Raw genomic sequence first — 52,533 nt, 5'->3', positions numbered from 1 at the left:
CGTGAGCAGGCCCGCCCGCAGGGGCTGGACCGGGCGCGCCAGCACGGCCGCCGGGATCCCGACCAGGGCGGCGGCCGCCACCGATGCGAGGGCGAGGGCGGCGTGGGTCCGCAGCTCCCGGCCGAACGTGTCGGAGCGGCCGGCATATTCCCGCAGGACCGAGAGGTTGTCCCAGAAGCCGGTGCGCAGGGCGAGCCCCGTCGCGGCGACCAGCAGGGCGAGCGCGGCGATCCGCAGGACCGGCCCCGGCCGCAGCCGCGCCAGCCCGTCGCCGGCCGCGAGGGCCGCCGTCCCGGAGGCGAGCCACCAGCCCGCGTCCGGCGAGACCCGGCCGTACCGGTCGCCCGGCGCGGTCAGGTGATCGGCCGCCCAGCCGGCCGCGAGGCCGAGCAGCAGCAGGACCGCGGCGGCGGCAGCCAGCCGCAGGATCGGCGCCGACCGCAGGACCAGCGGCGGCAGCGCGAGGGCGACGACGCCCCCGAGGAGGAGCGCCGCGCCGGGAGGGAGCGCCGACCACGCCGTCAGCGCGGTGCCGGCCGCGATCCGGTTCGGCCGGGTCGTCATCAGCGGCAGGGCGAGCAGGCTCAGTGCCAGGACGGCCGCGAAGGCCGCGCCCAGCGGATCGACGCCCGGGCGAAACCGCCCGGTCGCGAGGGATTCCCCCATCCTCACGCTGCGGCGGCGCCCGGGGGCGCGACGATGGACGGAAATGCGGCGGGTCTCATGAGGCGGGTCACCGGCGTCGCGACGCTCTCGGGCGCCCCGCCGCGCATCCTTGCCGGCGGAGCCCCGGCTTGTCGACGCGGGATCCCGCGGGCCGCGGACGGCTCCGCCGGTGAGGGCGCGTCGCGCCGCGCTGTCCGCGCGGCCGGCTCACCGCACGAACCCGTTTTGCCGGAGGAAGTCCGCCGCGACCGCAGAGGCCGGCTCGCCGCCGATCTGGACCCGGCCGTTGAGATCCCGGAGCGTGGCCAGATCGAGCTTGCGGAAGATCGGGTCCAGCACCGCGGCGATCTCCGGATGGGCCTTGAGGACCGCGCCGCGGACCACCGGCGCCGGCTGGTAGACTGGCTGGACGCCCTTGTCGTCGTCCAGCATGACGAGGCGCGCGACCGCCATGCTGCCGTCGGTGCCGAACACCATGGCGGCGTTCGTGCCGGAGGTGCCCCGCGCCGCCGCCGCGATCGTCGCGGCCGTGTCGCCGCCGGCCAGGATGACGAGCTGGTCCGGCCGGAGGGTGAAGCCGTAGGCCCGGCCGAAGGCCGGCAGCGCCCCCGGGCTGGTCACGAATTCCGACGAGGCGGCGAGCTTGATCGCGCCGCCGCCCGCCACGTAGCGGCCGAAGTCGCTCATGGTCCTCAGGCCCGCGGCCCGCGCGACCTCCTCGCGCACCGCGATCGCCCAGGTGTTGTTGGCCGAGGCGGGCGTCAGCCAGACGAGGTCGTTGGCCGCGCGATCCAGGTCCCGGGCCGTGCGGTAGGCCGCCTCCGGGTCCTTCCAGACCGGGAGATCGGCCTTCCCGAAGAAGAACGCCGCGTTGCCGGTGTATTCGGGATAGATGTCGATCTGCCCCTCGATCAGGGCCTGGCGGACGATCGCGGTGGCGCCGAGCTGGATCTTGTCGACGGTCGGCAGGCCTCGGGCCTGGAGCGCCTGCAGGATGATGTTCCCGAGCACCCCGCCCTCCGTGTCGAGCTTGGAGGCGACGACGATCCCGGCCGCCGGCGCGCCGGGCGTGGGCGCGCACTGGGCTGTCAGCAGCGCGAGCCCTGCCGCGACGAGCCCCGCCCGGATCCGCTTCACCATGGCCTCCGGCTCTGCCCTGCGCCCCGTCGGTCCGGTCGGGCGCCCGCTTTCCGACATCTAGGGCCGGTCCCGGTCAAGTTGAGGCGGAGGCGCACCGAGCCTGTGCCGCACGGGAGAGGGGAATGGCGCGACTGACTCCGCCCGAATCGTCGTCCGTCGAGACCGCTGCGACACGATTGGGCACGGCTCTCGGGCCGGCGCCGCGGCGTGATTCGGTGCCCGAACCCGGTCGACAGCCGCGTCTCCCGCACCGGACCGATCCGGCGTCGCGGGCCGCGCGACCCCCGCGAAGACCTGCGCGCCCGGCGAGTCCAACCGGGGCCGTATCAAATCAACACATTCCCGTTAACGTTGTTTAACCTTTACACGATCCTTCCGCGAACGATCCTGGCTTTGACGATATAATCTTGAGTACATGCTTTGTGTCGAAAGGAGGGGGGATATGTCGTATTCGATTCTGGTTCGCGATCTCACCCGCGAGACCGACGGTACTCCCAAACTTCTGGCCTACGACATTCGCGACCGCTCGGCGGCCGAGACTCTCGTGTCGGTGATCGCCACTTCGTACCAGGATCACGGTTTCAATCCAGCGACCCGCGTCCACTGGTTTCGCCACGCGGGCGGGCTGCGCGAGATCTTCACGTGGCCGCGGTCCTGACCGGCGGCGCGCGGGCTCAGGTGCCGCAGAAGGTCCGGTAGCCGACGCCGCCGCCCGCGGGCGCCTCCGCGAAGGCGGCGTGGTCCGGCTGGTCGTCGTAGGGGCGGGCCAGGACGGCGAGGAGCGTCGCGAACGGCGCGAAGTCGTCCCGCTCCACGGCGGCCTCGATCATCGCCTCGACCCGGTGGTTGCGCGGGATGAAGGCCGGGTTCTCCCGGCGCATCGCGGCGGCGGTCTCGACCGGGTCGCGTGCCTCCTGCGCCAGCCGCGCGCGCCACGCGGCCGCCCAGGCATCGTAGCGCGTCGGGTCGACGAACAGGTCGCGCACGGCGGCGTCGGCCTCAGGCCGCGCCGCCGCGTCGCAGAGCCGGCGGAACGTCAGGGTGAAGTCGGCCTGGTTCTCGGCCATGCCCTTGAGGAGGTCGCCCGCCAGCTCGGCGTCGCCGTCGCGGGTCTCGGCGAGGCCGAGCTTGCGGGCGAGGCCGCCGTGATAGGCCGCCTCGAAGCGCGGCGCGAAGGTGGCCAGCGCCGCTTCGGCCTCGGCGACGGCGGCGTCCTCGCCCTCGGCGAGGAGCGGCAGCAGGGTCTCGGCGAGGCGGGTCAGGTTCCAAAGCGCGATCCGCGGCTGCTGGCCGTAGGCGTAGCGGCCGTTGCGGTCGATGGAGCTGTAGACCGTCCGGGGATCGTAGGCGTCGAGGAACGCGCAGGGCCCGTAATCGATCGTCTCGCCCGCGACCGACATGTTGTCGGTGTTCATCACCCCGTGGACGAAGCCGACGTGCAACCAGCGGGCGACGAGGGCCGCCTGGGCCGCGACGACGCCCTCCAGCAGCGCCCGGTAGGGATTGCCGGCCCCGGCCGCGTCCGGATGGTGCCGGGCGACGACGTGGTCGGAGAGCGCCCGCAGGCCCTCGACGTCGCCCCGCGCCGCGAAGAACTGGAAGGTGCCGACCCGGATGTGGCTCGCCGCCACGCGCGTGAGGACCGCGCCCGGCAGGAGCGTCTCGCGCACCACCGGCTCGCCGGTCGTCACGGCGGCGAGGGCCCGGGTGGTCGGGATGCCGAGCGCCGCCATGGCCTCGCTGACGAGGTACTCGCGCAGGACCGGGCCGAGCGCTGCCCGCCCGTCGCCCCGCCGGGAGAACGGCGTCGGGCCCGCGCCCTTCAGCTGGATGTCGCGGCGGCGCCCGTTCCGGTCGACGACCTCGCCGAGCAGGACCGCGCGGCCGTCGCCGAGCTGGGGCACGAACTGGCCGAACTGGTGCCCGGCATAGGCCGCGGCGATCGGGTCAGCGCCGTCCGGGACCGCGTTCCCCGCGAGCGCCGCGACGCCGTCCGGGCCGGCGAGCCAGTCCGGATCGAGACCGAGCTCCTCGGCGAGCGCACGGTTCAGCCGGACGAGGCGCGGCGCCGCCACGGGCGTCGGCGGCCGGCGGGCGTAGAAGCGCTCCGGCAGGCGGGCGTAGCTGTTGTCGAAGGGGAGTGCCGTCATCGTCGGGATCTATGGAGCGCGGGGTCGGGGGGCAAGCGGGGCCGTCGGGGCCGCGGGATCCGGGCGGTGCCGTCGGCGCCCGTGGGCCTCTCGGACATCGACCGGAGCCGCGCGGCGGCGACGGAACCGCGGATCGTCCACCGGGTCCGGGTCATCGTCGCGCCTTCCCCGCCCCCTGGCCCATCCGCCGGGCGCGGGGATGTTCGCGGCCCGACCCGTTCTCAGGCGTCGGCGGGCCGGATCGCTTCGAGCGCCTCGATCCTCCGGGTGGTGGGATCGCGCGCGGCGGGATCGGCCGTCGACCCGCGCCGCCGGGCGCGGCAGGCCAGGGCCGCGAGGGCCAGGAGACCGCCCGCCAGCACGTCCGGCAGGTAATGACCGCCCGACCCGACGGTCGCGACGATCACGGCGGCGTTCAGCAGGACGGCCAGGGGGCCAAGGAGCGGCATCGGCGCCAGCGCCCAGGCCGTGAGGATCGCGAGGCACACGTGGAAGGACGGGAAGGTCGCGAGGCCGCGCAGGTCGCCGAGCGCCAGCGTGTGCAGGGTGCCGGCCCGCAGCCGCGCCACCGGCTCAAGGTGCCAGAGCGCGCCGACCGTCTCCAGGGGCTCGGACGGGACGACCCGCGGGGCGTAGTGGGCGTAGGGGCCGAGGGCCGGCAGCAGGGCGGCGAGGACGATCACGCACAGCAGCGTCGCGGAAAACAGCCGGATGTAGGTCCAGAGCCGGCCGAGGCGGCGGGTCGCGCTCAGCGCGATCACCACGAGCCCGACCTGCGGGCCGCTGGAATGGTAGGCGAGCGCCAGCCACCACGACAGCGTCGGGTGCCGCGCCAGGAACGCCACGTGACCGGTCCAGTCGAAGCCGAGGGCGGCCTCGATGCGGGCCAGCGCGGGATCGACGAAGGGCAGCCCGATCCCGGCGGCGAGGAAGTGCAGGACCGCCACCGGCACCGTGAAGGCGATGAGGAACGCGCTCGCCAGGGCCATGCCGCGCAGGGGCGGGTCGGACTTCACCGTGCTCAGGCAGGAGGCGGCGCTCAGCAGGACGAGGACGGCGAGGCCCGCGAGCGCGAAGCCCAGGGGCGCGGCGGCGATGCCGGACGCGGCCATCCAGACGGCGTCGACCGCGACGATCGCCAGGGTCAGGGCCCAGAGACGCGGGTCCGGCGCGGCGATGCCGGTGCTGTGCCGGCGCAGCAGGCGCCACCAGGGACGTGCCGGGTTTCGAGCGCGGACGATGGGCGCGCGGCCGGCGTGAACGGCCCGGTCTGGACGCATGATCCGGCTCACCTCGCCCGACAGGGCCGATGCGCGGCCGGGACGAGGCTCGGCCGCGACGGGGATGTGGCCGCCGGCCGGGGGTGGCGGCGGGCGGACAGGGTTGGGGGTGAGGGGGGCGGACTCTACCGGCCGGTCGTCGGGGCGTCGCCCGTGGCCGGTGGCTTGCCGGTACCGACCGCGCCCTCGGTCGGCGGCACGGCGGAGGGATGCGTGACGGCCTCCGTCGCGGTCTTGCCCGGGTCCTTCGTGTCGGCCGCCGGCTTCGGCGCGGTCTCGGCCGGTGGCGCCGCCCCGGGGCCGGGCCGATCCTGCGCCCGGGCCGCGGCCGGAAGGGCGGCCAGCGTGGCGGCGGCGAGGACGAGGGCGGGGATCGATCGGGTCAAGCGTGGCTCCGTCGCGCGGTCGGGCGTTCAACCGGCCCAACGGCTGGCCGCAGGGGTCGTTCCGACGCGCGCCGGTCCGGGACCGGCCGGGAGGTGACGGGTGGGTCCGGCGAGGCCGTACCCGGTCCCGTCATCTCAGGTCCTGGCGCGCGGGGCGCCGGCAGTGCGCGCCGGTGCACGCGGCCGGGGGCCTCACGCCTCCGCGGCGGCCTTCCGGGTCTTGCGGCCCTTGGGAGCCTTCGTGCCGGCGCCGGCCTCCGCCGCGACGGTCTCCGCGGGCTCGCTCCGCTTGGCGGCCGGGCCGCGGCGCTTGTGGCCGAGGCCGGCGTTGCGGGCGAACTCGGCGCGCATCGCCGAGTAGTTGGACGCGGTCGTCGGGTAGTCCGGCGGCAGCCCGTAGCGCTGCCGGTACTGCTCGATCGTCATGCCGTTGCCGGTGAGATGCCGCTTGAGCGTCTTGTACGGCTTGCCGTCGATGAAGCTGATCAGGGCGTCGGGCGTGATCGACTTCTTGATCTGCGCGGGCGTCGCCTTCTTGAATTCGGGCTCCGACGTGACCGTCGCGTGCCCGAGACCGGCCAGCGCGGCGTGGACGCCGGACAGCAGCGACGGGAGGTCGGGAACCGGAACGGAGTTGTTGGCGACATAAGCCGAAACAATGTCGGCGGTCAGCTCGACGAAATCGATCGGGTCCTGATGCGGTGCAGGATTGCTATCTTCCATGGGCGCCTCTCACGTGTGAGTGATCCATGAACGTGCATTCGCTTCTCGGCAGTCAAGTCCTTATCTGCACGAAGATAACCCATTATGCCTGTTATCTACCGAATGGAGTGGCGAATACCAACATAGATCAGTGGCGCATTTCGCGCCGGATCTTTCGCCCGCCGGCACCCCGACTGCCGGATCCTCGGGCGCCTTCGGCCGCAGCCGACCAGCCGGACCGGGCGGGGCTCTTCACAAAGCGTTAACCCTGACCGTGGTCACTGACAGGGTCGCTCCGGCTTTGGGGGTAAGAAGCCGAACGACAGGCGGGCCGAGCCCTGCCCCTCCATGCTCGGCCCGCGCCCTCGCGCCGCGGCGACGCTCAGGCGTTGGCCGCGGTCCCGATCGGCGTGGCGATCGCGCCCCGCGTCCCGGGCGGGATGACGGCCTGCAGGACCCGCGCGGGCCCGGCCGCGTAGTCGGCGCGGTAGCTGCGCTCGAGGGTCATCAGGGTGCGCATCGGCGCCTCGGCCAAGTCGAGCAGGCGGGCGTCGCGCCAGCGGAGCTTGGTGAGGCCGGTGCGGCTGAACCACCGCGGCCTCTCTTCCTCGACGAGCAGGACCAGCTTGCCCGTCCACGTCTTGCGGAACCAGAACCGTCCCGTGAGCTTGGCCGCGCCGAACATGCAGCACCTCGCGTGAGAGCCCCTTCAAAGCAACGCGGGTCAAGCTCGGCGGTTTCCGCGCGCGGCCCGTCGTCCGGCACCGGACCGGCGCCGCGGCCATGCGCCGGCGGCATGGGCGCGACGGCGGACACGGCTCAGCCGCAGGTGCGGTCGCCCAGATCGCGGTCGCCCAGATCGCGGCCGGCCAGGGTGGTGCCGGCCGCGGTGCCGCCGGCGAGGGCGCGGTCGGCCAGGATCGCGAGCGGGCGGCCCGCCAGGGCGCCGACGAGCCCGGCGGCGGCCTTGATCAGGAAGTCGTCGAACCGGCCGTGGCGGGTCCCGGTGAGGGTCTGGCCGGCTTCCAGGCCGCCGGCCAGGACGACGCTGCCCGCCAGGATCCAGAGCCAGTGCCGCGGGTAGGCCACCGTCATGAGCAGCCCGGCCAGAGCGTAGGCCGCGACGCGCTCGTAGCTGGGATTGGCCGTGACCACCGGGCGGAGGCCGATCGGCACCAGCGTGATCGCGGCGATCAGCACCACCAGGATCCAGGCCGCGACCCGTATCAGGCCGTGCCACTGCGCGTTCGATCTCAGCATCGCGGAAACGTAACCTCGCGGCGACGGCGGCCGCGTACAACGATGGCGCGCCGCCCGACGTATCATAACGTCGGGCGGGGACCGGAACATCTGATCATGCGTGGTACTCTGGTCGTCGCGACCCTTCTCGCCTTCTCGGTGATGCCGGCCGCCATCGCGGCCAATCCGGTGCGGGACGTGCTCTGGGTGGCGCTGCAGGGCTGCGTGCTCGCCAAGAAGGCCGCGGGCCGGAGCTTTCCCTGCCTCGCGGTCGATCTCGGCGACGCGGCGCGCCCGGGAACGGCGGTGCTGCGGGCGCCGGGCCAGCCCACCCACACGGTGGTGATGCCCACCGACAGCGTCTCGGGCATCGAGGCGCCCGTGCTCCAGGGACCGCTGGGAGCGGCCTACTGGCGGGCGGCGCTCGCGGCCCGGCACTACGTGTCGGACGCGCTGCAGGGCCGCCTGCCGCCCTCCGCGGTAGGCCTGGAGGTGAATTCCGTGGGCGGCCGCAGCCAGGATCAGCTGCACATCCACCTCGACTGTATGCGCCGGAGCGTCACGGCGGCCCTGAAGGCCCACGGCGACGCCGTCGGCGACAGCTGGGCCCCGTTCCCGGTGCCGCTGGCGGAGGTGTCCTACCTCGCCATGCGGGTCCCGGCGGACGCGGTCGCGGCGTTCAACCCGTTCGCCGCTCTGGCCCGCGTGCCGGGCTGGCAGGGCCACCTGCACGACGCGAGCTTCGCGGCGGTGGAGGCCGATCCCGGGGATCCGCGGGGCGGGATGATCCTGCTCGCCTATCGGGAGCCTGAGGCCAGTGCCGAATACCTGATGGATCACGGCTGCCGGGTGGCCAGGCACGGCCGGGCCGGCTGACCGGCGGCCGAGCCCAGCCGTGCCGAGCCGTGGCCACTGTTGCTGCTACGTTCTATCTCTCGGGGGCACGAATCGGGCATAGAGCGAGCATGCGCATGCCGGTGCTCAGCTTGTCCGCGATGCTCCTCCTGACCACCGGACCTGCGGTTGCGGGGCCGGCCGCCGGAGCCACCGATCCGGCCGAGCTGGAGCGCGCGTGGCACCGCTGCCTGCGGGACGCCACGGGGCATCAGCCGACGGGGCAGAGCCGCGCCGGCGACGAGCGCAACGCCCTCGACGAGTGCAAGGCCCGCGAGGATGCCCTGGTGGCGGCCCTGATGTCCGGCGCGCGCCCGGCGGACGCCCGCACCGGCACGGTGTGGTCACGGACCTGGGCGGCGTTCGTGGAGCCGCTCACCGCGTGGCTCGGCGCGCTGCGGCGCTGAGCGCGTCGCGGTCTCCGCGCCGATCGTGCCGGGTAATACGGCGTCAGGCGCCGCCGATGCCGGTCGTCACCGTGCCGCTGCCCCGGCAATCGGAGCGCTGCGCGTCGGCGACCTTGCCGGTGCCGCCACAGGTCCGGCACAGGTTCTCGCCGGTGCCCGGCGTGCCGGGCGGGGCCTCGTCCCCGGGTTTGCGCGGATCCGCCTCGGCCATCGTCAGCCCTCTCCGGACGCTCGTTCCTGACCGGCAAACCGTGTCGGTCCGGCGCTGTTCCCGGTCGCGTGCGTCGTCGAGGCTCGGTGCCGTCCGCGGCGTCGCACCGCGCACGGCCCGGCGAACCGCGGCCCGCGCGGACCGTTGGCCGGCCATGAGCGATCAGACATCCAAGCCGCACCCGGATCTCGTCACCGAGGCGCGCCGGCGCGAGATGGCGACCGAGCACCTTCTGTTCGGGACGATGCGGTTCCTGGCGCGGCAGAACCCGGAGCTGCTGGACGAACTCGAGGGCAGTCTCGTCCACCTGTGGGATACGGTCGAGGGCGAGGCGCGGGACGATGAGGCCGTGCGGACCATCGCCCGGCGCATGCTCAAGGGGCTGCGGGCCGAGCGATGATCGGCCCGGCCCGGCTCACCGCTGGGCGGCGTCGGTCACCTTGATGGTCGGGATCATCGCCACGGCCTGCGCGGTCACGCGGTCGAACGTCTCCCCGGTCAGGCCCCGCTCCGTCGCGAGCTTCCGGATCCGGTCCGCGTGCTGCGAGAGGGTCAGGCCGAAATAGGTCTTCTCTGCCGCCTGTTCGACAGACTCGTTTGCCACGTGTTCACTCCTGTTCATGGTCGGTGAGGCGCGCTGATTTGGGCCAGGGCGGCCGGGGCTTCAACCCCCGGCCGCGGCCACCGCACCCCGGCCATGAATCGCGGTCATGGCCGGGACGCCGTAGGCGCGCGGTGTTGCCGACGCCCTGCAGCCGCCGGCCCGCCGCTATCAGCGGTTGCAGCCGATGCAGATGCCGCGGGTGATCGCGTCGTTGCGCTCCTCGACGGCGTCGCGGCGCTCGATGCTGCCGGTCTCGTTCGGGCCGAGGGCGCCGGGATTGGGCACCGTCTGGCCGGTCGCGGCGGTATGGGGCGCCTTGGCGGTGGTGGCGGGCCCGCCGCCGGTGCCCGTCTGGCTCACCGGGTCAGCCCAGGCGGTGACGGAGGCCAGGGTCAGGGCGGCGGCCATGGCGAGAGTCGCGGATCTGCGCATGTGAAGCTCCCAGCACTGCGTGCGTCGGTCTGTGCGAAACTGACGCACGCGCGCGCGAGAAGTTCCCGCCTTCGCGCGCGATCGGCACCCCGGCGCGAGTCGTTCGGCGGCTGAATGCGGCCGTTCACCTTCGGGCGTAACGGCTAAGCCATTTTGAGAACTGTCTTCGCTTCCGAATTGGGGAATCGTGGTGCTGTAACATTCGGAGGCGTACGTCATGAACCCGACCGTCAAGGCCGTGCTGCTGAACGAGCGGGCCTCTGTGCTCTCGGCGATCGCGGCGCGTCAGGGCACCGTCTCCGACCTCCTCGTGCAGATCAACGGCGTCGAGAACGATATCTGGCGGCTGCGCCACCGCCTCATCGATATCGAGGCGTACCTGGTCGGGCATCGCGTCGAGCTGCCGGATCTCGGCGAAGGGCAGACGGAGAGTGCGGACGGGACGGAGGTTCTCGTTCCGCGCCATGCGGCGCCGCAGGCCGCGACCCGGTCGGTCGAGGTGATCGGCCTGCCGACCTGCAAGCCCCTCGGCGATTTCGTCCGCCCGAAGACGTCCGCGCGGAAGGCCCAGGCGGCCGCCGGGCCCCGCCAGGTCGAGACCGCCTGAGGTCGTCCGGGGATCACGCCCATGCACCGCATCCGCCTGGCCCTTCGGCGGAGGGCCCCCGTGCCGCCGGCGCCGGCGCTGCCCGAGAGCCTGACCCGCTACGTGTCGCCGCCGGCTCCCGAGGCCGGCTTGATCACCGCGCCGCTCCGGGACATCGGCATGGCGCTGCTCGTCGGTGTCGTCGTCGCGCTCGTCGGCGGCCGGATTCTCGAAGCCTGGTAGCCGGTCCTGACTGTGTCCCGGCCATGGCCTATGAGGATCGGTGAGGATCCCGAGGGGGTGGACGGATGGGCAACGGCGACGGCAGCGGCGCGCCGAGCGCGAAGATCGCGGAGGTTCAGCGCCTGGCCACGGCGCTCGCGGCGCGCGTGCGCTACGCGCAGCTGGTAGGCCGGCCGGTCTACGAGCCGCAGATCTCCGCGCTGGTCGGCGCGGCCCGCCTGATGGATGAGGAGAGGGCCCCCTGGCCGCCGATGGTGGAGGAGGTGCTGACCGAGCTCGCCCGCGCGATCGAGGGGACCGAACCCGCCGCGGAAGGCGAGGCGGACGATTCTGGGGGAGACCCGGCGAAGGACGCGCCCGGACAGCCCTGAGCGCACCGCTCCCGTCGCCACACCCCCGTCGCCACCCCCGTCGCCACCCTTGTAACGGTCATCGCGCGATCGCGCCGGACCTCCGGCCGGGATCGCCCGGAGATGGGCCGCGCCTGTCGCGCGCTCTCAGCCAGATGGCGGCATCCAGCATGACGACGGGCGCCACCGCCAGGGCCGCGGCCAGGGTGCGGTTGCGCCGCGGGTTCGAGGGCGTGGCGCGGGCCGCCAGCAGGCCGGCATCGAGGAGATCCCCGCCCACCCGCAGGCCGAGATGCCGCTCCGGCTCGGCGGCAGCCAGGATCGCCGCGCCCGAGGCGATCTCGCGCAGGCCGTAGAGCTGGATCAGGCCCTCGTGGCCGTCGAGGCCAGTCGCGGCGGCGACGCGCCGGGGCGCGAAGGTCTCGGCGAGGCCGAGCCCGATCCCGAACCAAGCCAGCCCGCGGGCCATCTGCCTGTCATCCATCTGCGATCCTGCTCCGCGCGGCCACCGGTCCATGGTTGGCCAACCGGGCGGTTCCGGCCGTGTTCCGGACCGCCGCGAGGCCGGAACTTCGGGGCGAAGGGCTGATTGATCAGTGTGCCGGCACGGAGATCCGCGCCGTCGCCGCAGTGCGACGATCGCCTCCGGTCGCACGCCCTCAACCCGCTCGCGTCGTGAAGGCGATGGCCGCATGATCCTGAGCCTGCAGGCCGTGCAGGTCGCGACCGGCAGCGACGATGCCGAGAGTCAGCTCGTCTTCGCCGACGGGTTCCTGGTCGCGGTCCTGGTCCGTCTCTCGGCGCAGCACGGGGCCGATGCCGGGAAGTGGTTCCTCGAAGCCGGGTTCGGCCCGATCGATCCCCTCGCGCCGCCGCTGTTCGCGGACCTTCCGGCGGCCCGGGCCTGGATCATGCGGCAGCTGATCGCCGCGGCCTGACGGCGGCGACGGCGAAACTCGGGGCGATCCTCGGGGCGATCCTCAGGATGGCGTCCCGAGCCAGCGGAGCGAGCGTCTCAGCCGGGCCGCACCGTCCGCGGCGAACCAGAGTCCGTGCGCGAACACGACCCGTTCCGGCGCCAAGCCGACGAGATCCGCGGCCGCCCGCGCGGCGTCGCGCCGCCGGAGCCTGATCACGAGGCGCAGGTAGGGCGGCGGCTCGCCGTGCGGCGGCGTCATGCGGGCGAGGCGCAGGAGCGGACGCAGCAGCGCCGGCATCTTCGCGGGCTCCAGGTTGAGGACGAGGTCGGTCAGGATCAGCGTGCGGCTCGCGCCGTGGAAGAACGCGACTTCCCGGAAGCCGAACCCGCCCGGCACGACGACCTGGCGCAGGTCCGCCGCCCAGTCGGGCGGCGGCGCATCCTCCAGAACCCGGTCGACGCGCAGGCCGGCGCGGCGGACCTGGCGACGCTCGCGGAGGTTGGGGGCTGCCCAGGTCAGGGCCTCCGGACACTGCGCCTGCCAGTCCTTCAGGAAGGTCCAGTGGGCGATGTTGGGCGCGACCAGGTGGCGGATCGGTCCGAGCGCGGCGATCGCGCGGTGCAGGCCCGCGTCGTAGCGCGTGGGGGAGTGCAGCCAGACCGATCCGTCCCCGAGACGGACGACGGTCATCCGGACGGGCAGGGGGATGCCGAGGGCGCGGAGCGGCCCGCTGTCGACGATCCAGACGCCCTCGGCCACCGGCTTGAGCACGTCGAGGGGTGGATAGGTCGCGTCCGGCAAATCCCGCTCTCTTCCTCGGCCGCGGGACGTCACGCGCCCGCTCCCGTGCAACGGCGGGGCCGCGGCGGGTTTCCCGGATCCATCGCCGCAGGCCCGGGGCGTCTCACGCCCGCGCGCAGTCGGGCGCGACCGGCTCCATCGGCGGAACCGGGGCGGCGCGCAGCAGCGCGATCGCGAGACCGAGGATCGTCAGCACGTCGCAGGTCAGTCCGAAGACCGAGCCGACCAGGAGATTGTGCCCGGCCCAGCACAGGGAGGCGCCGAGGAAGAGCTGGCGCATCGCCTGCGGCGCCGCCTGGAGCCGCGCGCCGGTGGCGAGCAGCGAGCCCGCGGCCGCGCAGGCCGACGGCCAGCCGTTCCACGTGGCCGCCGTCAGGCACGCCGCCGCGAGGGTGCTCGCGGCGAAGACCGGCGGCACCCAGCCGCCCCGGCCGGGCGCGCCGACGCAGCGGAGGGAGACGAGGCTCTGCAGCACCGAGATGGCGCACATCGCCGTCCCGGTGAGCGCCCCGAGCGTCAGGTAATGCGCGCCGAAGCAGGCGGCACAGGCCGCCGAGGCCGCGAGGATCCAGGCGCGCCGCGGCATCACCCCCGCAGTAAAGCCCAGGATCAGGCCCAGCGACCCGAACAGATCGAGGTGCGTCGCGGCGGCGGCGGACCAGGAATACAGGAATGATGCGGCGTTCATCGTGCGCGACCGGCCGGCGCGGGGGCGCCGTTTCAGTCGATCGCGCTAGGATCGCCCGGTAATCGGATGGTTAACGCCGCCTCCGGCGACGATCGCGACCCGGCGAGCGTGTCCGCGCCGCCGCACCGCGGTCCCGCGCGGCGACCAGCCGTGCCCACATGTCGGTGGGCCCGATCATCGGTCATTCCGTGTGTCGATCTACATCATGTGAGTATTAAACCAAAACAAGATGTTTGAAATCCGGGATTAACATAGATCAGGGGCCGATCTGCGCGTATTGCGCAGGGAACAACGCCTGCGGCTTCCGGTTCTCCGGGCATTCGAGTCGGGACGACACCGCGGCCGGTCGGGCGGGGGTGCGCGCGCCGGCTACCGGTGGTGTGAACCGACGCTCCGATGCAGCTTCCCACGTATGACGATCACCATCCCGTCGCCGCGCGGTTCCGGGACTTCATCGGGCCTGGACGACGCCCGCATCTACCTGGCCCTGCTCGCCTTCCTCTGTCGGTACCGCGCGGTACCGCGCGCAGCCGGGCCTGTTCCGGAGCTTCGCGGTGCTGTTCGACCGGGGACGTCCGCCAGGTCGCCGCCGGTCGCGCGTCGTGCGCCTTCGTGATGCACCGGATGGACAGCTGAGGGCCGACCGATGACGCGTTCCGTTTCGACTGCCGCTCCGTTTCCCGCGGACGAGGAGGCGGTGCTGGCGCTGGCGCGCGCCCTGCGCGAGACCGGCTACACCTTCACCACCGTGACTCCGGCCACCCACGCCCACGTCAACGCCCGGCCGCGGCACGCCGAGGCGCGCAGCCTGCGCGACGTGTTCGGTTGGAGCCGGCCGTTCCGCGCCGACCTGGTCCCGGAGCCGATCCTGCGCCTGATGCGGGCGGCCGGCGCCGTGATCGAGGACGGCCCGCTGCTGCGGCCGACGCTGCGCGTCTCCAGCCTCGACGGCGAGCTGTTCGCCCATTCCGCGTATCCCCCGAGCGCGGCCGACGCGGTGTTCTTCGGTCCCGACACGATGCGCTTCGCCGCGGGGGTGATCGCGCATCTCGAGGCGCGGTCGCGGCCGGTGCGGCGCGCGGTCGATATCGGCTGCGGCTCGGGTGCGGCCGGGATCTGCGTCGCCAAGCGGGCACCGGGCGCCGAGGTGGTGCTCGTGGACATCAACCCGGCGGCCATGCGGGCGGCGCGCGTCAACGCCCGGCTCGCCGGGACCGACGGGGTCGATGTCCGCCGCAGCGACCTGCTGCGCGACGTCGAGGGCCCGTTCGACCTCATCGTGTCCAACCCGCCCTTCATGATCGACACGGCGGAACGGGCCTACCGGCACGGCGGCGGCCCCCTCGGGGCCGGGCTTCCGCTCGCGGTGGCCGAGCAGGCGGCCGGGCGGCTCGCGCCCGGCGGCAGCCTCGTCCTGTTCACCGGCGCGGCCATCGTCGACGGGGCGGACCCGTTCCGCGACGCCGTGGCCGACCTCTGCGGCTGGGCCGGGCTGGACTGGACCTACCGCGAGTTCGATCCGGACGCGTACGGCGAGGAACTCGCGACGCCCGCCTACGACGCGGTCGAGCGGCTCGCCCTCGTCGTCCTGACCGCCACGCGCCCGGTGACCCGGCCATGACCGACAGCATGACCGACAGCTCGACCGACAGCTCGACCGACACCTTCCTCCGGGACGCCCTCGCGGGCCTCTCCGCCGAGCCGAAGACGCTGCCGGGAAAGTATCTCTGGGACGAGACCGGCTCGGACCTGTTCGACAGGATCTGCCACAGCGCCGACTACTACCCGACCGCGCAGGAGATGACCGTCCTGCCGCAGGTCGCCGCAGACGTGGCGCGCCGGGTGACGCCGGGGGTGACCGTCGTCGAGTTCGGCAGCGGCGCGAGCCGCAAGATCCGCACGCTCCTCGACGCGCTGCCCGAACCGGCGGCCTACGTGGCGATCGACATCTCCGGGGCGTACCTGGAGGCCGCGATCCGGCGGCTCGCCGCCGATTACCCCGGCATCCCGATGATCCCGGTCTGCGCCGACTACTCGCAGCCGGTCCAGCTGCCGCGAGGTGCCGGGCCGGGGGGCATCCTGGGCTTCTATCCGGGAACGAGCATCGGCAACTTCGACCCGCGCGGGGCCCGGCAGTTCCTCGAGCGCGCGCGCGCCACGCTCGGGCCGAGCCTCTTCCTCGTCGGCGCGGACGGCACCGCCGACCCGGATCGCCTGCAGCGCGCCTACGGGCGCGCCGACGGCCTCATGGCCGCGTTCCACCGCAACATCCTGATGCGGCTGAACCGGGAACTCGGCGCCGATTTCGACAGCGACAATTTTCGGCACGCCGTGCGGATCTGCCCGGACCCGCTGCGGGTCGAGGCCCACCTCGTCGCGACCCGGCCGGCGAGCTACCGGCTGGGCGACCGGACCATCGCGTTCGCGGCGGGGGAGAGCGTCCGGACCGACACGTCGCACAAGTACCCGGCGGACGCCTTCCGGGCGCTCGCGGCCGAGAGCGGCTGGCAGCCCCGCGCCCTGTGGACGGGGGACGGCGGAGATTTCAACCTCCACCTGCTGCAGGCGGAGGCCTGACTCGGCGCGGAACTCTTCTCCCGACACGCTCGCGCGCGCCGGGCCAGTAGTTGATCCGGCGGCGGGCGCTCTAGACGGCCTCGATCGGCGCGTGCTTGCCGTCGTGGGCGGAGCCCGACTCCATGCTCCGCGTCTCGCCGGCCTGCCGCTGGTCCCGGGCCGGCGGCGGGTAATCCGTCAGCGGGCGCCAGGGGGCGGACGGAGTGCCGAGGCGCGCGCCGGACGGCCGCATCGACATCCAGATCGCGACGGCCATCCACGGGACGACGAAGAAGACGAAGGCGGCGAGCCCCACGGCGATCCTCCTTAGGTACGGTGACGCCGGGAGAACGCCGGAACAGCGGCCGCGGATCCGACGCGATCGGGCCTGGAGCCCGGCGCGGTCAGAACCTACAAGGATGGGCCGCTCGGCCGGGCCCACCGGGCCTGATCGGCGGCCCCGCCGGGCGCGGCCCGGTCCGGACGCCCGCGCGGCGCCGCGCAGCCTGCTGGAGCGAGCAATGGCAGATCTTTCTGGAAAGACGGTCCTGGTCACGGCGGCGGGTCAGGGGATCGGGCGCGCCAGCGCGCTCGCCTTCGCCCGCGCCGGGGCGCGGGTCCACGCCACCGACATCAACGCGGACGCCCTCGCCGACCTGCGCGCCGACAACCTCAGCACCGCGACCCTCGACGTGCTGGACGCGGAGGCGGTCGGGGCCCTGGTCGCGCGCATCGGCGCGGTCGACATCCTGTTCAACTGCGCCGGCACCGTCCACGCCGGCACCATCCTGGAGATGCGCGACGACGAGCTCGACTTCGCCCTCGACCTCAACGTCAAGGCGATGATCCGCACGATCCGGGCGGTCCTGCCCGGCATGCTGGAGCGCCGCGACGGCGCCATCGTCAACATGGCCTCGGTGGCCTCCTCGGTGAAGGGCGTGCCCAACCGCTTCGCCTACGGGGTGACGAAGGCGGCGGTGATCGGCCTGACCAAGGCGGTGGCCGCCGACTATGTCGGCCACAACATCCGCTGCAACGCCATCTGCCCCGGCACGGTGGAGAGCCCGTCGCTGCAGGAGCGCATCCGCCAGCAGGGCGACTACGAGCAGACCCGCGCGGCCTTCATCGCGCGCCAGCCGATCGGCCGGCTCGGCACGCCCGAGGAGATCGCCGACCTCGCCGTCTACCTCGCGGGCGCGACCTACACGACCGGCCAAGCCGTCGTGATCGACGGCGGCTGGACGATCTGATCCGGCGGGGCGGGCCTCAGAACCGGGCGACCAGCGCCACGCCGCCTATCATCAGGGCGCCGCCGAGGATGCGCCACAGGCCGGCCTCGTGGACCTTGAAGCCCACGAGGCCGAAATGGTCGAGCAGGATCGACGTGACGACGCCCGCCGTCACGATCAGTCCGAGAAAGGTGGCGGCCCCGATCCGCGCGGAGACGGAGAGCTGCGCCATCGTCAGGCCCGCGCTCATCACGCCGCCGAGCCACGCCCACCAGGGCACCTGCGCGAGGCGTTCCAGCGACGGCCACCCGTACTGCCCCGTCACCAGCATGGCGACGCAGATCGCCGCGACGCTGACGACGAGGCTCACCACGCCGGCGAGCAGCGGCCGCGCGAGGGACTTGGCGAGGCCCGCGTTCTGGCCCGGTTCGATCGCGGTGGCGATGCCCGCGAGCAGCGCGAAGCCGTACAGGAAGAGCATGCTGGGATCCTGAGGGTGCGAGGCGTTCGGATCGACGGGTCCGTCAGAACGCCGCCACGAGGGCGACGCCCGCGACCATCAGCGCGCCGCCGAGGATGCGCCAGCGCCCGGCGCGGTGGCGCGCGAAGCCCACGAGGCCGTGATGGTCGAGGAGGATCGAGCCGACCACGCCCGCGGTGATCACGCAGCCCAGGAACGGCGCCGCGCCGACTTTCTCGGAGATGTAGAGCTGCGCCAGGACGACTGCCGCCCCGAGCACGCCGCCCGGCCAAGCCCACCAGGGCACGGGCGTGGCCGCTTCGGCCTGGGAGCGGCCGCGCAGCCGGGCGACGGCCATCGCGGCGAGGAAGCAGACGATCGCGAGGCCGAAGCAGAACAGGCCGGCCAGCATCGGCTGCCCCGTGACCTTCGCCAGCGTGGCGTTCTGGCCCGGCTCGATGGCGTTCGCGACGCCGGCCACGAGGGCGATGCCGTAGAGATACCACTTGGACAAGGCGGCGCCTTCCCGACGAGGAGCGGATCGCACCCGGACGGGGCGGTCTGCTGCCAAACCCGCCGCCGCGCCGGGTGACTGCATCACAGGCCCGGTCGGCGCCGGGACACATCGCCCCAGGGCGGGGCGGGGCAGGGTGAGGCCGGGCGGGCCGGGCGCGGCGCGGGAACGTTTCCGGCCCCTCGCGTGCTGTGCCTGTCGCAGCCCGAGTGGACGATGGACGCCCGCAGCCCGACGATCACGCCGACGACGCAGGACCGTCAGGCCGAGCTGACCCTGCGGGGGATCGCGCTCGGCGCGGCCATCACGGTCGTGTTCATGGCCGCCAACCTCTACATGGGCCTGAAGACCGGGATGACGTTCTCGTCCTCGATCCCGGCCGCGATGATCTCGATGGGCGCGTTCCGGCTGATGGGCGGCGCCGGCATCCTCGAGAACAACATCGTGCAGACGCAGGCCTCGGCGGCCGGCACCCTGTGCAACGTCATCCTGGCGCTTCCCGGGCTCGTCCTCGTCGGCCACTGGCACGGCTTCCCGTTCTGGCAGACCACGGCGGTCTGCCTGCTGGGCGGCCTGCTCGGCGTCGCCTTCTCGATCCCGCTCCGCCGCGCGCTCGTGTCGGGCAGCGATCTCCCCTATCCCGAGGGCATCGCCGCCGCGGAGGTGCTCAGGACCGGCCACGAGGAGCAGGGCGGCCACGGCCTGCGGGACCTGCTCGGGGCCGCCGCAGCCGCCGGGACGATCGGGCTCGCCACCACGGGGCTGAAGGTCCTGGGCGAGGGGCTCAACGGCGCGGTCAGCCTCGGCGGCGCGGTGTTCCGCACCGGGACCGGCTTCTCGCTGGCGCTGGTCGGCGTCGGCTACCTCGTGGGCATCGGCGCCTGCCTCGCGCTGCTGACCGGCGTCCTGATCGCCTGGGGGATCGCGGTCCCGATTCTCACCGCCCTGTCGCCCGATCCCGCCAAGTCGGCGGGCGCGGCCGCCGAGGCGGTCTGGTCGGGCCAAGTGCGCCTCATGGGCGCCGGGATCATCGCGGTGGGCGGGCTCTGGACCGTGGGCTCGCTGGCGCGCCCGATCCTCGGGAGCATCCGCGCCGCCCTGTCGGGCAGCGGCGGTCTCGGCAAGGATCACCCGCGCGAGGACCGCGACCTGCCGATCACCTGGGTGGCCGCCGCGACCCTGGGCCTGTGCGTGCCGCTCGCGCTGCTGTTCTGGGCCTTCGCCGGGGCCGCCGAACTCGGCGGCCTTACGATCGTGCTGGCGGTGGCCGCCACCCTGTTCACCGTCCTGTTCGGCTTCCTGATGGCGGCGGCCTGCGGCTACCTCGCGGGCCTGCTGGGCTCCTCGTCGAGCCCGATCTCGGGGATCGGCATCCTGACCACGATGGCGACCGCGCTGCTCCTGCCCCTGGTCCTGGGGCATTCTGCCGGGCCCGAGGGAGACCGGTTCGTCACCGGCATGGCGCTGCTGCTGACGTCGGTCATCATCACCACCTCGTCGATCGCCAACGACAACCTGCAGGACCTGAAGACCGGGCAGGTGCTGGGCGCCACGCCCTGGCACCAGCAGGTCGCGCTCATCCTCGGCGTCGGGGTCGGCGCCGTGGTGATCGCCCCGCTCCTGTCGCTGCTCTACGAGGCCTACGGCTTCGTCGGTGCCCCCGCGCGGGACGGGCAGGACGCGGGGAGCGCCATGCCGGCGCCCCAGGCGGCCCTGATGACCCAGATCGCCAACGGCATCACGCACGGCGAGTTGCCCTGGACCATGGTGCTGATCGGCGCCGGGCTCGGGGTGGTCCTGGTGGCGGCCGAGACGTGGCTGAAGCGGCGCGACCTCACCTTCCCGGCCCTGACGGTCGGCATCGGCATGTACCTGCCGCTCTCGGTGGAGATGACGATCGCCATCGGCGGCATCCTCGGCTGGGTCGCCGAGCGCCGGCTGCGCGCCCGGGTCGGCGCGAAGGGCGACGCGAAGGCCGACAAGGCGGTCGGCACCGCCCGCCGCCGGGGTGTCCTCCTCGCGTCCGGGTTCCTCGTCGGCGAGAGCTTCGTGGGCGTGCTGCTCGCCGGCACCGACCTCCTGGCGGGCCACAGCTCGGCGATCGCCGTGGCCGGCAAGGATTTCGCGCCCTACGCCACCGGGCTCGGCCTCGCGGTCTTCCTGGCGGGGCTCGCCGTCTACCTGCGGATGGTCTCGCGACCGGAAGCGGTCCCGCGGGAGGCGTGACGGATCCGCCGGCGCCCCGGGCGGGTTCCCCACAGGACGCCGTCGCCCGCGCGGCCGCGGCCTCCGCCACGCCGGAGTTGCGCATGAGAGTGGCTGACAGAGCGGCTGATAGGGCGGTTGAGAGAGCGGCCGACACCCGGGAGCGCGTCTTCCCCGTGAGCGCCGGCATCCTGTTCGGGCTCGGCCTCGGCGGCTTCTTCGACGGGATCGTGCTGCACCAGATCCTGCAATGGCACCACATGCTGAGCAGCTGGTACCCGATCGACACGATCCCGAACCTCGAGCTGAACACCCGCTGGGACGGCCTCTTCCACAGCGCGACCTACGTCTTCGTGGTCCTCGGGCTGTTCCTCCTCTGGCGCGCCGCGCACCGCACGCACCTCTTCTGGTCCAGCAAGCTGCTCGCCGGGTCGCTCCTGATCGGCTGGGGCCTGTTCAACCTCGTCGAGGGCCTGATCGACCACGAGATCCTCGGCGTGCACCACGTCAACGAGCGGGCACCGCCGGAGCAGTGGCTCTACTGGGACATCGGCTTCCTGCTCTGGGGCGGCGCCATGCTGGCCGCGGGCCTGGGCCTCGTGGTGGTCGGCAAGGGCGAGGAGGCGTCGCTGGCGCGGAATCCCGCGTGAGGGCCGCCGGTCCCGGCCTGAGCCCGGTCCTGCCCTGGCTCGCCCTGGCGGCCGGCCTGAGCCTCGCCACCCTGCCGGCCTGGCGGCCCCTGGTCTTCGGGACCGCGCTCACCGTCGAGGATCTTCTCACGCTCCGCTGCCTGACGCGCTGAATCCCGCGTCCCGGCCCGTTCCGTAGGCCCCTTCTCAGGCCACTTTTCACGCCCCTTCGGCCGCCTCGCCGAGCAGCGTCCGGACGAACCGGCGGGTGCGCGGGTCGGCCGGCCGGGCGAAGACGTCGGCGGCCGCGCCCTGCTCGACGATATGCCCCCCTTCCAGGAACACCACCGTGTCGGCGACGCGCCGCGCGAGGCGCAGGTCGTGGGTCGCCATCAGCATGGTCGTGCCCGCGTTCGCGAGGCCGGCGAGCACGTCCACCACCTCGGCGGCGAGTTCCGGGTCGAGGGCCGAGGTCGGCTCGTCGCAGAGCAGCAGGCGCGGGGAGGGGGCCAGCGCCCGGGCGATCGCCACCCGCTGCTGCTGGCCGCCCGACAGGCTGGCGGGCCAGTCCGCGGCCTTGTGGGCGAGGCCGACGCGCTCCAGCAGCTCCAGGGCGCGCGCCCGCGCCCGGTCCTGCGGCCACTTGCCGACGGTGACGAGCCCCTCGGTGACGTTCTCCATCACGGTCCGGTGGGGGAAGAGCTGGAAGTTCTGAAACACCATGCCGGTCTGCCGGCGCACGGCGAGCACGTCGCGCCGCGCCGGCGGGCTACCGGGCCGGAAGGTGAGGCGTATGTCGCCGAGGGTCAGCGTCCCGGCCTGCGGGACCTCCAGCAGGTTCGCGCAGCGCAGGAGCGTCGACTTGCCCGAGCCCGAGGGGCCGATCAGCGCCGTGACCCGCCCCTCCGGCACCGCGAGGTCGACGCCCCGCAGGACCGGGTTGTCGCCGAAGCGCTTCTCGATGGCCGACAGGGCGATCACGCGCGGGCCTCCAGGTAGCCGCCGTAGCGCCCGAGGCGCCGCTCCAGCAGCGTCTGGAGCCAGGACAGGAGCGTCGACAGGACGAGGTAGATCAGCGCCACCTCGATGTAGAGGATCAGCGGCTCGTAGGTGACGGCGACGATGCGCTGGGCCGCCTGGAACAGCTCCGGCACCGTGATGGCGGCCGCGAGCGAGGTGTCCTTCACCAGCGCGATGAAGGAGTTGGCGAGCGACGGCACCGCCACCCGCGCCGCCTGGGGCAGGATCGTGCGGCGCAGGGCCTGGACCGGCGTCATGCCGGTGGCGTAGGCCGCCTCCCACTGGCCCTTCGGTATGGAGGCGATGGCGGCGCGGACGATCTCCGACGTGTAGGCGCCGACGTTGAGGGTGAACCCGATCACGGCGGCCGGGAAGGCGTCGATCAGGATGCCGGCGCTCGGCAGGCCGTAGAAGATCACGAACAGCTGCACGAGGAGCGGCGTGCCCCGGAAGATCCACACGTAGAACCACGCCAGGGCCGCCAGGGGCCGGGGCGCGAACAGGCGCACGAGGGCGGTCCCGAGCCCCAGCGCGAGGCCCAGCACGAAGGTGATGAGCGTCAGCGGCACGGTGAAGCGCAGTCCGGCCGCGAGCAGCGGCCCCAGCGACTGGAGCATGAGGTCGAGCCAGTGCGGCACGGGGCGGCGTCTCCTACCGGGCGATCGAAGCGTGGGGCTGTACGGGGCGGCGCCCGGGCGGGATCCGTCCGGGCGGGCCCTCTGCGGACGGTCTACTTGGAGACGTCGGCCCCGAAGTACTTCTGGGCGATCGCCGCGTAGCTGCCGTCGGCCTTGATCGCCTCCAGCGCCTTGTCGATCGCCGCCTTCAGCGCCGGGTTGTTCTTGCGCATGATGATCCCGGAGGCGTCCGCGTCGGCCTGCTCGGCGGCGATCTTCACGGGGGCGTTCGGCTTCTGCTTGTGGAAGTCCAGGAACGACAGGCTGTCGTTGACGGTGGCGTCGGCGCGGCCGGTGAGGACGAGCTGGATCGACTGGTCGAAGCCGTCCGTCCCGACGAGCTCGGCGCCGGACTGCTCGGCGAGGCGCGCGAAGTTGCTGGAGAGGCTCTGGGCGGCCTTCTTGCCCTTGAGATCCGCGAAGGACTTGATGTCGGACCGGTCCGCCCGGGTGATCAGCACGGCCCGCGCGCGGATGTAGGGCTCGGAGAAGTCGAACTTCGCCTGCCGCTCCTTGGTGATGCCGACCTGGTTGATCACCACGTCGTAGCGCTTGCCGTCGAGCCCGGCGATCAGCCCGTCCCACTTGCCCTCGAGGAATTGCGGCGCGACGCCCAGCTGCTCGGCGACCTTGCGGCCGATCTCGACGTCGAAGCCGACGAGCTGCCCGGACGCGTCGTGGAACGTGAAGGGCGCGTAGGTGCCCTCGGTGCCGATGCGCAGGGTCTTGGCGGCGCGAATCGCGTCGAGATCGTCGGCCCGCGCGGGCGCGCCGGCGATTGCGCCGAGGAGCGTCGCCGCGACGAGAGCCGCGACGCGGCTCGCAGAGAAGAATCGCATTACAGTAGCTCCGAAAAGAAAACGCCGTTCTCGTGCGGCCGCCGCGCCCGATCTCGGCTGTCGATGGACAAAGCAAAGAAGATCTCGGCCGTACAGGAAAGTTGGCGGGCTTGTCGACAGCGCGTTGCGTGCCCCGAACGCGCCAGGATCGAGGCCGCGTGCTAAGAGGCGGCCGGATCCCGCCCGCGGACACGGTCGTCCGCCGGGATGCGCGATCCCGGCAGAAGGACCGCGCATGACCTCGTCCGTCCCCGCCTATCGCGGCGTCTTTCCGGTCGCCCCCACGGTCTTCGACGCCGCGGGCGCCCTCGACCTCGACGGGCAGCGCCGGGCCGTCGACTTCATGATCGACGCCGGCAGCCAGGGGCTGTGCATCCTGGCGAACTTCTCCGAGCAGTTCGTCCTCACCGACGACGAGCGCGAGCGGGTGATGCACGCCGTGCTGGACCACGTGGCCGGCCGCGTGCCGGTGATCGTGACGACGACGCACTTCGCCACGCAGGTCTGCGCCGAGCGCTCGCGCCGCGCCCAGGAGGCCGGCGCCGCGATGGTGATGGTCATGCCGCCCTATCACGGCGCCACGATCCGCGTGCCGGAGCTCGGCATCGTCGACTTCTTCCGCGCGGTCTCGGACGCGATCGCGATCCCGATCATGATCCAGGACGCGCCGGTGGCCGGCACGCCGCTGTCGGCACCGCTCCTGGCGCGCATGGCCCGGGAGATCGCGAACGTCGCCTACTTCAAGATCGAGACCGCTGGCGCCGCGGCCAAGCTCCGCGAGCTGATCGCGCTCGGCGGCGACGCGGTCGTGGGCCCCTGGGACGGCGAGGAGGCGATCACCCTGATGGCCGACCTCGACGCCGGCGCGACGGGTGCGATGACCGGCGGCGGCTACCCGGACGGCATCCGCCAGATCACCGACGCCTACGCGGCCGGGCGCCGGGAGGAGGCGATGGACGCCTACGCGCGCTGGCTGCCGCTGATCAACTACGAGAACCGGCAGTGCGGCCTGCTCGCCTGCAAGGCGCTCATGGCCGAGGGCGGGGTGATCGCGAGCGAGACCGCGCGGCTGCCGATCCAGCCCCTGCACCCGGCGACGCGGGCCGGCCTGATCGAGCTCGCCCGGCGGAACGACGCGCTGGTCCTGCGCTGGGGCCGCTGAGCCGCCTCCGCCCGACTCAGTGCGCCGCCGCGGCCGGCGCCCGGGTCCCGAGCACGCCCGCGAGCCGGCGCACCGCCTCCCGCGCCAGGTCCGGGCTGATGGCGAAGCACATCCGCACCAGGCCCTCGCCCTCGGGTCCGAAGGCGGTGCCGGGCGCCACGCCGACCTTGGCCTCCCGCAGCAGGCGCAGCGCCAGGTCGAGGCTCGGCTCGTCGCCGCCCATCCGGGCCATGAGGTAGAAGGCCCCGTCCGGCGGCGCGACCGTGACGCCCGGCAGGCGCGACAGCCCTTCCACCAGGATCGCCCGGGCCTCGGCGCAGCGATCCACCATCGTGCGGATGAAGCCGTCGCCCTCCTCGAGGGCCGCGATGCAGGCGTGCTGGACGAAGGTCGGGATCGAGGTGGTGCTGTACTGCCCGAGCTTGGCGAAGGTCGGTGCGAGGCCGCGGGGATAGATCACCCAGCCGGCCCGCCAGCCGGTCATCGCCCAGTTCTTCGAGAAGGTGTTGGTCACGATCAGCCGGTCGTCCTCCGTGCAGATCTGCAGGAAGGACGGCGCGATCCGGTTGCCGTAGGTGAAGTGGGCATAGACCTCGTCCGAGAGGATCCAGAGGCCGCGCTCCCGGGCGAGGTCGCGCAGGGCCGTCATCTCGGCGAGCGGCATGGTCCAGCCCGTCGGGTTCGAGGGCGAGTTCACCATGATCACCCGGGTGCGCGGTGTGATCGCCGCCGCGATGTCGGCGAGCGGCAGCGCGAAGCGCCCGTCCGGCAGGCGGCGATACGGCACCGTCACGGGCACGCCGCCGGCGATGCGGACCGCCTCGCCGAGGTTGGGCCAGGCCGGGGAGGGGATGATCATCTCGTCGCCCGGCTCCAGCAGCACCTGGGCCGCCTGCATGATCGCGTTCATGCCACCCGCCGTGACGCCGAACCGGTCCGGCGGGATCTCCACGCCCCAGTGGCGGGCGTGGTAGGCGCCGAGCGCCGCCCGCAGCGCCGGCAGCCCCAGCGACGTGGTGTAGCGGGTGTGCCCGTCGAGCATCGCCCGGTGCGCGGCCTCGACGATGAAAGGCGGCGTCGGCAGGTCGCCCTCGCCAATCCACAGTTTCACCACCTCCGGGTCGTCCCGCCCGCGATCCGCCACGAGGCCGATCTGGCTCGTGCCGATGCCGCGGATGCGCGCCGACAGCGCGGCGGCGAGATCGACGGGCGCGGCGGAGACGAGGGTGTCGGCCATGGCGGCGCGTGCTCTCCGTGCGTCGGGACGCGGCGTCCCGTCGCGCGGCGCGCGTCCAGGGGCCCGCGTGGTCCCGACCTGTAGGGAATGCCGAGACCCTGACGCGTTCGGGCGCGGACGTCCAGACCCCGAGGCCGGACCGACCCCGGACGCCGGCGCATGGCCAGGGCGCCGCATCGGCGACACAGGATGTTTTGACTTTTCAGAAATTTCTGAAATTGCTATACGCCGAGTCGCGCACAGAGCCGGAGGCACGACGTGCTCGCCAACCTCGATCCCTTGATCCTCGCCCGCATCCAGTTCGGGTTCACGGTCGCCTTCCACATCGTGTTCCCGGCCTTCTCGATCGGCCTCGCGAGCTTCCTCGCCGTTCTGGAAGGGCTCTGGCTCGCCACCGGGCGCCAGGTCTTCATGGATCTGTTCAAGTACTGGCTCAAAATCTTCGCCATCGCCTTCGCGATGGGCGTCGTGTCGGGGCTGGTGATGTCCTACCAGTTCGGCACGAACTGGTCGGTCTTCTCCGACAAGACCGGCCCGGTGCTGGGCCCGATGATGGCCTACGAGGTGCTCTCGGCCTTCTTCCTGGAGGCGGGCTTCCTCGGCGTGATGCTGTTCGGGATGCGCAAGGTCGGGCCGCGGCTGCACTTCGCGGCGACGCTGATGGTGGCGGTCGGGACCTGCTTCTCGGCGTTCTGGATCCTGGCGGTGAACTCGTGGATGCAGACGCCGGCGGGCTACGGCACGAATGCCGAGGGCCAGTTCGTGCCGCTGGACTGGTGGGCGATCGTGTTCAACCCGTCCTTCCCGTACCGCCTCGTGCACATGGTCCTGGCCGCCTACTTGACGACGGCCCTGGTGGTGGGCGCGGTCGGCGCGTGGCACCTGCTGCGCGACCGGGCCAACCCGGCGGCCCGGACGATGTTCTCGATGGCGATGTGGATGGCCGCCCTGGTCGCGCCGGTCCAGATCCTCGCGGGTGACGCGCACGGCCTCAACACGCTGGAGCACCAGCCCGCGAAGGTCATGGCCATGGAGGGGCACTTCCAGAGCCACCCGGACGGCGCGCCGCTGGTGCTGTTCGGCCTGCCCGACCAGGAGGCCGGGACGGTGCGCTACGCGGTCGAGATCCCGAAGCTGTCCTCGCTGGTGCTGAAGCACGCCCTCGACGCGCCCCTGAAGGGGCTCGACAGCCTGCCGCGGTCGGAATGGCCGCCCGTGCCGATCGTGTTCTGGTCGTTCCGCATCATGGTCGGCCTCGGCATGCTGATGCTGCTCCTGGGCGCCCTCAGCCTCCTCGCCCGCTGGCGCGGCACCCTCTACGCGTGGCGCCCCCTGCACCGCTTCGCGGTGGCCATGGGCCCGGCGGGCTTCGTGGCGGTGCTGGCCGGCTGGATCACCACTGAGGTCGGGCGCCAGCCCTACACGGTCTACGGACTGCTGCGCACGGCGCAGTCGGCCTCGCCGCTGCACGCGCCGGCGGTGGCGGCCTCGCTCACCGCCTTCGTGGTGATCTACTTCGCGGTCTTCGCCATGGGCACCGGCTACATGCTGCGCCTGATGGGCCAGCCCCCGCATGCCGGCGAGAGCGGGATCGAGCCCGGCGCGCCGATCCGGACGGCGGGCATCACGCCCGCCCCGGCGATCGATCCCGACCGCCACCTCCAGCCGGCCGAGTGAGGGACCCATGGCCTACAGCGTCGATCTCACGGTGGTCTGGGCGCTCGTGATCGCCTTCGCGGTCTTCGCCTACATCGTCATGGACGGCTTCGATCTCGGCATCGGCCTCCTGTTTCCGGTCCTGCGGCCGGGCACGGAGCGCGACACCGCCATGAACTCGGTCGCCCCCGTCTGGGACGGCAACGAGACCTGGCTGGTGCTCGGCGGCGGCGGCCTGTTCGCCGTCTTCCCGCTGGCCTACGCGGTGATCCTGCCGGCGCTCTACGCGCCGATCATCGCGATGCTGCTCGGGCTGATCTTCCGCGGCGTCGCCTTCGAGTTCCGCTGGCGCGATCCCCGCCACCGCGCCGCCTGGGACGTGGCCTTCGCGGGCGGCTCGCTGGTGGCGGCCCTCGCCCAGGGCATCACGCTGGGCGCGCTCCTGCAGGGCATCGCGGTCGAGGGGCGGGCCTATGCCGGCGGCTGGTGGGACTGGCTCACGCCCTTCAGCGTCCTCGTCGGCGCGAGCCTGGTCGTCGCCTACGCGCTGCTCGGGGCGACGTGGCTGGTGATGCGCACCGAGGGCCTGCTCCAGCTGCGGGCCCGGCGCCTGGCCCTGCGCCTCACCGCGGCGACGGTGGCGGCCATCGCCCTCGTCAGCGCGGTGACGCCGTTCCTCCAGGGCCGCTACTACGAGCGCTGGCTGGCGATGCCGAACGTGCTCGTCACCGCGCAGGTGCCGCTGCTCGTGGCGCTCGCGGCCTACGCCCTGTGGCGCACCCTGCGAGGCGGCGCCGAGCGGGCGCCCTTCCTGATCGCGCTGGGGCTGTTCGCCCTGACCTTCCTGGGGCTCGGCATCAGCATCTTCCCCGACATCGTGCCGGGCCGGATCACGATCTGGCAGGCGGCCGCGCCCGAGGCGAGCCAGATCTTCCTGCTGGCCGGCGCGTCGGTTTTGATCCCGATCATACTGGCCTACACCGCGTACGCGTACTGGGTCTTCCGCGGCAAGGTCGACGCGCACGGATATCATTGATGGCACCCGCAGCAGCACAGCCCCTCTGGAAGCGCCTCGCGTGGTTCGCGGGGCTCTGGGCCTCCAGCATCGTCGGCCTCGGCTTCGTCGCGACGGTCCTGCGGTATTGGCTCAAGAGCTGATAGACCGGGGGGCGCCCGCCTGACCTCTCGCCGCGTCGGATCCCTGCCGTGCAGCTGCCCCCGCTCGTCCAGACCTTCGTGCTGCATTTCGGCGAGATGGGCTCGCGCTGGGGCATCAACCGGACCGTGGGGCAGATCTACGCCCTGCTGTTCGTGGCCGAGCGGCCGCTCAACGCCGACGAGATCGTCGAGCGGCTCGGCGTGTCGCGCTCCAACGTCAGCATGGGCCTGAAGGAGCTCCAGGCTTGGAACCTCGTCCGGCTCCAGCATCGGCCCGGCGACCGGCGCGACTACTTCACGACGCCCGAGGACATCTGGCAGATCGTCCGCACGCTGGTCGAGGAGCGCAAGAAGCGCGAGGTCGACCCGACCTTGACCCTCCTGCGCGAGCTCCTGATGCAGGAGCCGGCGACCGAGGAGGAGCGGCACGCCCAGGCGCGCCTGCGGGAGATGCACGACCTCTTCGAGCTGTTCGCCGGCTGGTACGCGGACGTGCGCCGCCTCGACACCGAGCGCCTCGTCCAGCTCCTGACGCTCGGCTCGAAGGTCCAGAAGGTCCTGGAGATGAAGGATCGCCTGACCCGCCTGCCGGGCCGGATCGGCGGCCGGTCGGCCAAGCCGGACTGAGCCGCCTCGCGGACGATCAGGCCTCGGCGAGCGCCCCCCGGTAGAGGGCGATGAGCGAGGCGCCGACATGCTCGATGTGGCGCCGCAGGCACGCGGCCGCCGCCTCGAACGCGCGGTCCTCGCACAGGGCCAGGATCTGCGCGTGCTCGCTGACCGCGCGGGTCGCGTCCTCGGAGGTCGCGATCTGCAGCCGCGTCGGCCGCTCGCAATCCTGCAGCAGCGCGGAGACGATCGCCAGCGACCGCGGCCGGCCGGCGTGCCGGATCAGGTCGAGGTGGAAGCGGCTGTTCAGGTCGCCCCACCGGAGGACCTGACCGGTCTCCAGCGCCGCGCCGTACTCCTTCGAGAGGGCGTCGAGATCGCGGATGTCGTCGCGGGTCAGGTGCGGGGCCGAGAGCAGGAGCAGTTCCGGCTCGAGCTGGACGCGCAGCTGGAAGATGTCCTCGACCTCCTGCAGCGAGAGACCCGTCACGACCGCCCCGCGATGCGGCACGATCCGCACGAGCTTGCTGGCTTCCAGCTGGAGCAGGGCCTCGCGCACCGGGATCCGGCTGATCCCGAATTCCTCCGCCAGGGCGTCCTGGCGGAGCTGCACCCCCGGCGGCAGTTCACCGTTCAGGATCTGCTCGCGGAGCGAGTCTGCCACGGCCGCCGCCACAGTCTTGTGCCGCAACCGGTCGGGTGCGGGGCGTCCGGGAACCAAAGGGGACATCGACGCCTCAACAGAATCGTATACATGTATACAAGGCGTCTTACTGCCCGGAAAATGCGCCGCTGTCCAATGCCAGATTGTCCTGGGTAAACTTGAAGTTTTCTTGGCCGAGATTCCTGGCCACGCGGCAAGTCTCGGCCGTTCTCCGACAGATGCACCAGCAAGGAGCAGGCCGTCTTCGGAGGCACGGTTCTCGCCGGTAACGCAGGTTCGCGTAGACGGCATTGATCCAGGTGAATGACGCGCCCGGATCGCGCCCGCCGGCGCGGGACTCACCGGTCCGCCGCGTGGCCTCGCGGCGGCGGCGCGGCCCAGGGCGCCTGGCCGAGGGTCTGGGCGAGATGGGCGATCAGAGCCGTCACACGCGCCGGCCGCGGATCGCCCGGCGGCATGACGAGGTGCAGGGCGATCGGCGGCGGCGACCAGGCCGGCAGCACCCGCTCGAGGCGCCCGGCTTCGAGGTCGTCCCAGATCATGAAATCGGGCTGCAGGGCGAGTCCGAGGCCGGCCCGCAGTGCCGGCGCCAGCGCCTCGGCGTTGTTCGCTCGGAGCTGGCCCGCCGGCACCACGACGGCCTCCGCGCCGCTCCCGTCCACGAAGCGCCAGCGGTCCGGCGTCGGCAGGTAGGCGTAGCCGAGGCAGGTGTGGTGGACGAGGTCGTCCGGGTGCTCGGGCCGGCCGTGCCGGTCGAGATAGGTGGGCGTGGCGACCAGCGAGCGGCGGATCTCGCAGAGCCGGCGCGCGCGCAGGGAGGAATCCGGCAGGGCCGCGATGCGCAGCCCGATGTCGAACCCGCCGCCGACGAGGTCGACGACCGCGTCCGACAGGTGGAGATCCACCGAGACGGCCGGGTACTCCCGGAGGAAGGCCGGCAGGATCGGGGCCACGTGCATCACCCCGAAGGTCATCGGCGCCGCGAGCCGCACCAGCCCGCGCGGCTCCGCGGCGCCCGCCGTCGCCAGCGCCTCCGCGGCCTCGCCCTCGGCGAGGATGCGCGCGGCACCGTCCTTGGCGGCCTGCCCGGCCTCGGTGAGGGCGAGCTTCCGCGACGTGCGGTTGAACAGGCGGGCGCCGATCCGCAGTTCGAGCCGGCTCACCGCCTTCGAGACCGTGGCCTTCGACAGGCCGAGCTCCGCGGCGGCGCGGCCGAAGGAGCCGGTCTCCACCACCTTGGCGAACACGGCCCAGGCCTCGAAATCGGGCAGTCTCATCGATCAGATCCGGAAACGATAGGTTTCCACCGTTTCTATTTTCGCCGCCCATGGCAAGGGGCACATTCCCGTCATCGCAACAGGCCGCCCGCCGCGGCCTTCCGTCGGGAGACATCGCCATGGTTCAGACCGGCCTCCACCACGTCACGGCCTTCTCCGGGCCGGCCCTGCGCAACCTCGACTTCCACACCCGAATCCTCGGGCTGCGTCTGGTGAAGAAGACCGTCAATTTCGACGATCCGGGCACCTACCACCTGTACTACGGCGACGCGGCCGGGCGGCCCGGCACGATCCTGACCTTCTTCCCCGTCGAGCACGCCGCGCCGGGCCGGGTCGGGATCGGCGAGACCCAGGAGACGGCCTTCCGGGTTCCCCGCGCCTCCATCGGCTGGTGGACCCACCGGCTCATCGAGAAGGGCGTGGCCCACGAGCCGCTGGTCCAGGTCTTCGGCGCGCCGACGCTGCGCTTCCGCGACCCGGACGGCATGATGCTCGCGCTGGTGGGCGTCGATGTCGGCGACGCGGAGGGCTGGGCGTCGAGCGAGGTGCCGGCCGAGCACGCGATCCGCGGCCTGCACGGCGTCACGCTCCTCCTCGACAGGGCCGAGGCGACCGCCGCGATCCTCACGGAGGTGCTCGGGCTGGAAGAGGTCGGCCGCGAGGGCAACCTGATCCGCTTCGCGGGCAGCGCCGAGCTCGGCGGTCTCGTCACCCTGCGGGCCGTCGGCGGGTTCCTGCCCGGCCGCCCGGGGGCGGGCTCGGTCCACCACATCGCGTTCCGGGCGGCGGACGACGCCGCGCAGGCCGCGATGGGCCGGGCGCTCGCGGCGCGGGGGCTCCACGTCACCGAGCAGCGCGACCGCCAGTACTTCCGCTCGATCTACTTCCGCGAGCCCGGCGGCGTGCTGTTCGAGATCGCCACCGACGCGCCCGGCTTCGCGGTGGACGAGCCGATCGAGGCCCTCGGCCAGGCCCTCAAGCTCCCCGCCGGCCTCGAGCCGCACCGGGCCGAGATCGAGGCCGTCCTGCCGAAGGTCGCCTGAGCCGCGACACCACCATGCCCGCCCCGCGCCCGCGCGGGGCGGGACCTCTCCCCGTCACCCGTGAGGCCATCATGACCCAGGACACCGCCGGCTTCATCCACCGCTTCGAGCCCGGTCCCGACACCGCCCGTCCCCTGCTGCTCCTGCACGGGACCGGTGGCGACGAGACCGACCTCCTGCCCCTCGGCCGCACGGTCGCGCCGGAGGCCGCCCTGCTGGCGCCCCGCGGCGCCGTCAGCGAGAACGGCATGCCGCGATTCTTCCGGCGCCTGGCGGAGGGCGTCTTCGACGAGGCGGACCTGCGCCGCCGCACCGGCGACCTCGCGGCCTTCGTGGCGGCCGCCCGGACGCGGTACGGGCTCGGGACGCCGGTGGCGCTGGGCTTCTCGAACGGCGCCAATATCGCCGCGTCGCTGCTGCTGCTGCGGCCGGAGACCCTGGCGGGCGCGGTCCTGATCCGCCCGATGGTGCCGTTCGCCGAGCCCCCGGCCGCGGATCTCGCCGGCCGGCCGGTCCTGATCCTCTCCGGGGCGATGGACCCGATCGTGCCCGTCGAGAACGCGCGGCGCCTCGCGCAGCAGCTCACCGCGGCCGGAGTTCGCGTCGAGCACCGGATCCTGCCGACGGGCCACGGCCTGTCGCAGGCCGATATCGGCCTGGCGCTGAACTGGCTTCGCGGCCTCACACTTCCCGAAGCGGCCTGAGCCGGCCGCGCACGACAGGACGGAGCGTTCGACGATGCCCCCGATCTATTCTTCCAGCGCGACCGCCCTGTTGCCGGTGACCGGCCGGGTCCTGATGAGCGCGATCTTCCTCGTGAGCGGCGCCGGCAAGCTCGCGGCCCCGGCCGCGACGCTCGCCACCATCGAGGCCGCCCACCTGCCGCTGCCGCCGCTCGCCTACGCGGCGGCGACCTCCGTGGAGGTCGTCGGCGGGCTGCTGCTCGTCGCCGGCTACCGCACGCGGCTGGTCGCCCTGGCCCTCGCGCTCTTCGCGGTGGCCACCGCGGTGACCTTCCACGCGGCCCTCGGCGATCAGAACCAGATGTTCCACTTCCTGAAGAACCTCGCCATGGCCGGCGGCTTGCTTCAGGTCGCGGCCTTCGGGGCCGGCCCGCTCAGCCTCGACGCGCGGCAGGGCCGAGCCTGACCGGTCCGTCGGTCCGCGCGACCCCTGCTTCTCGCCCTCTGCCTTCTCGACCCTCGGGAGACCACGATGCCCTACGTCACCGCGCAGGACGGCACCCAGATCTACTACAAGGACTGGGGCGCCGGGCAGCCGGTGGTCTTCAGCCACGGCTGGCCGCTCAACGGCGACGCCTGGGAGGACCAGATGCTGTTCCTCGCGGAGCGCGGGTTCCGGGTCATCGCCCATGACCGGCGCGGGCACGGTCGCTCCGGGCAGCCCTGGTCGGGCAACGACATGGACACCTTCGCGGACGACCTCGCCGGGCTGATCGCCCATCTCGACCTGCGCGACGCGGTGCTGGTCGGCCACTCCACCGGCGGCGGCGAGGTCGCCCGCACCATCGGGCGGCACGGGACGGCGCGCATCGCCAAGGCGGTCTTGGTCGGGGCCGTGACGCCCCAGATGGTCCGGACCGACGCGAATCCGGGCGGCCTGCCCCGGGACGTGTTCGACGGAATCCGCGACTCGGTCCTGCGCGACCGGTCCCAGTTCTTCAAGGACCTGAGCGGCCCGTTCTACGGCGCGAACCGCGCCGGCGCCGCGGTCAGCGAAGGCCTGCGGGACACGTTCTGGATGCAGGGCATGATGGCGGGCCTGCGGAACGTGCACGCCTGCGTGGCGGCCTTCTCGGAGACCGACTTCACCGAGGACCTGAAGCGCATCGACGTGCCGACCCTGCTCGTGCACGGCGACGACGACCAGATCGTGCCGATCGACGCCGCCGCGCGCGCCGCCGTCAAGCTCGTGCCGGGCGCCGTGCTGAAGGAGTATCCGGGCGCCCCGCACGGGCTGGCCGCCACCCACAAGGACCGGCTCAACGCCGACCTGCTCGCCTTCATCCAGGGCTGAGATCCCGGGTCGCGTTGACCGGCGGTCTTCCCCGCGCCGGTTCGGGCTCCTAAAGCCTGCGACGGGCCGCGCCCCGCGGCCCGTCAGACGCCAGAAGCCGCACGGATCCCCGCATGCCGACCTCCGACGCACCGCTCACCATCGGGATCATCGGCGCGGGAATCATGGCCGAGCGCCTGCTCGGCGCGATCCACGGGGCGGCGGACTCGCCCGTGCGGGTCGCGGCGATCTGGGATCCGGCCCCGGCGGCCCTGGACCGGATCGGCGCGGCCTTCCCGGCGGTGCCGCGGGTGGCCGATTCCGCCGCCGTCGTGGCGGCGAGCGACTGCGTCTACGTCGCCTCGCCGCCCGCCTCGCATCTCGGCTACGCCCGCGCCGCCCTGGCGGCCGGCCGGAGCGTCTTCTGCGAGAAGCCGCTGGCCATCGATCGCGCCGATGCCCGCGCCTTCGTGGCGGAGGCGAGGGGCGCGGGCGCGGTCAATTTCCCGTTCGCCTCGTCGCCGGGCGTGGCGACGATCGAGCGCTGGATCGCGGCCGGCGCGGTCGGCACGCCACGGGCGCTCACCGTCGCGGTGGCGTTCGCCCGCTGGCCCCGGCCCTGGCAGGCCGACGCCGCCCGCTGGCTCGACGCGCGGCGCGAGGGCGGCTTCACCCGCGAGGTGGTCTCGCACTTCCTGTTCCTGGCCCGCCGCCAACTCGGCCCGCTCGCGAGTCTCGCCGGACGGATCGCCTTCCCGGAACCGGGCCGGTCCGAGCGCGCGATCGACGTGACGCTCACGGCGGGCGGGATCCCCGTCACCCTGACAGGCCGGGTCGGGGGCGTCGCGGCCGACGACCACAACACGTGGACGCTGGAGGGCGACGCGGGCGCCGTCCGGCTGCGCGACTGGGCCATCGCCGAGCGGCGGGGCGCCGACGGGCGCTTCGAGCCGGAGCCCGACGCGATCCCGAACGAGAAGCTGCGGCCGATCACGCTCCGGCGCCAGCTCGAGGGCGTCGTCCGCATGGCGCGCGGCGAGCCCCACCACCTCGCCACCTTCGCGGAGGCGCTCGACGTGCAGGAGGTCGTCGAGTCGATCCTGACCCTGTGAGGGCGGCCCGCGACGGGGTCAGGAATCCAGCAGGTCGATCAGGAACGGGATCAGCGGCGCGTCGGCGGGCGGCATCGCGAGGTCGCGCAGGGCCTTGGGGCGCACCCACTTGAGCGCCTGCCCCTCCATCGACCGCGGCGTCCCCGTCCAGCGCCGGCAGATGTAGAGCGGCATCAGCAGGTGGAAGTCCGGGTAGGCGTGGCTCGCGAAGGTCAGCGGCGCGAGACACGGCTCCTCGACCTGGATGCCGAGCTCCTCCGCCAGCTCGCGGATCAGCGTCTGCTCGGGGCGCTCGCCGGGCTCGACCTTGCCGCCGGGGAACTCCCACAGGCCGGCGAGCTGCTTGCCCGCCGGGCGCTCGCTCACCAGGACGCGGCCGTCGACGTCGACGAGGGCGACGGCGACCACGAGGAGCAGGCGCAGGGGGAGGCCATTGGGGGTGCTTCCGGGGGCGCTCACTGCGCCACCGCGAAGGTGGCCGAGACCTCGGAGGACATCGGGATCGTGCCCGCCTCCAGCGGCACCCGCCGTCCTTTGGCCGCCATCGGCGCCGCCCGGGCCATCTCCAGCACCGGGCGGTACGGCGTGCCGGCCGCGGTTGTGCTCAGCGTGCAGAGCGGGCCGAGCTTGGCGCCGACCGCCTCCGCGAGGGCCTCGGCGCGGCTCCGCGCGTCCCGGGTCGCCGCCACCTGGAGGGCCGCCTCGCTCTTGTCCGGGTCGCGCAGCCCGAAGCTCACGCCATCGATGCGGTTGGCGCCGGAGTCGAGGGCCTGCCGGAGCAGGTCGCCGAGGCGGTCCATGTCGGCGAGCCGGACGGTGACGAGGTTGCTGGCGCGGTAGCCGTCGGGCTCCTCGGTGACGGCGCCCCCCGGCCGGGCGACGGTGCGGGTCGCGGTCTGCAGGGTGACGGCGGCCGTGCCGAGATCGGCGGGCGGGATCCCGAGGGCGCGGGCCTGCGCTGAGACCCCGGCCACCGCCTTCGAGGCCGCGTCGAGGGCGGCCGCCGCACTCGCGCCGCGCGCCTCGATGCCGATCGTCACCTCGGCGAAGTCCGGCGCCCGCGTCTCCGACGCGCGCCCGACGACGCTGATGTGGCGCTTGCACGCCGCGTCGTCGGCCCGCGCCGCGGTCGCCAGGCTCAGGACGAGGAGGGCGCCGGACAGGACCGCCCTCACGAGCGGTAATCCCCGTTGATCTCGACGTAGGCCTTGGTCAGGTCGCAGGTCCAGACGCGGGCCGCGCCGCTGCCCAGGCCGAGATCGACCCGGACCGCGATCTCCGGCTCGCGCATCACGGCGCTCGCCGCCGCCTCGCTGTAATCGGGGTCGCGGGCGCCCTGGACCGCCACCCGCACGTCGCCGAACCAGATCGCGAGCCGGTCGCGGTCGGCGGGCTCGCCGGCCTTGCCCACGGCCATCACCACGCGGCCCCAGTTGGCGTCCTCGCCGGCCACCGCGGTCTTCACCAGCGGCGAGTTGGCGATCGACATCGCGATGCGGTGCGCGGAGGCGTCGCTCTCGGCGCCGGTGACCCGCACGGTGACGAACTTGCGCGCGCCCTCGCCGTCCTTGGCGACGAGCTGGGCCAGCTCGACCAGCAGGCCGTCGAGCGCCTCCCGGAAGCCGGCGAGGCGCGCGTCGGCGGGATCGGTGACCGCCGGGTTGCCGGCCCTGGCGGTGGCGAACAGCATCAGCGTGTCGGAGGTGGAGGTGTCGCCGTCCACGGTCACGCAGTTGAAGCTCGTCTTCGTCCCGGCCGAGAGGAGCGCCTGCAGCACGTCCTGCGGCAGGGCCGCGTCGGTGAAGACGAAGGACAGCATCGTCGCCATGTCGGGGGCGATCATGCCGGCGCCCTTGGCGATGCCGTTGATCGTCACGCGCACGCCGTCGATCTCGGCCGTGCGCGTCGCGAGCTTCGGGAAGGTGTCGGTGGTCATGATCGCCCGGGCCGCCTCGCTCCAGGCGGCAGGCCCGTCCTCGGCGCGGGCCGCGCAGTCCACCAGCACGCCCGCGAACCGCTCCGCCGGGAGCGGCTCGCCGATCACGCCGGTCGAGGCGACGTAGACCTCGCGCGCGCCGCAGCCCGCCGCCTCCGCGGCGATCTCGACGGTGCGCGCCACCGCGTCGCGCCCGAGCCGGCCCGTGAAGGCGTTGGCGTTGCCGGAATTGACCACGAGCGCCCGCGCCGACCCGTCGGCCAGGGCGTCGCGGCACCAATCCACCGGCGCCGAGGGACACTTCGACCGGGTGAACACCCCCGCGGCCCGGGTCCCGGCCTCCAGCGCCACGTAGAGCACGTCGGTGCGACCGCTGTAGCGGATCCCCGCCTGGGCGGTCGCGATTCGCACGCCCGGCAGGGGCGGCAGATCGGGCATCGCGGTGGGCGCCAGCGGGGAGACGGGAGGGGCTTTCGCGGACGACATCGGCTCGGGCTCCGGCAGCGCGCGGCTCAGGTCCCGCGGCGGCCCGGTGTTGCCCGCGCGACCCCGCCGGCGTCAACTCCGTGCCCAGCCTATGATCAGGCCGCCGGAGTGCTTCGCCATTGTGCAACGGCGGCGCCGAATGCGGCGCGATGACGGCGCCGGGCTTGCGTGTGGATTGCATCCCAGCTTAGCATGCTGCATCGCAAAGCCAGCGCGAAGTCGAGTGCGGAATGCCCCCAGCCGACGACGAGACTGCCTCGAGCAGCCTTCCCCAGGGCAGCTGCTACCGGATCCAGGTTCTGGTCGTCGGCCGCCACAAGCGCTGGCGCGACGAGGTCTCGGCCCAGGTCCGGATGCTGGGCTACCAGGTCACCGCCTGCGACCGCGGCGTCGACGCCATGACGGTGCTGGCCCTGGGCCTGCCGGTGGACGTGCTGGTGGTCGATACCGCGCTCCAGGGCGGCCTGTGCTGCGCGCATCTGGCCGTCGAGGCCCGGGCCCTGCGCCCGGCCCTGCGCATCATCCTCGCCAGCGACCCGGTCGACGCCATGGGGCCTGAGGCGTCGGTCCGCGTGCCCGACGCGCTGCTGGTCCCGCGCGACCAGTTCCAGAACGGGATGATCGCCACGACCATGCGCGAGGCGCTGGCGAGCCGCGCCGCCTGAACTCCGGCGCGAGGCCTGATCGACCCGGACGGCCCGCGAGCCGAGGGTCTGCGCGACCCGTCGATCGAATCGCGGCCGACGCGCTTCAGGCCGTCGCCATGTCTCCCCGAAGGTCGGGACTGTAGCGCGGGTCTTCCTGCCCGATGTCAGCAACGCGGGCCGGACCGTGCCGCAATGCAAGTGCATCGCCCGCGTGATCCAGCGCGAGCGTGTACCGCGCGAAGTCTCGACGCCGCTCGGCAGCGGACACGCGCAGGGCGAAGCTTCCGGGCGGACTGGGAGGCGCCGTCAGAACTGATCCATCGCGACGAGAACGCACCGATTGCCGTTTGCGCGCGCAGCCCGGCAGGTTTGGTCACCTCGAGCGCCCGAGATATCGGGTCTGTCTCTAAGTATTGTCGTCTATCATCTATAATACAAGTTGAACTTGATCGCGCGACACGATGTTGTCATGATCGTATCGTCTATCGTAAGGCCGAAAGTCTGGCCTCTTCTGTGGAAGATACGTCTGTGAGAACTGGGATACGCGCTCGTCTCTACGCGGGATTTGCGATGCTCGTCATGATCACGGGCATCATCGGCGCATTCGCGATCTACCAGCAGGCTGTCATCGGCGCGGACCACGCGCTTCAGGAGCGCGTGGAGCGGGGGGCGCAGTCGGTCCTGATGATCGACGGTCACGCCGCACGCCTCGTCGGGACGGCCGAACGGTACCGGCTCCAGCCGGATCCCGACCTGATCGCCGCGATGGAGCAGGCCCGGCAGGCGATCGAGCAGACCTGCGACCGATACTTCTCGCTGGCCATGACGGACGGGGGGCGGAAGCTCTACGACGACGTGCGGGAGGCCGCCCGCGCCATGAAGCCGGAGCTGGAACGCCTCGCGGCGTCGGGGGCGAGCCTGCGCGAGGCCAGGACGAAGCTCTACGAGACCGGCAACGCGCTCACCACCCTTCTCGCGAGCCTGCTCGCGGACGTGCGCGCCCGGGCCGGCGAGGCGATGCTCGCGCGGGTCGAGCACGTCGAGAACGCCGTCCTGCGGTCCCGCATCGCGTCGGCCCGCTTCGTGATCGGCCTGGACGCACATGACCGCGACGCCTTCGAGCAGCGGGTCGAGCAGGCTCTGGCGGCCCTGGATGCGTTCAAGGACGCGCAGGGCGGCGCGGTCTTCGGGCAGCAGGTCAGGGCCGTCCGCGACGCGCTGATCGCCGCCGCGGCCGGCTTCCGCACGTACGATCGGGCGGTGGCGTCGGCGAAGGCGACGTTCGAGACCGGGATCAAACCCCACGCCGACGCGATCGACCGGCTCGGCATCGCGCTGCGCGACCGGATCGTGGCCGCCGGCGAGACTATTTCCCGGGAGACCGCCCTGGCGGCGAGGCGGGCCCGGTACATCCTGATCGGCTTGGTCGCCGCGGCCCTGCTCCTCGGGGGTATCCTGGCCTTCGTGCTGGCCCGCAGCGTCATCCGACCGGTCGCCGGCATGACGGAGGCGATGACGCGGCTGGCCGAGGGCGATCTTCACGTCGCGGTGCCGTACCGCGCGGCGACCGACGAGATGGGCGCGATGGCCAAGGCCGTCGACGTCTTCCGCCAGAACGCGGTCGCGCGGGCGGAGCTCGAGGCGGCGCAGGCCGCCGAGCGGGAGGCCCGCCTGCGCCGGGCCGAGCGGGTCGAGCAGCGCGTCCACGCCTTCCAGGCGAAGATCGCCGCCTCGCTCGACATCGTCACGGCGGCGACCAGCGAACTCGACGCGACCGCGCAGGCGATGACCCGGGTGGCCGACAACACCAACAGCCAGGCCGTGACGTCGAGCTCGGCCGCCGCCCAGACCTCGGCCAACGTCCAGACCGTCGCGGCCGCCGCCGAGGAGATGGTCTCCTCGCTCCAGGAGATCGAGCGGCAGGTCGTGCGCTCGAACGCGGTGGCCGGTCACGCCGCCCACGAGGCCGAGGCGACCAACGCCGCCATGGCGAGCCTGCGCGCCGCCGCCGAGCAGATCGGGGCCGCCGTGATGATGATCTCCGGCATCGCGAACCAGACCAACCTGCTCGCCCTCAACGCCACCATCGAGGCGGCGCGGGCCGGCGAGGCGGGACGCGGCTTCGCCGTCGTGGCCTCCGAAGTGAAGGAGCTCGCCGCCCAGACGGCGCGGGCGACCGAGGAGATCGGCGGCCAGATCGCCGCGATCCAGGCGGCCTCCGGGCAGGCCGCGGAGGCGATGGCGCAGATCGCCCGCACGATCGCCTCCGTGAACGAGATCAGCGGCGCCATCGCGGCGACGGTGGTGCAGCAGACGGCGGCCACCGGCGAGATCTCGCGCAATGCCGGCGAAGCGGCGCGGGGGACGGAGGGCGTCTCGGCCAACGTGGCGCGCGTGCTGGCCGCCGCCCGGGAGGCCGGGAGCGCCGCCGCGCAGGTTCAGAGCGCGGCGGCCGAACTGGCGACGCAGTCCCTGACGGTCAAGCGCGAGGTCGACAGCTTCCTCAGCGACATCCAGGCCGCGTGAGCGACCGGTCTAGATGGCGGCAGCGGGGTCGCTCTCGTCACCGTCGCCGTCGCGGCTCCGCCGGTCGCGCGGCCGCCGGTCCAGGAACGAGCGGCCGATGGCGCGCAGGGGCGCCGTCAGGCGGCGAACGTCCTCGGCCCGCTCCATGATGCGCTCGCCGTTGCGGATCTCCTTGTCGAGCCGCGCCATCGTCCGGGCGAGCGCCGGATCGTCGTCGTCCAGCCAGACCTGGGTCACGCGGGCGAAGGCGATGACCACGCCCTGCAGCTTGAGCTGCCCGAGCGACCCCTCGGTGTCGATCCCGGCCGCCGCCAGCATGTAGCGGTGCGAGTTCAGCATCACGCCGTTCAGCGCCAGCATCGAGAGCGGCTCGCCCCGGAGCGCGTAGGCGATCCGGCGCAGCGCCGGCTTGTAGGGCTCCATGGCGTCGAGGCGGCGCATCAGCACGTCGAACAGCCGCTCGCGGGTCGGCTCCTCCTCGAGACCCGTGAGATCGCCCTCCAGAACCTTGCGGTCGATGATGCGTGTCAGCCCGCCGAGGACCGCCCCCTTCGACGGGAACAGGTCGCGCAACTCGGCGAGCGTCAGGCCCGCCTCCCGGGCGATGTCGCTGACCTCGATGTCGTTCCAGGGCTGCTCGGCGGCGAGGCGCATCAGGGCCTCGACGGCGGCCTCCCGGGGCGACAGCTTCGGCGCCCCGCCCTGCACCCCCGAATCGGCTGTCCCGGTCTGGCCGCTCCCCCCCGCCCCGCTCTCCTGCGCGACGCTCGCGTGGGCAGCGCTCTCTCGGGCAGCGCCTTCCTGCGCGTCGCCCGCCTTGGCGGGGCTCGCGGCCTTGCGGGGCCGCTTCGAGGGGGCTTTGCTGTCGGTCATGGATCGGTCGCCCGGTCTGATCGGTCGTGTGGCCTCATGTAGGCGGGCGGGCCGCGAAGGGCAGGTCCGTCGCGCGGCCATGCCGCACGGACGCCGCCCGATGTCAGCCCTTGATGCCAACGCCCGATGTCAGCCGGACAGTTCCCCCGCCCGCCGACGGGCCGCGGCCACGGCCTCGCGCATCAGCGCGCTGAGGCCGTCCTCCCGCATCAGCACGTCGAGGGCCGCCGCGGTGGTGCCGCCGGGCGACGTGACGTTGCGGCGCAACTCCGCCGCCTCGGCCGGGCTGGCATCGAGGAGCGCGCCGGCTCCCGCCACGGTCGCCCGGGCGAGGCGGCGGGCGACGTCGGGCTCCAGGCCGGCCGCGATGCCGGCCTCCGCCAGGGTCTCGGCCAGGAGGAAGACGTAGGCCGGTCCGGAGCCCGAGACCGCCGTCACGGCGTCGATCTGCGCCTCGTCGGCGAGCCACGCCACGGCGCCGTTGGCCGCGAACAGGGCCTCGGCGGCCGCCCGCTGCGCGGGGGTGACCTCCGAGCTCGCACAGGCACCGGTGGCGCCCCGGCCGATGCTCGCCGGCAGGTTGGGCATCGCCCGGACGATCGCCCGCGCCCGCGGCAGCCGGCCGCGGAGATCCGCGACGGTCTTGCCCGCCAGGATCGAGACGAGGAGCGTGTCGCGGCCGATGAGCCGATCGAGCCCGGGGGCCGCCGTGTCCAGGCCCTGAGGCTTGATCCCGAGGACCAGAACGTCGCCGGGCTCGGGATCGGACGGGTTCAGGGCGATGCCCCGCTCGGCGCAGAGATCCACGATCGGGCGCACGGGCACCGGGTCGATGATGGTGGTGCGGCGGGGATCGAGGCCCGCCTTTAGCCAGCCCGCCAGCATCGCGCCGCCCATCTTGCCGGCCCCGGCCAGGACCAGGGAGGCGGGCATCCGCGCCGTGGAGGCGCCGGGGGCGGTCACGCCTCGCCTTCGGTCTCGAACAGGACGGCGTCGAGGGCCTCGCGGGCGCTCTTGCCGGCCCAGAGGACGAACTGGAACGCCTGGAAGTAGCGCTCGCAGGCGTCGACCGCCGTCTTCATCATCGTGGCGCATTGCGGGTGGGTCGGGACGGCGCCGCCGGTCAGCAGGAGCGCGTGCCGGAACATCACCACGCTGTCGGTCGTCCAGAGGTCGAAATGGCCGACCCAGAGCTGCTCGTTGATCAGCGCGATCAGGCGCATCACCTCGGTGCGCTGCCGCTCCGGCACCTTGAGGTCGAAGGCGCAGGCGACGTGGAGCGCCTCGACGTCCTCGATCCACGTGAAGGCGACGTTGTAGTCGGTCCAGCGACCGGGGCTCGTGACCGACATCTCGTCGGTCTCGGCCCGGTCGAAGATCCAGTCGCGCAGGGAGGCCAGCCGCTCGACGACGTCGAGCGGATGCTCGTTCCGGTCCGGGTCGTGGAAGTCGACGTTGAGAAGCGGCATGACGATCCAAAAGGACGACCCGGACGAGATCCGGCCCGACGTGGCGGTGACGCGAAACCGGAGCGCGAGAACACTCCGAGAACTGGAACGACCGGCAGATCTAGGCCGGCGGTGACGCGATCGACTGTCGAAGCTCTGCGGACATCGCCCCGCAGCCCCCGAATCACCCTATGCCCGACTATAGACCGGCCGTGACTCGCGACACAAAGTGCAGGTCACATTCAGTGAACAGGAAACCGGATCGTCGACGCCGCTTCCTGTGTAAAAGCCCGCGGCGTTGCCGCGGCGACTCAGACCACCTCGCTCAGGCCCGCGGCGCCCGCTCCGGCGCTCCCGGATCGCGCCTCCAGGGCCGCCACGCGGGCCGTCAGGGCCTCGTTCTGCGCCTGGAGCTGGGTCACGAGGTCGCGGAGCACGTCGAGCTCTTCGCGGGAGGCGATGTCGAGGTCGCGGACGACGCGCTCGAGCTGCGCCCGGACCACGGTCTCGGCCTCGCGGCGGACGCCCTGGGCGGCGCCGGCGGCGTCCGTCATGAGGCGGGCGAGGTCGTCGAACAGTCGATTTGAGGGGGGCATCGGGGTCTCCCGGATCGGCCGGCTGCCGCAGCGGCCGCCTGACGGCGCGATTCGAGACGACGAGATAGGAATCTTCGGAACGGGGAGCAACGCCCGGTTCCGGCCGGGCGAGCGGAGCGGGGCCGGAAGACCCCACTCCGCCGTTCAATCACATGCGATGCATGCGGCGGTGCATGCGGTGATGCATCATCCGGCGCTCCATGCGGCGGTGCATCATGCGCCGCTCCATGCGGCGATGCATCATGCGCCGCTCCATGGGAGTCATCCGGGCATGCGTCACCGCGTCGGGCGCCGACACGGCGCCGGGCATCGCGGGCGCGGCCGAGGCCGGCTGGACGAGGGCGGCGCCGCCGAGCGAGGCCAGCACGGCGAAGGCGAAGGTCAGTTTCCTCACGAGGAGACTCCAGTTCTCTGAAGGCCGGGCTCGGCGCCCGGTTCATCCTCCCGAATGGGAGGTGCGGAGAGTCGTCTCGTGCCGGGGGACGGCACGGCGGGTCTGCGAGGACCCGCCGCCATCAACTTCCGATTTAGAGATTCGTTTCCTCGAACGCCTTCACCCACTCGGCGCAGATGCCGGAGCGGACGATGTCGTTGCGGGTGAACTCCACCACTGGGATCGGCATCATCCGGCTCTTGACCATGTGCATGACGGTCCGCAGGCCCGAGGTCTCGCGGAGATCCGTCTGCGAGACGTCGCCGTTGATGATGACCTGGCAATCGTCGCCGATGCGGGTCAGGAACATCTTGATCTCGTTGATCGTGGTGTTCTGCGCCTCGTCGAGGATCACGAGGCAGTTCTTGAAGGTCCGGCCGCGCATCACCTCGAAGGGGACGATCTCGATGTCGCCGGTCTTCAGAGCGATCTCGAAGGCGGCGGCGCCCATGCGCTCCTTCATGGCCTCGGTGAGCGGGGCGACCCAGGGGGCGATCTTCTCTTCCAGGGTGCCGGGGAAGTAGCCCAGCGACCGGCCCGAGGGCACGTTCGGGCGGGTGATGACCACCTTGGCGATGCGGCGCTGGCGGAGCTGGTCCGCCGCGCGGGTGCCGGCGATGAAGGTCTTGCCGGTGCCGGCGGGCCCCAGGACGATGACCTGCGGCGAGCGGGCGAGGGCGTCGAGGTACTCGGCTTGGCGTTCGGTGAGCGGCTGGATGGGAGCGAGATTGCGTTCTTCGTCGAAGCGTGTGCGATGAATGCGGGACGTGCGGTCTTCAACCAGTTCAAGTCGTGCGCGGCGTCTCTTCATGGATGTACACTCCAACGGGACTTGCCAACCTGGATCTGTCTCTGAACTGCCGTTTACCTGCTTGCTCCCGGTTCTACTCGCTTGCGGAACTTAATACCGGCCCACGGCCGAAGGTTCCGCCCCGCGCTCGTCCGCCTGTGGAGAGCGTCACGACGTTCCGTGCGCGGCCGAATACGCGATGCAACTGGCGCACCAGTGCGATTCGCGCCCGACGATTGCGCGCCGGGTGTGACTAAGGGGTGACGGTCGGTGGCGAGGCTTCGAAAAAGCCGCGCGGCTGGCGCGGATGCATCAGGTTCGGGACGGTGGTGTCGCGGTAACGCGGCATCCGGCACGGTCGCGATCCTCCCCGCCCGCGCGGGCGAAGCCGGCCGACCCTGCCGCCCTGACACGTCCGGGCTTGGTCGGCGGGACTAGCTCGATCCGGCCTGGACGAAGCTGTCGAGGACCATCTTCCGGCCGGCCTTGTCGAAGTCAACGGTCAGCTTGTTGCCGTCGACCGCCGCGACCGTTCCGGGGCCGAACTTGGTGTGGAAGACCCGCTGGCCGCCCTGGAAGGCCGAGGGCGCACCCGTCGACTTGGCGATCAGCTCGCCCTCGATCTGGCGGGGACCGCCGGACTGGCCCCCGGACCGGCCCCCAGGGCCCGCCGAGCGGAAGCCGCCTCCGGACCCCGATCCGAACCCGGACCGGCCGCCCGGCGCGGTGTTGGCCTGCGCGCGCTGCCAGCCCGGCGTGCCATAGCTCGATCCGAACGGCGTCGGGTTGCGGTCGAACCGCGAGGCGCCGGCGGAGAAGTGCGCCGGGGCTTCGACCACGTCGACCGCCGTCTCGGGCAACTCGTCGATGAACCGGGACGGGATGGTCGAGGACCAGAGGCCGTGGATGCGCCGGTTGACCGCGAAGGACAGCTTCGCGCGCTTGCGCGCCCGGGTCAGCCCGACATGGGCGAGGCGCCGCTCCTCCTCCAGGCCCGCCCGGCCGCTCTCGTCGAGCGCGCGCTGGTTCGGGAACAGGCCGTCCTCCCAGCCGGGGAGGAACACGGTGTCGAACTCGAGCCCCTTGGCGGCGTGGAGCGTCATCAGCGAGACCCGCTCGGCGCCCTCCGCCTCCGAGGCCTCCATCACCAGGGAGACGTGCTCCAGGAAGGCCGCGAGGTCGGGGAACTCCTCCATGGAGCGGACGAATTCCTTCAGGTTCTCCAGCCGGCCGGCGGCGTCGGCGGAGCGGTCCTTCTGCCACATCTCAGTGTAGCCGGACTCCTCAAGGATGGTCTGCGCGACCTCGCTGTGCGGCTGCGTCTCCGCGAGCCGCGCCCATCGCGAGAAACTCTCGGTCAGCGCCCGCAGGGTCGAGCGGACCCGGGGCTTCAGCTCGTCGGTCTCGCACAGGCGCGCGGCGGCGATGCGCAGAGGCAGCCGGTTGGCGCGGCCGTAGGTGTGGAGCTGCTGCAGGGTGGCGTCGCCCAGGCCGCGCTTGGGCGTGTTCACGATCCGCTCGAAGGCGAGGTCGTCGCTGACGTTCACGGTGGCGCGCAGGTAGGCCAGCGCGTCGCGGATCTCGGCGCGCTCGTAGAAACGCGGGCCGCCGATGACCCGGTAGGGCAGCCCGAGCTGGACGAACCGGTCCTCGATCTCGCGCATCTGCGCCGAGATCCGCACCAGCACGGCGATCTCCGACAGGGGATGCTGCTTCGACTGGAGGGACTCGATCGACTCGGCGAGCATCCGCGCCTCCTCCTCGGAATCCCACGCGCCCGTCACGGTGACGCGCTCGCCCGGCTCGTCGTCGGTGCGCAGAGTCTTGCCGAGGCGGCTCTCGTTCCTGGCGATCAGCCCGGAGGCGGCGGCCAGGATGTGGCCCGTGGAGCGGTAGTTGCGCTCCAGGCGCACCACCACCGCGCCCGGGAAGTCGTGCTCGAAGCGCAGGATGTTGTCGACCTCGGCCCCGCGCCAGCCGTAGATCGACTGGTCGTCGTCGCCGACGCAGGCGATGTTCTTCCGGGACTGCGCCAGGAGGCGCAGCCACAGGTACTGGGCGACGTTGGTGTCCTGGTACTCGTCGACCAGGATGTAGCGGAACCGGTCCTGGTAATTGGCCAGGACGTCGGGGTTCTCCCGCCAGAGCTTGAGGCAGAGCAGCAGGAGATCGCCGAAATCGACGGCGTTCAGCGTCGCCAGCCGGGCCTGGTAGGCGGTGTAGAGGGCGCCGCCCTTGCCGAACGCGAAGGCCGAGGCCTCGCCCGGGGGCACCTGCTCGGGGCCGAGGCCGCGGTTCTTCCAGCCGTCGATGGCGTGGGACAGGGCCCGGGCCGGCCAGCGCTTCTCGTCGACGTTCTGGTCGGCGATGACCTGCTTCATCAGCCGGAGCTGGTCGTCGGTGCCGAGGATGGTGAAGTCGGATTTCAGCCCGACCAGCTCGGCGTGGCGGCGCAGGATCTTGGTGCCGATGGCGTGGAAGGTGCCGAGCCACGGCATGCCCTCTCCGGCCGGCCCGATCAGCGCGCCGATCCGGTGCTTCATCTCCCGGGCGGCCTTGTTGGTGAAGGTCACCGCCAGGATGTCGAAGGGGCGCGCCCGGTTGGTGGCGATCAGGTGGGCGATGCGGGTGGTCAGCACCCGGGTCTTGCCGGTGCCGGCGCCGGCCAGCACCAGGACCGGGCCCTCCGTGGTCTCGACGGCGCGGCGCTGCTCGGGGTTGAGCCCCTCGAGGTAGCCGGCCGCGTCGCGCCGGAGGGCGCCCATGGCGCGGGCGGCGATGGACGTGGCGGGCGCGCCGTCCCCGGTGGGTTGCGGATGCGGGCGGTTCTGCATCCCGCTTCCCTGGACCAAATCGCGAACGGCGTCGAGGCCGTTCGCGCCGCGGCGGGGGCGCGGAGCCATGAAGCGCGGCTGTCCGCGCCGGGGTGATCCGCGTCCTTCGGGCTGGTCGCGTTCCGCGGCCGATCGCGCGATCCATAGGCCGCGGGCCCGGGATGCCCGAGGAACCTCGCGCGTGCCCCGACCGCCGCTCGGGACCGTGGCATCGCCGCTGGCGCCCCCGGCGGCTTATCGTGCTATGGCCGTGGCGACTGACTCGCGGGGGCACGCGGGGCACGGCGGCCCGGTGAGGTCGCGGCCTCGCGCAGAGATGGTGCGGAACGGGACCATTGCGTGATCTTCTGACCGCGCTGGCGTGCGCCGTCATCCTGGTTCTCGTGGCGGCGCTCGCGGTCCCGCCCTTCGTCGACTGGCAGGCCCATCGCGGGCTCGTCGAGCGGGCGCTCGCCCGGTCCCTGGGCGTTCCGGTCCGGACCGACGGCCGGATCGAGGTCCGCCTGCTGCCGTCGCCGCGGCTGCGCGTCGACCGCCTCCACCTCGGCGCCGATCCGGACCGCCCCAGCCTCGATGCCCGGTTCGTCAAGGCCGAGATCGCCCTGGCGCCGCTCCTCAAGGGCGAGTTCCGCTTCACCGAGACCCGGATCGGCCGGGCCGAGATCAAGCTCCCGGTCGCCGGCCCGGACACGCTGAAGCTGCCGCCCGATTTCGGCGGGGCCCTGCGCGACCGCGACCTCGCCATCGAGAACCTGCACATCCAGCAGTTCCTCGTCACCACGCAGGTCCCCGCCACCGGGCGGACCGACCAGCTCTACGTCCAGGACCTGCGCCTGCAGGCGCCGGCCCTGGTCGGGCCCTGGCGGATCGAGGGGACGAGCGGCGGCGTCCCGTTCCGGGCGGTCAGCGGCACGCCGGGACCGGACGGGCGCCTCGCCGCCAAGATCTCCGGCGGCGGCGACGCGACGCCGCGCTTCGAGGCGGACGCGCGGTTCGGCCTCGTCCCCGCCGAATCCGGCGGCGCCCAGGTCGAGGCCGAGGGCTCCGCCCGCCTCGTCGTCGGGCCGCCGACCCAGGCGGCCGGCGCCTACCTGCCGTTCTCGCTGGCCGGCACCTTCAAGGCCCGGGGCACGCAGGTGCGCTTCGAGGCCGTCGACCTCGCCATCGACCCCGGCGGCCGGGCCCTGCGGCTCGGCGGCACCGGACGGCTCGACCTGCGCCAGTGGCGCGCCGGCCTGACCCTGGACGCCCGCCGCCTCGACCTCGACGCCTTCCTGGCCTCGGCGGAGGGGCAGAACCTGATCGCCCGCGGCCTGCCGCGCTCGACGGGCAGCCTGCCGGCGATGCTCGACCTCGACCTCACGGTGGGCAGCGCCGTGCTGGGCGGCGAGGAATGGTCGAACCTCGCCCTCACCGGCACCCTGGAGCGGGCCGGCGGCCTGCTGCTGCGCCGCTTCGCGGTGACCGGCCCGGCCGAGTCCACCGTCACGGCGAGCGGGCAGGTCGAGACGGCGCCGCTGCGCTTCTCCGGCCCGGTGGCGCTCGCCGCCCCCGACTCGGAGGCGCTCGGCCGCTACCTGCGCCGCCTCGGCGCCGAGGGGCCGCTCGTCGCGCTCCTCGACGGGCGGAAGATCGAGGCCGCCGCCGACCTGTCGGCCGCCGGGACCGGCCTATCCCTGCGCAACATGCGCCTCGGCCTCGGGCCGGCGCGGATCACCGGGAACGCCCGCTACACCGCCGCCGAGGGCGCCGAGCGCGGGCGGTTCGAGGCCCAGATCCGCGCCACCGGCCTCGACATCGCCGGCCTGCCGCCCCTCGGGACGACCCTCGGCACCCTGCGCGACACCGACCTCGCCCTGACGCTCGAGGCGAAGGACGTCCGGTTCGGCACCGCGGGCTCCGGTACCGGCACGATCGCGGCGCGGATCCAGTCGGACGGCGCCGGCCTGGCGGTCGACAGCCTCGACGTCACCGACCTCGCCGGCGCCAGCGCCCGGCTGTCCGGTCAGATCGGCGCGGACGGGACCGGCCGCGTCTCCGGGCGCCTCAAGGCGCCGGCGGCGGCGCCGCTGCTTGGCCTGCTCGAGCGGGTCTGGGTGGGCGAGATCCGCCTGCTGCCCGCCTTCCTGCGGGACGCGCCCCTCGACCTCGCCGTCACCCTCGACCGGGAGGGCGGCGCGGCCGCGGCCCTGCGGACCCAGGCCCGGGGCAGCGCCGGCGGCGGCACCCTCGACCTGACGCTCGCGAGCCGTGGCACGCGGATCGAGGGCGGCACCGCCACCCTCACGGCGCCGCGGGCCGGACCGTGGTTCGGCCGCGCCGACCTCGCCGGCCTGCAGCAACCTGCCGAGCTTCGGCTGACCGCCGAGCGGCCGGACGGCCAGTCCCTTGCCCTGACGGCGAGCGGCACGGTCGCGGGCCTGCGCCTCGCCACGGGCCGCCCGATCCTGGTCGGTCCCGACTTCGTCCCCACCGGCGGCACGCTCCGCGGCGAGACGGCCGATCTGGCGCCGTTCCTGACGCTGGCCGGCGCCGCGACCCTGGCACCGGGCGCGTGGCCGGCCGACCTCACCGTCACGCTGTCGCGGCAGCAGGGCGAGGCCGCCGCCGCGCTCGCCGGCACGGTCGCGGGCGCGGGGGTGAACGGGACGCTGCTGCGGTCGGCAGGCGGTGCCCTGCACGGCCGCCTCGCCCTCGACCGGCTGTCGATCCCGCAGCTCGCGGCCGCCCTGGTGATCCCGCCGGGGGCGAACGGCGCGTTCGGCCCGCCGACCGCCCACCCGGCCCTGTCGCTCGACGCCCGCGTGGCCAGCCTGGATCTCGGCCGCGGCCTCGTCGCCACCGACGCGACCGCTGCCCTCGGCCTCGCCGACGCGGGCCTGACCCTGCGCGACCTGACCGGCAAGCTCGCCGGCGGCCGCCTCGCGGGCTCGGTGACGATCGCCCGGCTCGGGGCCGGCGCCTCGGTCTCGGGCTCGGGCAGCCTCGACGGCGCGGCGCTCCCCACCCTGGCCGGCGGCCCGTTCGGCGGCCGCCTGAGTGCCGACCTGCGCTTCGCCGCCACGGCCGAGACCCTGCCGGGCCTCGCCGACAGCCTCTCGGGCAGCGGCGCGCTCACCCTGACGGACCTGAGCCTGCCCGCGGCCGATCCCGCGGCGCTCGGCCGCGCTCTCGCCCGCGCGGCCGAGATGGACGACCCGCTCCGCGAGGGCCGGCTCCAGGCGCTCGTCACCGAGGAACTCGCCCGGGGCGGCGCGCAGGCGCGCGGATCCGCCCGGGCCGCCGCCACGATCGTGGGGGGCGTGCTGCGGGCCGGGCCGTTCGACCTCGATCTCGGGCCGGCCCGCTGGGTCGGCACCGTCGGCTACGACCTGCGCGCCGGGCGCCTCGACGCCCGCGGCACGCTCGCGGGCGGCCCGGTGCCCCGCGGCTGGAATGCCGGGCCGCCCGCGGTCCAGTTCGGCCTGACCGGGCCGCTCGGCGCGCCCGAGCGGGTGCTCGACGTCGGCACCCTGTCGAACGGCCTCGCGGCCTTCGTGCTGCAGCGCGAGCTGGAGACGATCGAGCTGACCGAGGCCGACCAGGTGGAGCGGCAGCGCCGCCGCGCCCGGATCGAGATGGATCGGGCCCGCGCGGCGGCCCTCAAGGCCGCGGCCGAGAAGGCCGCTGCGGACAGGACTGCCGCCGACAAGGCCGCCGAGGAGGCGGCGAGGCGGCCGCGCAACCCGGAGGAGGGTGCTGCCCAGCCACCGGCGCCGGCCGAGGCCCGGCCGTGAGGCCGGCCGCGTCCTGAGGGCGGGGGTGGGGCTGGCCAGCGTGACGGCCTCAGGCGCAGCACCCCTTGGAGCGCCGCGCCCGCACGGGCGGCGGCTCTACGCCTTCCCCACCGCCATGAGCGCGAAGGCGTAGATCAGCGCCACCTCCTCCAGCCGGTCGAACCGGCCGGCGGCGCCGCCGTGGCCGGCCTCCATGTTGATCCGCAGGAGCACCGGCCCGCCGCCCGTCATGGTGGCGCGCAGCCGCGCGACCCACTTGGCCGGCTCCCAGTAGGTCACCCGCGGGTCGGTCAGCCCGCCGAGCGCCAGGATCGCCGGGTAGTCCTTGGCGGCGACGTTGTCGTAGGGCGAGTAGGACAGGATCGTCCGGAAGGCGGCCTCGCTCTCGCCCGGGTTGCCCCATTCGGGCCATTCCGGCGGCGTCAG

Annotated in this window: 61 protein-coding genes (2 of these 61 running past the window's edge); 27 read left to right on the top strand and 34 right to left on the bottom strand. The window is 73.2% G+C overall.

Annotation, left to right across the window (positions count from 1 at the left end):
* A protein-coding gene (locus ABIC30_RS01350; protein WP_103984617.1) for an ABC transporter permease crosses the window boundary here: on the bottom strand, positions 1 to 666 show its 5' portion. Its footprint begins 525 nt before the window's first position; the window shows 666 of its 1,191 coding nt (coding positions 1–666); its start codon is at positions 664 to 666; its stop codon lies beyond the left edge, outside the window.
* Between the two features lie 207 nt (positions 667 to 873).
* A complete protein-coding gene (osmF, locus tag ABIC30_RS01345; protein ID WP_020090994.1) occupies positions 874 to 1,806 on the bottom strand; it encodes a glycine betaine ABC transporter substrate-binding protein OsmF in 933 nt (310 codons plus the stop codon).
* Between the two features lie 442 nt (positions 1,807 to 2,248).
* Here osmF and ABIC30_RS01340 point away from each other — a divergent pair, with 442 nt between their 5' ends.
* A complete protein-coding gene (locus ABIC30_RS01340) occupies positions 2,249 to 2,464 on the top strand; it encodes a hypothetical protein (RefSeq protein ID WP_026604595.1) in 216 nt (71 codons plus the stop codon).
* Between the two features lie 16 nt (positions 2,465 to 2,480).
* On the opposite strand, the gene ABIC30_RS01335 is transcribed toward ABIC30_RS01340, so the two are convergent.
* The 6 genes from ABIC30_RS01335 to ABIC30_RS01310 form a co-directional block, all read right to left on the bottom strand.
* The gene (locus ABIC30_RS01335; RefSeq protein ID WP_020090992.1) at positions 2,481 to 3,956 is read right to left on the bottom strand and encodes a protein adenylyltransferase SelO; all 1,476 of its coding nucleotides are present in this window, start codon (positions 3,954 to 3,956) and stop codon (positions 2,481 to 2,483) included.
* Positions 3,957 to 4,177: 221 nt separating this feature from the next.
* Positions 4,178 to 5,236 (bottom strand): phosphatase PAP2 family protein, encoded by a 1,059-nt coding sequence (locus ABIC30_RS01330; protein ID WP_043712067.1) that lies wholly within the window; start codon positions 5,234 to 5,236, stop codon positions 4,178 to 4,180.
* 125 nt (positions 5,237 to 5,361) lie between these two features.
* Positions 5,362 to 5,622, bottom strand: coding sequence for a hypothetical protein (locus ABIC30_RS01325; RefSeq protein WP_020090990.1), 261 nt, complete (start codon positions 5,620 to 5,622; stop codon positions 5,362 to 5,364).
* Between the two features lie 192 nt (positions 5,623 to 5,814).
* Entirely contained in the window at positions 5,815 to 6,345 is a 531-nt protein-coding gene (locus ABIC30_RS01320; protein WP_020090989.1) for a Ros/MucR family transcriptional regulator, read from the bottom strand.
* A 361-nt stretch (positions 6,346 to 6,706) separates the two neighbouring features.
* Complete coding sequence (locus tag ABIC30_RS01315; protein WP_020090988.1) at positions 6,707 to 7,009, bottom strand: hypothetical protein; 303 nt, start codon at positions 7,007 to 7,009, stop codon at positions 6,707 to 6,709.
* Positions 7,010 to 7,143: 134 nt separating this feature from the next.
* The gene (locus ABIC30_RS01310) at positions 7,144 to 7,584 is read right to left on the bottom strand and encodes a hypothetical protein (protein ID WP_042671965.1); all 441 of its coding nucleotides are present in this window, start codon (positions 7,582 to 7,584) and stop codon (positions 7,144 to 7,146) included.
* A 96-nt stretch (positions 7,585 to 7,680) separates the two neighbouring features.
* On the opposite strand from ABIC30_RS01310, the gene ABIC30_RS01305 reads away from it, so the two are divergent.
* Together ABIC30_RS01305 and ABIC30_RS01300 are read left to right on the top strand one after the other, a co-directional pair.
* Positions 7,681 to 8,439 (top strand): CDP-diacylglycerol diphosphatase, encoded by a 759-nt coding sequence (locus ABIC30_RS01305; protein WP_020090986.1) that lies wholly within the window; start codon positions 7,681 to 7,683, stop codon positions 8,437 to 8,439.
* 95 nt (positions 8,440 to 8,534) lie between these two features.
* On the top strand, positions 8,535 to 8,864 hold the full coding sequence (locus ABIC30_RS01300) for a hypothetical protein (RefSeq protein WP_244491794.1): 330 nt from the start codon (positions 8,535 to 8,537) through the stop codon (positions 8,862 to 8,864).
* A 43-nt stretch (positions 8,865 to 8,907) separates the two neighbouring features.
* Here the strand turns inward: ABIC30_RS01300 and ABIC30_RS01295 are convergent, their stop codons facing one another.
* Positions 8,908 to 9,075, bottom strand: coding sequence for a hypothetical protein (locus tag ABIC30_RS01295; RefSeq protein WP_354453695.1), 168 nt, complete (start codon positions 9,073 to 9,075; stop codon positions 8,908 to 8,910).
* A 154-nt stretch (positions 9,076 to 9,229) separates the two neighbouring features.
* Between ABIC30_RS01295 and ABIC30_RS01290 the strand changes: the two genes are divergently transcribed.
* A complete protein-coding gene (locus ABIC30_RS01290; protein WP_181049133.1) occupies positions 9,230 to 9,475 on the top strand; it encodes a hypothetical protein in 246 nt (81 codons plus the stop codon).
* 15 nt (positions 9,476 to 9,490) lie between these two features.
* On the opposite strand, the gene ABIC30_RS01285 is transcribed toward ABIC30_RS01290, so the two are convergent.
* Complete coding sequence (locus tag ABIC30_RS01285) at positions 9,491 to 9,679, bottom strand: hypothetical protein (protein ID WP_020090982.1); 189 nt, start codon at positions 9,677 to 9,679, stop codon at positions 9,491 to 9,493.
* 168 nt (positions 9,680 to 9,847) lie between these two features.
* The gene (locus tag ABIC30_RS01280) at positions 9,848 to 10,111 is read right to left on the bottom strand and encodes a hypothetical protein (RefSeq protein WP_026604594.1); all 264 of its coding nucleotides are present in this window, start codon (positions 10,109 to 10,111) and stop codon (positions 9,848 to 9,850) included.
* A gap of 217 nt (positions 10,112 to 10,328) precedes the next feature.
* Here ABIC30_RS01280 and ABIC30_RS01275 point away from each other — a divergent pair, with 217 nt between their 5' ends.
* From ABIC30_RS01275 to ABIC30_RS01265, 3 genes are all read left to right on the top strand, one after another.
* Positions 10,329 to 10,718 (top strand): hypothetical protein, encoded by a 390-nt coding sequence (locus tag ABIC30_RS01275; RefSeq protein ID WP_020090980.1) that lies wholly within the window; start codon positions 10,329 to 10,331, stop codon positions 10,716 to 10,718.
* 21 nt (positions 10,719 to 10,739) lie between these two features.
* Positions 10,740 to 10,940 (top strand): hypothetical protein, encoded by a 201-nt coding sequence (locus ABIC30_RS01270; protein WP_020090979.1) that lies wholly within the window; start codon positions 10,740 to 10,742, stop codon positions 10,938 to 10,940.
* Positions 10,941 to 11,005: 65 nt separating this feature from the next.
* The gene (locus ABIC30_RS01265) at positions 11,006 to 11,311 is read left to right on the top strand and encodes a hypothetical protein (RefSeq protein ID WP_020090978.1); all 306 of its coding nucleotides are present in this window, start codon (positions 11,006 to 11,008) and stop codon (positions 11,309 to 11,311) included.
* A gap of 58 nt (positions 11,312 to 11,369) precedes the next feature.
* Here ABIC30_RS01265 and ABIC30_RS01260 read toward each other — a convergent pair whose 3' ends face one another.
* Positions 11,370 to 11,774, bottom strand: coding sequence for a hypothetical protein (locus ABIC30_RS01260; protein WP_020090977.1), 405 nt, complete (start codon positions 11,772 to 11,774; stop codon positions 11,370 to 11,372).
* A 208-nt stretch (positions 11,775 to 11,982) separates the two neighbouring features.
* Here ABIC30_RS01260 and ABIC30_RS01255 point away from each other — a divergent pair, with 208 nt between their 5' ends.
* The gene (locus tag ABIC30_RS01255; protein ID WP_020090976.1) at positions 11,983 to 12,228 is read left to right on the top strand and encodes a hypothetical protein; all 246 of its coding nucleotides are present in this window, start codon (positions 11,983 to 11,985) and stop codon (positions 12,226 to 12,228) included.
* Between the two features lie 42 nt (positions 12,229 to 12,270).
* Here the strand turns inward: ABIC30_RS01255 and ABIC30_RS01250 are convergent, their stop codons facing one another.
* Positions 12,271 to 13,011, bottom strand: coding sequence for a DUF4336 domain-containing protein (locus ABIC30_RS01250; protein ID WP_020090975.1), 741 nt, complete (start codon positions 13,009 to 13,011; stop codon positions 12,271 to 12,273).
* Positions 13,012 to 13,114: 103 nt separating this feature from the next.
* Positions 13,115 to 13,699 (bottom strand): YgjV family protein, encoded by a 585-nt coding sequence (locus tag ABIC30_RS01245; protein WP_020090974.1) that lies wholly within the window; start codon positions 13,697 to 13,699, stop codon positions 13,115 to 13,117.
* Positions 13,700 to 14,345: 646 nt separating this feature from the next.
* On the opposite strand from ABIC30_RS01245, the gene ABIC30_RS01240 reads away from it, so the two are divergent.
* Complete coding sequence (locus tag ABIC30_RS01240) at positions 14,346 to 15,320, top strand: methyltransferase (RefSeq protein ID WP_026604593.1); 975 nt, start codon at positions 14,346 to 14,348, stop codon at positions 15,318 to 15,320.
* Entirely contained in the window at positions 15,317 to 16,276 is a 960-nt protein-coding gene (gene egtD, locus ABIC30_RS01235; protein ID WP_020090972.1) for an L-histidine N(alpha)-methyltransferase, read from the top strand. The genes ABIC30_RS01240 and egtD overlap by 4 nt, the downstream gene beginning before the upstream one ends.
* Before the next feature lie 70 nt (positions 16,277 to 16,346).
* On the opposite strand, the gene ABIC30_RS01230 is transcribed toward egtD, so the two are convergent.
* Positions 16,347 to 16,571, bottom strand: coding sequence for a hypothetical protein (locus ABIC30_RS01230; RefSeq protein ID WP_020090971.1), 225 nt, complete (start codon positions 16,569 to 16,571; stop codon positions 16,347 to 16,349).
* A 205-nt stretch (positions 16,572 to 16,776) separates the two neighbouring features.
* On the opposite strand from ABIC30_RS01230, the gene ABIC30_RS01225 reads away from it, so the two are divergent.
* Positions 16,777 to 17,505 (top strand): SDR family oxidoreductase, encoded by a 729-nt coding sequence (locus tag ABIC30_RS01225; RefSeq protein WP_354453689.1) that lies wholly within the window; start codon positions 16,777 to 16,779, stop codon positions 17,503 to 17,505.
* Positions 17,506 to 17,521: 16 nt separating this feature from the next.
* On the opposite strand, the gene ABIC30_RS01220 is transcribed toward ABIC30_RS01225, so the two are convergent.
* Entirely contained in the window at positions 17,522 to 17,965 is a 444-nt protein-coding gene (locus ABIC30_RS01220; RefSeq protein ID WP_100251594.1) for a DMT family transporter, read from the bottom strand.
* Between the two features lie 43 nt (positions 17,966 to 18,008).
* Positions 18,009 to 18,458, bottom strand: coding sequence for a DMT family transporter (locus tag ABIC30_RS01215; protein WP_100251595.1), 450 nt, complete (start codon positions 18,456 to 18,458; stop codon positions 18,009 to 18,011).
* Between the two features lie 216 nt (positions 18,459 to 18,674).
* On the opposite strand from ABIC30_RS01215, the gene ABIC30_RS01210 reads away from it, so the two are divergent.
* The 3 genes from ABIC30_RS01210 to ABIC30_RS01200 all read left to right on the top strand — a co-directional run bounded on the left by ABIC30_RS01210 (position 18,675) and on the right by ABIC30_RS01200 (position 21,465).
* Positions 18,675 to 20,684: an OPT family oligopeptide transporter gene (locus ABIC30_RS01210; protein ID WP_354453686.1), complete on the top strand. Its 2,010-nt coding sequence runs from the start codon at positions 18,675 to 18,677 to the stop codon at positions 20,682 to 20,684.
* A 155-nt stretch (positions 20,685 to 20,839) separates the two neighbouring features.
* A complete protein-coding gene (locus ABIC30_RS01205; protein WP_354453684.1) occupies positions 20,840 to 21,313 on the top strand; it encodes a DUF2243 domain-containing protein in 474 nt (157 codons plus the stop codon).
* Positions 21,310 to 21,465: a hypothetical protein gene (locus ABIC30_RS01200; RefSeq protein ID WP_170862939.1), complete on the top strand. Its 156-nt coding sequence runs from the start codon at positions 21,310 to 21,312 to the stop codon at positions 21,463 to 21,465. The genes ABIC30_RS01205 and ABIC30_RS01200 overlap by 4 nt, the downstream gene beginning before the upstream one ends.
* Positions 21,466 to 21,511: 46 nt before the next feature.
* Here ABIC30_RS01200 and ABIC30_RS01195 read toward each other — a convergent pair whose 3' ends face one another.
* From ABIC30_RS01195 to ABIC30_RS01185, 3 genes are all read right to left on the bottom strand, one after another.
* The gene (locus ABIC30_RS01195; RefSeq protein WP_091926431.1) at positions 21,512 to 22,273 is read right to left on the bottom strand and encodes an amino acid ABC transporter ATP-binding protein; all 762 of its coding nucleotides are present in this window, start codon (positions 22,271 to 22,273) and stop codon (positions 21,512 to 21,514) included.
* Positions 22,270 to 22,950: an amino acid ABC transporter permease gene (locus ABIC30_RS01190; protein WP_091926432.1), complete on the bottom strand. Its 681-nt coding sequence runs from the start codon at positions 22,948 to 22,950 to the stop codon at positions 22,270 to 22,272. The genes ABIC30_RS01195 and ABIC30_RS01190 overlap by 4 nt, the downstream gene beginning before the upstream one ends.
* Before the next feature lie 92 nt (positions 22,951 to 23,042).
* Positions 23,043 to 23,828 carry an amino acid ABC transporter substrate-binding protein gene (locus tag ABIC30_RS01185; protein WP_103984621.1) on the bottom strand — a complete coding sequence of 262 codons (786 nt, stop codon included), beginning with the start codon at positions 23,826 to 23,828 and terminating at the stop codon, positions 23,043 to 23,045.
* A gap of 235 nt (positions 23,829 to 24,063) precedes the next feature.
* Between ABIC30_RS01185 and ABIC30_RS01180 the strand changes: the two genes are divergently transcribed.
* Positions 24,064 to 24,990, top strand: coding sequence for a dihydrodipicolinate synthase family protein (locus ABIC30_RS01180; protein WP_234081892.1), 927 nt, complete (start codon positions 24,064 to 24,066; stop codon positions 24,988 to 24,990).
* A gap of 16 nt (positions 24,991 to 25,006) precedes the next feature.
* Here the strand turns inward: ABIC30_RS01180 and ABIC30_RS01175 are convergent, their stop codons facing one another.
* Positions 25,007 to 26,227 (bottom strand): pyridoxal phosphate-dependent aminotransferase, encoded by a 1,221-nt coding sequence (locus tag ABIC30_RS01175; RefSeq protein WP_091977879.1) that lies wholly within the window; start codon positions 26,225 to 26,227, stop codon positions 25,007 to 25,009.
* Positions 26,228 to 26,485: 258 nt separating this feature from the next.
* On the opposite strand from ABIC30_RS01175, the gene ABIC30_RS01170 reads away from it, so the two are divergent.
* From ABIC30_RS01170 to ABIC30_RS01155, 4 genes are read left to right on the top strand one after another with little or no spacing between them, the layout of a single operon-like run.
* Complete coding sequence (locus ABIC30_RS01170; protein ID WP_091676122.1) at positions 26,486 to 27,904, top strand: cytochrome ubiquinol oxidase subunit I; 1,419 nt, start codon at positions 26,486 to 26,488, stop codon at positions 27,902 to 27,904.
* Positions 27,905 to 27,911: 7 nt separating this feature from the next.
* Complete coding sequence (gene cydB, locus ABIC30_RS01165) at positions 27,912 to 28,919, top strand: cytochrome d ubiquinol oxidase subunit II (RefSeq protein ID WP_354453680.1); 1,008 nt, start codon at positions 27,912 to 27,914, stop codon at positions 28,917 to 28,919.
* Positions 28,919 to 29,041 (top strand): DUF2474 family protein, encoded by a 123-nt coding sequence (locus ABIC30_RS01160; RefSeq protein ID WP_012321840.1) that lies wholly within the window; start codon positions 28,919 to 28,921, stop codon positions 29,039 to 29,041. The genes cydB and ABIC30_RS01160 overlap by 1 nt, the downstream gene beginning before the upstream one ends.
* A gap of 48 nt (positions 29,042 to 29,089) precedes the next feature.
* A complete protein-coding gene (locus ABIC30_RS01155; protein WP_100251599.1) occupies positions 29,090 to 29,668 on the top strand; it encodes a GbsR/MarR family transcriptional regulator in 579 nt (192 codons plus the stop codon).
* 16 nt (positions 29,669 to 29,684) lie between these two features.
* Here ABIC30_RS01155 and ABIC30_RS01150 read toward each other — a convergent pair whose 3' ends face one another.
* Both ABIC30_RS01150 and ABIC30_RS01145 read right to left on the bottom strand, forming a co-directional pair.
* Entirely contained in the window at positions 29,685 to 30,380 is a 696-nt protein-coding gene (locus ABIC30_RS01150; protein WP_354453678.1) for a GntR family transcriptional regulator, read from the bottom strand.
* Positions 30,381 to 30,652: 272 nt separating this feature from the next.
* Positions 30,653 to 31,591, bottom strand: a complete 939-nt coding sequence (locus ABIC30_RS01145) for a LysR family transcriptional regulator (protein ID WP_354453676.1) — start codon at positions 31,589 to 31,591, stop codon at positions 30,653 to 30,655.
* 119 nt (positions 31,592 to 31,710) lie between these two features.
* On the opposite strand from ABIC30_RS01145, the gene ABIC30_RS01140 reads away from it, so the two are divergent.
* From ABIC30_RS01140 to ABIC30_RS01120, 5 genes are all read left to right on the top strand, one after another.
* Positions 31,711 to 32,634: a ring-cleaving dioxygenase gene (locus tag ABIC30_RS01140; protein ID WP_042670591.1), complete on the top strand. Its 924-nt coding sequence runs from the start codon at positions 31,711 to 31,713 to the stop codon at positions 32,632 to 32,634.
* Positions 32,635 to 32,705: 71 nt separating this feature from the next.
* The gene (locus ABIC30_RS01135) at positions 32,706 to 33,338 is read left to right on the top strand and encodes an alpha/beta hydrolase (protein WP_020090952.1); all 633 of its coding nucleotides are present in this window, start codon (positions 32,706 to 32,708) and stop codon (positions 33,336 to 33,338) included.
* A 34-nt stretch (positions 33,339 to 33,372) separates the two neighbouring features.
* Positions 33,373 to 33,783, top strand: coding sequence for a DoxX family protein (locus ABIC30_RS01130; RefSeq protein ID WP_020090951.1), 411 nt, complete (start codon positions 33,373 to 33,375; stop codon positions 33,781 to 33,783).
* Between the two features lie 66 nt (positions 33,784 to 33,849).
* Positions 33,850 to 34,671, top strand: coding sequence for an alpha/beta fold hydrolase (locus ABIC30_RS01125; RefSeq protein WP_234081894.1), 822 nt, complete (start codon positions 33,850 to 33,852; stop codon positions 34,669 to 34,671).
* 113 nt (positions 34,672 to 34,784) lie between these two features.
* Positions 34,785 to 35,762, top strand: a complete 978-nt coding sequence (locus ABIC30_RS01120) for a Gfo/Idh/MocA family protein (RefSeq protein WP_234081898.1) — start codon at positions 34,785 to 34,787, stop codon at positions 35,760 to 35,762.
* An 18-nt stretch (positions 35,763 to 35,780) separates the two neighbouring features.
* Here ABIC30_RS01120 and ABIC30_RS01115 read toward each other — a convergent pair whose 3' ends face one another.
* The 3 genes from ABIC30_RS01115 to argJ are packed head-to-tail and all read right to left on the bottom strand — an operon-like array spanning position 35,781 to position 38,184.
* The gene (locus ABIC30_RS01115; RefSeq protein ID WP_234081899.1) at positions 35,781 to 36,221 is read right to left on the bottom strand and encodes a (deoxy)nucleoside triphosphate pyrophosphohydrolase; all 441 of its coding nucleotides are present in this window, start codon (positions 36,219 to 36,221) and stop codon (positions 35,781 to 35,783) included.
* A complete protein-coding gene (locus ABIC30_RS01110) occupies positions 36,218 to 36,937 on the bottom strand; it encodes an SIMPL domain-containing protein (protein WP_234081900.1) in 720 nt (239 codons plus the stop codon). The genes ABIC30_RS01115 and ABIC30_RS01110 overlap by 4 nt, the downstream gene beginning before the upstream one ends.
* Positions 36,934 to 38,184, bottom strand: a complete 1,251-nt coding sequence (argJ, locus tag ABIC30_RS01105) for a bifunctional glutamate N-acetyltransferase/amino-acid acetyltransferase ArgJ (RefSeq protein ID WP_234081901.1) — start codon at positions 38,182 to 38,184, stop codon at positions 36,934 to 36,936. Before argJ ends, ABIC30_RS01110 begins: the two co-directional genes overlap by 4 nt.
* 230 nt (positions 38,185 to 38,414) lie before the next feature.
* On the opposite strand from argJ, the gene ABIC30_RS01100 reads away from it, so the two are divergent.
* Positions 38,415 to 38,849, top strand: a complete 435-nt coding sequence (locus ABIC30_RS01100) for a response regulator (protein ID WP_354453672.1) — start codon at positions 38,415 to 38,417, stop codon at positions 38,847 to 38,849.
* A 561-nt stretch (positions 38,850 to 39,410) separates the two neighbouring features.
* Positions 39,411 to 41,357 (top strand): methyl-accepting chemotaxis protein, encoded by a 1,947-nt coding sequence (locus ABIC30_RS01095; protein ID WP_234082948.1) that lies wholly within the window; start codon positions 39,411 to 39,413, stop codon positions 41,355 to 41,357.
* A 9-nt stretch (positions 41,358 to 41,366) separates the two neighbouring features.
* On the opposite strand, the gene ABIC30_RS01090 is transcribed toward ABIC30_RS01095, so the two are convergent.
* The 7 genes from ABIC30_RS01090 to ABIC30_RS01060 all read right to left on the bottom strand — a co-directional run bounded on the left by ABIC30_RS01090 (position 41,367) and on the right by ABIC30_RS01060 (position 48,331).
* Positions 41,367 to 42,230 (bottom strand): TetR/AcrR family transcriptional regulator, encoded by an 864-nt coding sequence (locus tag ABIC30_RS01090; protein ID WP_234081903.1) that lies wholly within the window; start codon positions 42,228 to 42,230, stop codon positions 41,367 to 41,369.
* Positions 42,231 to 42,359: 129 nt separating this feature from the next.
* The gene (gene proC, locus ABIC30_RS01085; RefSeq protein WP_103984698.1) at positions 42,360 to 43,163 is read right to left on the bottom strand and encodes a pyrroline-5-carboxylate reductase; all 804 of its coding nucleotides are present in this window, start codon (positions 43,161 to 43,163) and stop codon (positions 42,360 to 42,362) included.
* 26 nt (positions 43,164 to 43,189) lie between these two features.
* The gene (locus ABIC30_RS01080) at positions 43,190 to 43,699 is read right to left on the bottom strand and encodes a type III secretion system chaperone family protein (RefSeq protein ID WP_020090942.1); all 510 of its coding nucleotides are present in this window, start codon (positions 43,697 to 43,699) and stop codon (positions 43,190 to 43,192) included.
* Positions 43,700 to 43,989: 290 nt separating this feature from the next.
* Positions 43,990 to 44,274, bottom strand: a complete 285-nt coding sequence (locus tag ABIC30_RS01075; RefSeq protein WP_020090941.1) for an accessory factor UbiK family protein — start codon at positions 44,272 to 44,274, stop codon at positions 43,990 to 43,992.
* A gap of 148 nt (positions 44,275 to 44,422) precedes the next feature.
* Entirely contained in the window at positions 44,423 to 44,668 is a 246-nt protein-coding gene (locus tag ABIC30_RS01070; RefSeq protein WP_103984629.1) for a hypothetical protein, read from the bottom strand.
* Positions 44,669 to 44,801: 133 nt separating this feature from the next.
* A complete protein-coding gene (locus tag ABIC30_RS01065; protein ID WP_012321860.1) occupies positions 44,802 to 45,518 on the bottom strand; it encodes a PhoH family protein in 717 nt (238 codons plus the stop codon).
* A 413-nt stretch (positions 45,519 to 45,931) separates the two neighbouring features.
* Complete coding sequence (locus tag ABIC30_RS01060) at positions 45,932 to 48,331, bottom strand: ATP-dependent helicase (RefSeq protein WP_103984699.1); 2,400 nt, start codon at positions 48,329 to 48,331, stop codon at positions 45,932 to 45,934.
* Between the two features lie 335 nt (positions 48,332 to 48,666).
* On the opposite strand from ABIC30_RS01060, the gene ABIC30_RS01055 reads away from it, so the two are divergent.
* Positions 48,667 to 52,107, top strand: coding sequence for an AsmA family protein (locus ABIC30_RS01055; protein ID WP_020090938.1), 3,441 nt, complete (start codon positions 48,667 to 48,669; stop codon positions 52,105 to 52,107).
* 96 nt (positions 52,108 to 52,203) lie between these two features.
* Here ABIC30_RS01055 and ABIC30_RS01050 read toward each other — a convergent pair whose 3' ends face one another.
* Positions 52,204 to 52,533: the end of a S9 family peptidase gene (locus ABIC30_RS01050; protein ID WP_354453668.1), read on the bottom strand. Its footprint extends 1,806 nt past the window's final position; 330 of the gene's 2,136 nt are visible here — the last part of the coding sequence; its start codon lies off the right edge, out of view; it ends in the stop codon at positions 52,204 to 52,206.

This window comes from Methylobacterium sp. 1030 (assembly GCF_040544715.1).
In the GTDB taxonomy this organism is placed as follows: Bacteria; Pseudomonadota; Alphaproteobacteria; order Rhizobiales; family Beijerinckiaceae; genus Methylobacterium.
Note: the sequence above shows the minus strand (reverse complement) of the source record. Positions and strands in the feature narration are given on the sequence as shown.

Bases quoted from the DNA above. Each gene is read 5' to 3' on its own strand.
- osmF (WP_020090994.1), bottom strand. From the start codon at position 1,806: ATGGTGAAGCGGATCCGGGCGGGGCTCGTCGCGGCAGGGCTCGCGCTG.
- ABIC30_RS01340 (WP_026604595.1), top strand. From the start codon at position 2,249: ATGTCGTATTCGATTCTGGTTCGCGATCTCACCCGCGAGACCGACGGT.
- ABIC30_RS01335 (WP_020090992.1), bottom strand. From the start codon at position 3,956: ATGACGGCACTCCCCTTCGACAACAGCTACGCCCGCCTGCCGGAGCGC.
- ABIC30_RS01330 (WP_043712067.1), bottom strand. From the start codon at position 5,236: ATGCGTCCAGACCGGGCCGTTCACGCCGGCCGCGCGCCCATCGTCCGC.
- ABIC30_RS01320 (WP_020090989.1), bottom strand. From the start codon at position 6,345: ATGGAAGATAGCAATCCTGCACCGCATCAGGACCCGATCGATTTCGTC.
- ABIC30_RS01315 (WP_020090988.1), bottom strand. From the start codon at position 7,009: ATGTTCGGCGCGGCCAAGCTCACGGGACGGTTCTGGTTCCGCAAGACG.
- ABIC30_RS01310 (WP_042671965.1), bottom strand. From the start codon at position 7,584: ATGCTGAGATCGAACGCGCAGTGGCACGGCCTGATACGGGTCGCGGCC.
- ABIC30_RS01305 (WP_020090986.1), top strand. From the start codon at position 7,681: ATGCGTGGTACTCTGGTCGTCGCGACCCTTCTCGCCTTCTCGGTGATG.
- ABIC30_RS01300 (WP_244491794.1), top strand. From the start codon at position 8,535: ATGCCGGTGCTCAGCTTGTCCGCGATGCTCCTCCTGACCACCGGACCT.
- ABIC30_RS01295 (WP_354453695.1), bottom strand. From the start codon at position 9,075: ATGGCCGAGGCGGATCCGCGCAAACCCGGGGACGAGGCCCCGCCCGGC.
- ABIC30_RS01290 (WP_181049133.1), top strand. From the start codon at position 9,230: ATGAGCGATCAGACATCCAAGCCGCACCCGGATCTCGTCACCGAGGCG.
- ABIC30_RS01280 (WP_026604594.1), bottom strand. From the start codon at position 10,111: ATGCGCAGATCCGCGACTCTCGCCATGGCCGCCGCCCTGACCCTGGCC.
- ABIC30_RS01275 (WP_020090980.1), top strand. From the start codon at position 10,329: ATGAACCCGACCGTCAAGGCCGTGCTGCTGAACGAGCGGGCCTCTGTG.
- ABIC30_RS01270 (WP_020090979.1), top strand. From the start codon at position 10,740: ATGCACCGCATCCGCCTGGCCCTTCGGCGGAGGGCCCCCGTGCCGCCG.
- ABIC30_RS01265 (WP_020090978.1), top strand. From the start codon at position 11,006: ATGGGCAACGGCGACGGCAGCGGCGCGCCGAGCGCGAAGATCGCGGAG.
- ABIC30_RS01260 (WP_020090977.1), bottom strand. From the start codon at position 11,774: ATGGATGACAGGCAGATGGCCCGCGGGCTGGCTTGGTTCGGGATCGGG.
- ABIC30_RS01255 (WP_020090976.1), top strand. From the start codon at position 11,983: ATGATCCTGAGCCTGCAGGCCGTGCAGGTCGCGACCGGCAGCGACGAT.
- ABIC30_RS01245 (WP_020090974.1), bottom strand. From the start codon at position 13,699: ATGAACGCCGCATCATTCCTGTATTCCTGGTCCGCCGCCGCCGCGACG.
- ABIC30_RS01240 (WP_026604593.1), top strand. From the start codon at position 14,346: ATGACGCGTTCCGTTTCGACTGCCGCTCCGTTTCCCGCGGACGAGGAG.
- egtD (WP_020090972.1), top strand. From the start codon at position 15,317: ATGACCGACAGCATGACCGACAGCTCGACCGACAGCTCGACCGACACC.
- ABIC30_RS01225 (WP_354453689.1), top strand. From the start codon at position 16,777: ATGGCAGATCTTTCTGGAAAGACGGTCCTGGTCACGGCGGCGGGTCAG.
- ABIC30_RS01220 (WP_100251594.1), bottom strand. From the start codon at position 17,965: ATGCTCTTCCTGTACGGCTTCGCGCTGCTCGCGGGCATCGCCACCGCG.
- ABIC30_RS01210 (WP_354453686.1), top strand. From the start codon at position 18,675: ATGGACGCCCGCAGCCCGACGATCACGCCGACGACGCAGGACCGTCAG.
- ABIC30_RS01185 (WP_103984621.1), bottom strand. From the start codon at position 23,828: ATGCGATTCTTCTCTGCGAGCCGCGTCGCGGCTCTCGTCGCGGCGACG.
- ABIC30_RS01180 (WP_234081892.1), top strand. From the start codon at position 24,064: ATGACCTCGTCCGTCCCCGCCTATCGCGGCGTCTTTCCGGTCGCCCCC.
- ABIC30_RS01175 (WP_091977879.1), bottom strand. From the start codon at position 26,227: ATGGCCGACACCCTCGTCTCCGCCGCGCCCGTCGATCTCGCCGCCGCG.
- cydB (WP_354453680.1), top strand. From the start codon at position 27,912: ATGGCCTACAGCGTCGATCTCACGGTGGTCTGGGCGCTCGTGATCGCC.
- ABIC30_RS01160 (WP_012321840.1), top strand. From the start codon at position 28,919: ATGGCACCCGCAGCAGCACAGCCCCTCTGGAAGCGCCTCGCGTGGTTC.
- ABIC30_RS01150 (WP_354453678.1), bottom strand. From the start codon at position 30,380: ATGTCCCCTTTGGTTCCCGGACGCCCCGCACCCGACCGGTTGCGGCAC.
- ABIC30_RS01145 (WP_354453676.1), bottom strand. From the start codon at position 31,591: ATGAGACTGCCCGATTTCGAGGCCTGGGCCGTGTTCGCCAAGGTGGTG.
- ABIC30_RS01140 (WP_042670591.1), top strand. From the start codon at position 31,711: ATGGTTCAGACCGGCCTCCACCACGTCACGGCCTTCTCCGGGCCGGCC.
- ABIC30_RS01135 (WP_020090952.1), top strand. From the start codon at position 32,706: ATGACCCAGGACACCGCCGGCTTCATCCACCGCTTCGAGCCCGGTCCC.
- ABIC30_RS01130 (WP_020090951.1), top strand. From the start codon at position 33,373: ATGCCCCCGATCTATTCTTCCAGCGCGACCGCCCTGTTGCCGGTGACC.
- ABIC30_RS01125 (WP_234081894.1), top strand. From the start codon at position 33,850: ATGCCCTACGTCACCGCGCAGGACGGCACCCAGATCTACTACAAGGAC.
- ABIC30_RS01120 (WP_234081898.1), top strand. From the start codon at position 34,785: ATGCCGACCTCCGACGCACCGCTCACCATCGGGATCATCGGCGCGGGA.
- argJ (WP_234081901.1), bottom strand. From the start codon at position 38,184: ATGTCGTCCGCGAAAGCCCCTCCCGTCTCCCCGCTGGCGCCCACCGCG.
- ABIC30_RS01100 (WP_354453672.1), top strand. From the start codon at position 38,415: ATGCCCCCAGCCGACGACGAGACTGCCTCGAGCAGCCTTCCCCAGGGC.
- ABIC30_RS01095 (WP_234082948.1), top strand. From the start codon at position 39,411: ATGATCACGGGCATCATCGGCGCATTCGCGATCTACCAGCAGGCTGTC.
- ABIC30_RS01090 (WP_234081903.1), bottom strand. From the start codon at position 42,230: ATGACCGACAGCAAAGCCCCCTCGAAGCGGCCCCGCAAGGCCGCGAGC.
- proC (WP_103984698.1), bottom strand. From the start codon at position 43,163: ATGCCCGCCTCCCTGGTCCTGGCCGGGGCCGGCAAGATGGGCGGCGCG.
- ABIC30_RS01080 (WP_020090942.1), bottom strand. From the start codon at position 43,699: ATGCCGCTTCTCAACGTCGACTTCCACGACCCGGACCGGAACGAGCAT.
- ABIC30_RS01075 (WP_020090941.1), bottom strand. From the start codon at position 44,274: ATGCCCCCCTCAAATCGACTGTTCGACGACCTCGCCCGCCTCATGACG.
- ABIC30_RS01065 (WP_012321860.1), bottom strand. From the start codon at position 45,518: ATGAAGAGACGCCGCGCACGACTTGAACTGGTTGAAGACCGCACGTCC.
- ABIC30_RS01060 (WP_103984699.1), bottom strand. From the start codon at position 48,331: ATGCAGAACCGCCCGCATCCGCAACCCACCGGGGACGGCGCGCCCGCC.